Origin of the sequence: Nostoc sp. ChiQUE02 (genome assembly GCF_034531305.2) — a bacterium.
Lineage (GTDB): Bacteria > Cyanobacteriota > Cyanobacteriia > Cyanobacteriales > Nostocaceae > Nostoc.
Genome location: NZ_JAVRBN020000014.1, coordinates 115344 through 159963, shown reverse-complemented (window position 1 = coordinate 159963; position 44620 = coordinate 115344). Strand labels below are relative to the sequence as shown.

Genomic DNA, 44620 nt, shown 5'->3' with positions numbered 1-44620 from the left:
TGTAGAAATGTTGCCAGCAGTTGAAACAAAATAGCTTGGTGTCCATAGAGTTGGAAGTTTAAGCAATTCTGGAAACTCTTTTCTTAAGTGATGAGAAGCCCGTCCTTTAATCCTGTTCATGATTTGGGACGGGTTATCTGTTGGCTTCACATTTAAAAATAAGTGAACATGATCGGGCATGATTTCCATTGCAACAATTTTCCACCTGTTTTCATTGTAAACCTCACAGATAATTTCCTGTAGTCTTTCTGCTATTGCGTCTACTAGCACTTTCTTCCTGCGTTTGGGGATAAAGACAAAGTGATAGTTAAGAAGTGATATTGCATTCCCTTCGTGCCTATATTCGTCTGGAGAAAAACTTCCCATACTTCTGTAATTGCTAATTGTGTTTTGTATATATGTAATGTATATTCAAATAAGCTAATCAACAGCAGGAGGTGATTATATTTGCTAACCAACTATGTCTATAAGCTGCGTCCTAATGTTGCCCAAACAAACAAAATGGATGGATGGCTAGACATGCTTCGATCTACTTACAATTGGAGCTTGGCTGACAGAATAGCTCAATATAATCAGCAATTCATTCAGGGAGACTACTGTGATATCAGAACTAAATCTGAAGCCTGTCCACTGACTTGTTTTGTTAGCAAGAATGGCGCAAGTGGAGAACCTTGGAAAGAGGGCAAAGTTGATAAGGATGGTAAGATCAAAAACCCACGGCGCAGTGCTGGAGATATCCAAATAACAGCATTGCCAGAGTTAAAGAAAGCTAGACCTTGGTTTGGTGAAATTGACTCTACAGTGCTACAGCAAAACGTTAAACGTCTTGACACTGCTTACAAAAACTTTTTTGAGGGTAGAGGATTTCCGAAATTTAAAAATCGGAGTAATTTTACATCATTCACTTACCAGATGGGTGTAAAAATTCAAGGTAGTAAAGTTTACCTCCCTAAGCTGGGATGGATGAGATTCTTTAATTCCAGATCAATACCAGATGGGTTTAGTTTAAAAGCAGCTACCGTTAGGAAACGTCAAAATGGTTGGTATATTTCAATTAGGATAGAAGATAAACGCATTCCAGATTACGTATCAAAGCCATTAGACGAAGTTAAATCCGTCCTTGGTTGCGACTTGGGGATAACCAAACTTGTTCACTTGTCAGATAGGTATCAAATTGACAACCCACGTTTTGCAACCAACAAAAAAGTTAAACGCACTCTGAAAATTAGACAGAGGCGAGTTAGCAAAAAACTTAAAGGTAGTAAAAATCGTAGAAGAGCAGCTAGCGCGTTAGGACGTTTTCACAAAAAGATTACAGATAAACGAGTTGCTTACCAATGGGATATTGCGAACAAAATAGTATCTAGAAAGGTTGATGCTATTGCGCTAGAAGATTTAAACATCTCCGGGATGTTGAAACGTTGTAAGGTTAAAGTCGATGAAAATACTGGCAGGTTTCGGAAAAATGGACAATCGAGAAAGAAAGGTTTAAATCGTGCTATCTCTGATACAAGTTGGGGTGAATTAATTTTAAAGATTGAGTATCTAGCTGTGAAGCAAGGAAAAGTCGTAATTAAAATCAATCCTAAGTACTCTAGCCTTGAATGCAGAAATTGTGGGCACATTGATAAGTCCAGTCGTGATGGTGAAAAGTTCATCTGTACCGAATGCGGATATCATGAACACGCTGACATTGGTGCTGCAAAAACAATCAGAGATAGTTGTTTGGAAATAGTACGTGGGGACTCCACGAAACTAGCTGCTGGTCAGCAAAACGCCCAAAAGGTATCATCACGCTCTATGAGCAAACGTGGTGAGTTTGGGAACCTGTGCAAACAGGATATTAAGATTGTAAAGTCTTAAGAATCTCCTCGCCTTCAGGCAGGAGAGTGTCAACCAAAATGGTATTAGCTTCGCAAGCGATAACCCATCCCTCTAACGGTTTCAATGATGCTGCTGCCTAGTTTCTTGCGGAGATAACCGACATATACATCAACAATATTAGAACCTGGATTATAGTCATAGCCCCAAACGTAATCTAGCAGTTGTTCTCGACTAATAACTTGTCCGGGATGACGGCAAAACATTTCTGCCATTGTAAATTCACGAGCAGGTAATTCTACAAAGCGATCGCCAACTTTCACCTGTCGAGTTCGCAGATCAAGCACCACATTACCCGCTTGGAGGAGAAACTCTTGGGCATCTCTCACAGGTCTAGCAGTTCGCAAACGCAACTTTACCCGCGCCAGAAGTTCTTCAAATCGGAAGGGTTTGGTGACATAATCATCTGCGCCCCCTTCTAACCCAGCGACTTTATCCTGAATGTCACTCCGAGCTGAGAGGATAATTACAGGCAAATCTTCTCCTTGTCCTCGCAGTTCTTCCAGTACTTGAAATCCATCTTTTCCAGGTAATCCCAAATCCAAAATTAGTAAGTCAAAGGTTCCACTCTGTGCTAAATCCAGCACATGCAGCCCATCGGCAACAACTGCGGTTGTAAATCCTTGCGATCGCAATCCTTTCTCAATAAATGAGGCAATGCGGGGTTCATCTTCAGCGATGAGAATGTTGGGCATAAGCACTCATTTCTTGCGGGGGATCGAGGGGTAAAACGATGGTAAACATCGAACCTTTTCCTAGTTGACTGCGAAGCAATACCTGTCCACCATGCGCTTCGGCGATCGCCCGGACAATCGACAACCCTAATCCCGCACCCTCGGAACGACGACGACTCTTAGAAGTTCTAGCAAAACGTTCAAAAATCCGCTTTTGATCGACAAGGGGAATGCCCTCGCCTGTATCGCGTACCCAGAAACGCACCTTTCCTTTAGCGATCGCCGAACCTATGGAGATAGTATCGCTCTTTCCAGTATGCTGAGTCGCATTCTGCGCCAGATTCATCACAGCCTCAGTAATTCTCTGGCGGTCAACTATAATCTGACCCTTTGCCACTGCATTTATTTGCCAATCCCGCTCTGCCAGTGCTTGGGCTTTAATAAATAACTCTTGGGTTAAGTCTGCTACATTCACCGTCGCTAACTGCAAAAAGTCTAAGCGTTCTGCCTTTGCCAACAAAATCATGTCATCCACCAGACGGCTCATCCGGTCTAATTCTCCGATAACCAGCGCCAAGGTTTCCTGTTGCTCTTGAGGGTCATCTCCCATCAGTTCCAGATGTCCGCGAATGATGGTAATGGGAGTCCGCAATTCATGCCCAGCATCGTTGACAAATTCCCGCTGGGTGGCAAAAGCTGCCTCTAGTCTGTCCATCATTTCGTTGAATGTCGTTGCTAGTTCTGCCAGTTCTCCCTTACCTCGCGCAGGTAAACGCTGGGTTAAATCTGACTCACTAATTGCATGGGCAGTGGTGGTAATCGTCCGTAGAGGAGCTAGCACCCGTCCCGCCGCCAACCACGCCACGATGAACGACACCACAAACACTAAACTGGAAACCTCAATAATTACCGAAACTGCTTCTAGAGTTTCTGCCCGCTCACCATCTGTATTATGGGCGATAACGAAGACACCCTGCGTTTGTCCATTAATTTTAATCGGTTCCACCATGTAAAGGATCTTACTAAGATCGGGGTCGCAAAATTCTTTTTCTCCCTGTTCTGGTTTAGTTTGTTTTGCCCACCGTTGCATGAGTGGTGATTCCTTGGCAAGTCGTTTAGGACGCCCTCTGGGGCTAGATTTATAAAATTTACCATCAACAAACGTGATGAAGTAAGAGTCATCCTCTGGTAGTCGATATAACAAATAAGCTCTGAAAAGTTTGCTCAAATCTTCTTTGGAAGCGGGAGGAGCCATTTGTTTTTTGCCGGACAGCAACCATTTCAATTGCTCTGGCTTGATCGCTATGTCTTCTGGGTCATCCTCAGTGAGCGCATCATCTGGAGCAAAGGTTTCACCTTTAATTAACCCATTGAAAGCCACCATATCTTCTAACATATCTTGCCGAACCCGCTCATCAATGCGCTGGTAAAGCTTGTAGCGAAATGCGGGAATGGCAATGAGAAAGGTGATCCCCAAAATCAGCAAGTACCAGAGCAAAATCCGGGTGCGTGCTTCTCCAAATACTTGCTGCCAGCCTGAAAACAGCTTCAGTATTTTAATCCCAGACCTGCGATCGCGGCGATGGCTGGTGATGCTGCTCATTTTTCCCCCTCCTCACTTGAGACAGTTTATCGCAATTGGGGATCAGGGATTGGGGAACTCGGGGCCCCCTCTGGGGATAAGGGGCAATGGGGACTGGTTTGAGATTCAAAGGTGAATGAATGAATATTTGAGGTGGATGAACGAGTATCTAGAGCGACGAATCATTTGACCAAAACGCCAGATTATTTGTCAGCAATCCAAATCCTTGTGCATCGCCTGTTCAAGTAATTTCTACAGATCCATATTAGAAACCTTAAAAATCAGATTCCTCTACAGGAAAGCTTACAAGTATGAAGAATTGAACTTATGATTTGTCACTACGGTAAAATAATGTGTCGTTCTACATGGATGAAGGAGATTCTAACTCTCCCTCATCCCCAATCCCCACTTACTCAGACAACCGCCAAATCTTAATAGTATTGTCCTCACTAGCGCTGACAAGGGTTTTGTTATCAGGACTGAAGGTAAGGGATGTCACGGTATTAGTGTGCCCCGCCAATGTGAGAATTTCTTCTCCTGTAACCGGATTCCAGAGTTTGATGGTGCGATCGCGGCTACCACTAGCAAGAATTTTACCATCAGCACTGAAGGCTACGGTTGTGACAGTGTTGGCATGTCCCACCAATGTGCGAATTTCTTTTCCGGTGGCTAGATTCCAAAGTTTGATGGTGCGTAGGCGTAGCCCGTCGTAGACATCGCGGCTAGCACTAGCTAAAGTTTTACCATCTGGGCTAATAGCCACGGTTGTTACTGTTTGAGAATTTCCTTCTAGTGTGCGGATTGGGTATCCCTTTGTAAGATTCCAGATTTTGATAGTCTTGTCAAAGCTACCGCTGGCAAGGATCACAGCATCCTGGCTCATAGCCACTGACCGCACCCAGAATGTATGCCCTACTAGTGTCCGAATTTGCTCTCCTGTTGCTAAATCCCAGATTTTGATGGTGTTATCATCACTGCCACTAACCAGAGTCTGGCTATCAGCGCTGATGGCTAGGGCATGAACTGAGTCAGAATGCCCTGTAAGAGTGCGAATTTGTTTTCCTGTTGCCAGATTCCAGATTTTGATGGTGTTGTCATCACTACCACTCACCAGAATTTTGCCATCGGGGCTAATCACCACAGCATTAACCTGCCGAGAATAGGCGTTGAGTGAAGAGATTTGTTTTCCGGTTGCTAGATTCCAAAGTGTAATTTTGCGATCGTCGCCACTGCTGGCAATGGTTTTGCCATCGGGGCTGATGGCAACGGATAAAACCGAATTTTCATGTCCTTGGAGGGTATTAGCTAAGGAAACCTTACCCAAAGTAATATTTGCCGATTCACCTAAAAGCGCCCCATCTTTGCCAGAACTATTATGCTGACTCAACCTAGAAACCAAAGTAGTCTGAATCCGGCGAAAATGTTTATACCAAGATTCCTGGAATCCGAACAACAGAATAAAAGCACTTACCAAGATTAAAATTCTCAGTAAGGGATAACTTTTTGGTAAATATGGGGCTTGAGTTGCGGGTATTTTGCCAGATGACTTCCCTGCTGGAGGCAGCGCGAGGAGTTGTTTTGGAATCAAGTCTCTGAGGACTTCATCAGCTGACTGGTAACGTTCTTGGATGTCTTTTTTCAAAAGCTTGTCGATGACAAAATCCAACTCAGGATTTAATGGACTCCGTAAATATTCCCGCCAATTACTCACCCAGGCGTAGCCAGATTCCATCCACAACTGAAAGGGGGAATTTCCCGTTACCAGATGAAAGCAGGTAGCTCCCAAACCGAACAAGTCACTGGCGGGAAAAGCTTTACCATCTCGAATCTGTTCCAGGGGAGAATAACCATGTGAACCAATGGATGTGCCAGATTTCTGCTGAACTTTGGCGGTGAATTGCTTTGAGGATCCAAAATCAATCAGACTTAATCGCCCATCACTTTTATGGCGGATAATATTTTCTGGCTTGATATCGCGATGAATGATTTTGCGATCGTGGATAAATTTCAGGATAGGCAGTAAATCTAGCAAAATAGCTTGAATTTCCCTAGAATTATACGCCTTACGCTGTTGCAATTCCTTTAATAAATTCTCCCCATTGATATACTGCTGCACCAAATATAGACAGCCGTCTTGCTCAAAGTAAGCTAGCAAAGTCGGAATTTGGGGATGTTCCCCAAGGTCTTGTAGTCGCTGTGCTTCTTCAGCAAACAACTCCATCGCCTTTTTTTGCGACCAAGTTCCTTGGAATTTTGGAGCTAATTGCTTGATAACACAGCGTTCATTGAGTTTATCTACATCTTCTGATAGATAGGTTCTGCCAAATCCCCCCTCATCTGAAAGGACTCGGATGACACGGAAGCGATTTCTTAAAAGTGACACCAGTGGGGTGCTACAACTTTGGCAAAACTTCTTTCCATTGGGATTCAGGGGATTTGGGCAATCGGGATTTAAGCAGCAGATCATGATCTGACAAGCGCGACTGCATGACAACTTAGGCTAAGTTTGCCCCGAACATTTCCCTTAATAAAATTGACTCTCGCTTACTTGTGGTAGAAAACCCTGTTCTGGGGATTGGGGAATTACTTATATAGTTAGCGTTTGTAAATAGTAGTCAGTCTTCCTCATATTATGTGGAAAACTACGAGAGCCATAGGATTAATTATTCTATCGATTATATAATAATCTGAATAAAAATTTTTTCTGAACTGTTAAACCTAGTATTTTTGCTTGTATATTCGCAAGCGCTAACTTACTAAGTATTCAAGATAAACCCTGATTAATTAATCATCACTTACTATCAAATATAGTTAAAATCCATACTAAATTTGTTTTAGCTATTTTAAATTGCCTCTGATTAATTATTCATTTGATACTTTAGGTAAAAAAGGCTTCAACTTAACTGTACTAACTTGTTTCCTTGAGCCTTGCTCTCCATTTCCGAATAGCACTAGCAGTTCTGGCTACAGGTGGCACGTATACATCATAATTTTCATGTTGTGTAATATCGTATTGTGTAATACTTTTATTATTTAATTTTTGGGTAGTTAGACAGTTAGCCAAAGTAGGCAAATAGCTTTCATAACTTAAGGCTTTCATCACTTCATCGGCAGTCTTAAACCGATCGTCTAAGGTAATTTTCAGCATTTTCCCTAAAGTATGGGCAAAACTATTGCTGATATTTATCTGTTTTTCCCAGCATATTTCACCAGTATTCGGGTCATACTCAAATTCTAAAGGACTTTTAGCAGTTAACATATAAATACAAGTTATACCCAGTGCATAAATATCACTGGCATAAACTGGACGCAGAGAAAACTGTTCTGGTGGTGCAAATCCCCTAGTCCCGATAAAGTTCGTGTTTGCAGCTTGATTGATTGAGTTTTCACAAACATCAACTAATTGCTCTTTCACCGCACCAAAATCAATCAGCACTACCCGCCCGTCATAATCACACCGCAATAAATTTTGGGGCTTAATATCGCGATGAATCACATGATGTTTATGAAGATACTGTAATACAGGTAATAATTCCTGTAAAAACCGTTTAACTGAGGCTTCACTTTTGGGCCCAGTTTGCCGTACTTCTTGTGCCAAAGTCAAACCCGGCACATATTCTTGAATCAAAAAAAACTCCCCATTTGTTTGAAAGTAGTCTAAGAGCATGGGAATTTGCGAATGACTACCGAGTTTACCCAAAGTTCTTGCTTCTTTTTCAAAGCGTGTACATGCCTTTTGCCAACTTTGGGGATTAGTCACTTTTGGAGAAAGTTGTTTAATGACACACAAGGGATTCCCAGGTAATACGGCATTTTTAGCTAAAAACGTGATGCCAAAACCACCTCGACCCAAAATTTGCAGTATTTCATAGCGATCGCGAAAGAGCCTTTTGGAACCACACATTTGACCCAACTGAGTTTGTTGTGAAATGCTCTCTTGAGAATTCGTTACTTTCTGAGAAAAGCGATTCATTAGTATAAAATATCTGCTCTGAAATGTCTCTAATTCTACGACAGTTATTTGTTGGCAACAGTAAGATTACTGGAACTTTGCCAAATCCTCATTACTTTCCTATTAAAATTTCAAAAAGTAAAAATAAATTTTTGTAGAACTAGCCCTTTCAAGATGTTGTGTGATGGGCTAACTTGTAGTTTAGTTAAGAGAGGTAAAAATCTGTTGGGTAACAGAAATGCAACACCAGCAGGGGTTTAATTTTTTGTCAAGTAACCGTAATGGTTCGGAAGCTTTTAAAGAAAGCGCTGTGCCCCCAAATCTTGGATGAACTATTTTTGTTCGTAGTGCAAAAACTCAATACACTTGCGAGTTATTATTATTCTCCACAGTCGTCAATAAGATTCGCCTAGTCGTCTGTCTGCGTCGTCTATCCATCAGTATATGCAGCCCACCAAGCATACTAGGCGATAAATATAGCGTTTCTTATTCGCTGGGGTGTAGTGTTTTTTGAAGTTCGGGTTTAGAAGACACAACATTTAATTCCTAACTTTTTCTAAGCTGGTGGAATTTCTGGAGAGAAAATGTCTGTGAAATTCTCCTCAAGCAGCGAATCTGGTGTTTGCATAATAAATGGGAGTTCGGCTCCTACGAGACCTCTTTGGATGCGTTCTAAAGTCTCACTAAAAACGACAAACAAAGGATATATGGTATTGGCTCCCTCACTCAAAATATGACTGTGGCGCAGAGGCATCAACCACTCATAATCATTGTCCAGGAAAACTTGGGTTTGTCGCCAACGTCCTAACAAATCAGAAAAGTCTTCGTGAGCACGATGAATAAAGACTAAAATTTCTGCTCCAGTTTTGATTTTCCACTCAGGATCGCACATCAAAATTGCCACATCACAGGGTAAGCAAATCGTTTGTGGGGTTGTTGTAGCAGTGTTGCGAAGACGGACAATTGGCAAGGGTATAGTGATGACACTTTCATCTGGACGGCGTAGACTGGGAATCATTTCCAAGTATGGCCGATATTGTTTTAGTAAGGCGATCGCAGCTAGATGATTGCTGTACTCTGCCAAACTCGCTTCGTAGTGAGATTTTTGCACAGTCATAGTTTATTAAATTAGTTAAGAGTAAAGCTGGAGACTCCGAAAGCTCCGGTTAGGAGTGAGGAGTTAAGAATAAAATTAATTAGTTAGGAATTAAAAGTTATGTAAAAAAGTTTTAACTCCTAACTTATAACTCTTAACTATTAATCCTCTATCCCAGCTTTTCAAATACCTTAAACATAGGCAAATACATTGCTAGCAAAATGGTTCCAACCATCCCCCCTAGAACCACAATCATAACTGGTTCCAAAATACTGGTCATTGCTTTGACTGCTTGCTCAACTTCATCTTCATAGAAATCGGCAACTTTCATCAACATTGCATCTAATTCTCCAGTTTCTTCTCCGATACTAATCATCTGAATTGCCATAGCCGGAAAAACGCTATCTTTTTGTAAAGCAATGCTAATCATACCTCCTTGTTGAATCTCCATCCGGGCTGCATCTATGGCATTGGCAATTACTTGGTTTCCTGATGTATCTCGGACAATTTCTAAGCAAGTTAAAATTGGTACCCCTGAACGAGTTAAAGAACCAAAAGTCCGGCTAAAGCGGGCAACCGAAGATTTTTGAATTAAGTCACCAAACAACGGCATCTTCAGGGAAAGACGATCAATTGTTATGCGACCAACAGGAGTTTTACCGTATTGTGTAAAGGCAATTTTAAGTCCTACAATAACAGCGATAAGCACAAAAACCTTCGGACTTCTCAAGAATTGGCTAGCATCCATCAAGAATTGCGTTAGAGGTGGTAATTCAGTTCCGATTTCTGTAAAAATCTTCGCAAAAACGGGAATGAGAAAAATGGTCATGCCGAGAAAGATAGAAACTGCTATAAAACCTACAACCGTTGGATAAGATAATGCTGATTTAATTTGGTTTTGTAGGCGAGCAACATCTTCTAACAACTTAGCTAAACGATTCAATACTTCGTCTAGAACACCACCAACTTCGCCAGCTTGAATCATACTCACATATAATCCATCGAAACAGTCAGGATGTTTCCGCATTGACTCTGAAAGATTCATTCCGCTTTGAACATCACTGCTAATGTCCACAAGAGCTTGTTTCAATTTAGGATTACTACACTGTTCGGAAAGTACCCCTAAACTTCTAACGATCGCAACTCCCGCATTCATCAAAACGGCAAATTGACGCGAAAAAACGGCTTTGTCTTTCACAGAAACCTTAACTAAGGAAGTCTGGAATTTTTTTAAGTCAAAATTTGTCTGAAATCCTTGAAATTGTTTGAGTTCTTGAACTACAAAACCTTGATCTCTGAGATTAGTACGAGCTTGTACCAAGGATTCGGCAACAATTTTTTCTGTTCGGGATTTTCCTTGAGAATCCCGCACACGAGCAACGTAGGTTGGCATAAATCAATTAAAAATTCAAAATTCAAAATTCAAAATAGTCAAGGGTTTTTCATCCCTCTCATCTTTCTAGTTACTTTAATGCGCTTTGACAGCCGCACCAGGTTTCGCACCTGCGGCAGCTGCTTGCGGTGTAGAATTACCGATGAGACGTTGAATTTCATCAGGTTTAGAAGTCTTAGACATCGCCGCTTCAAAGGAAATCGTTCCTGCTTTGTAAAAATCGGCTAAAACCTTCTCTAGAGTTTGCATTCCCAATTTGCCGCCAGTTTGAATAGCTGAGTAAATTTGAGATGTTTTGCCCTCTCGAATCAAGTTGGAAATAGCAGGAGTGACAATCAGAATTTCTTGAGCCATCACCCGACCATACTCACCAGGTTTAGGGTTTTTCTTGGACACCAAGGTTTGGCTAAATACCCCTACTAACGAGTTAGACAATTGCACCCGCACTTGGGTTTGTCTTTCATGGGGGAAAACGTCGATAATCCGGTCAACAGTTTGGGCGGCGGAACTGGTGTGTAGCGTACCAAATACCAAGTGTCCTGTTTCCGCTGCGGAAATCGCCAAAGAAATCGTTTCCAAATCGCGCATTTCCCCCACCAGAATAATATCTGGGTCTTCCCGCAAAGCTGCTTTCAAGGCATTAGCAAAGCTCTTGGTATCTTCACCTAGTTGCCGTTGGTGAACCAAGCTTTTAATTGGTTCGTAGACAAATTCAATTGGGTCTTCCACCGTTAAAATATGCTCTGCCTTGGTGCGGTTAATCAAGTCAATCATTGCCGCTAGGGTAGTTGTCTTCCCGGAACCTGTAGGGCCTGTTACTAGAATCAATCCCCTGGGCTTATCGCACATTTCCCGCACTATATCTGGCAGACCTAATTTTTCAAAGTTAGGAATTTTAGAACTTAATGCCCGTAAGCAAGCAGCATAAGCACCACGTTCTTTATAGACATTGACCCGGAAGCGAGCCAAACCTTTAACACCATAAGAACAATCCAACTCCCAGGTTTGCTCTAAAGTTTTACGCTGGGTGTTGTTGAGCATACTAAAAATGAGCCTTTGACATTCATCGGCTGTCAATACATGCTCACCTATGGGGGTGAGTTTGCCACTGATGCGGAAGTAGGGAGGCAAACCTGCGGATAAATGCAAATCCGAGCCACCCATTTCAATCAACTGCTCCATCAAGTCTTCAATCATCATTTCCATAGTTCTGCTTCCTTTTAATGTTTGTTATTTGTCCTTTGTCAGTTGTCATTTGTTTAAAGTTACTAACCATTGACAATGACCAATGACTAATGCCTAGTCTTAAAACCGAGATGTCATACAGTAGGGACAATCCAGCCATTCTTGTTTCAATGTGGCCTCGCAAGTCCGGCAGGTAAGACCAGTCTTGCGTTTGGCTTTTAACTCGGCTTCCAAACCAGTATCAGTAAACGTCACTCGTTCTACTTCTTCTAGGGTGGTGGAACCTTGGCGCACTAAGTCCAAACTATAAGCCAGCAAGGTTTTCATGCCCTCTTCTATTGCCACTTCCTTGATGCGTTCCGTGGGTGCATCTTCGTTGATGAGAGTTTGCAGGTTTTCGGTGACTCGCATGACTTCATAAACACCACAACGCCCTTTGTAGCCGACCCCATTACATTTTGAGCAAAGCTGATTTTTGGTTTTGGCTTCTGCGATCGCATCTAATGTCAAGGTGTTAGCCTTATAGAAAGTAACTCCGACATCTGAGGAAGCTGATAGACCATAACGAGCCAGTTCCTCGGTTGTGGGAGTGTAAGGAACACGACATTCAGAACATACACGCCGTACCAAACGTTGAGCTAAAACGCCAATTAGGGAACTAGAAACCATGAAAGGCTCAATTCCCATTTCTCCCAAACGAGCGATCGCACCTGGGGCATCATTGGTATGTAAGGTAGTTAATACCAAGTGACCAGTCAAGGCAGCCTCAATTGCTGTTTTTGCCGTTTCCTTATCTCGCGTTTCACCCACCAGCAGCACATCTGGATCTTGCCGCAAGAAAGCCCGCAGAGCGGTAGCAAAATCTAACCCTTTTTCCCGAATTACCTGTACTTGAGTAATCCCTGGAAGACTGTACTCAATTGGGTCTTCCACAGTACTGATATTAATTCCGGGATCATTCTTTTCTGAAAGTGCAGAATACAGCGAGGTTGTTTTCCCAGAACCAGTTGGCCCAGTCACCAAAATTAGACCAAAGGGACGGCTAACCATATCCTGGACAATATGTAAAGTCTCTGGATCGGTAATTAACTTATCTAATCCCAGTTGGGTGGAGGAGTTATCCAAAATCCGCAGCACCACTTTTTCCCCGTAGCGGCTGGGTAAAGTATTCACCCGAAAGTCCACCTTACGTCCCTCAAACATTCGTCGGATACGTCCATCTTGGGGTAAACGGCGTTCAGCAATGTCTAGATTGGAGATGATTTTAAATCGGGCTGTCACCGCCGGGATGATTTTTTTCGGTAGGGGATCGAAAGCTTCACGCAGTACGCCATCCTTCCGAAAGCGAATGCGTAAGTTTTCTTCTTGCGGTTCGATATGAATATCAGACACGCCCTCATGCAAAGCTTTAGCCAGGATTCTGTTAACTAGGTTGATGACTGGGGCATCCTCTGCACCCTTCATCGCAGCCCCTAGATCAGCCTCCATTTCTTCAGGAGCATCCGAAATATCGAGATTTCCGAGGTTTTCTAAATCCTGATTAATATCTGTAAACTTTTCTTGTTCCAGGTGCTTTTGCTTAACAGCCATTTCATCCAGGTATTGGTTGATTAGCTGCTGGTAATCTTCCTGTGTAATCACCATGCGCTGCAATGCCAAGCCTTGAGGGCGCAAGATGCGATTCAGGTCATCGGAAGCCTCTAAATTATCTGGAGCAACCATCGCCACTAAAACTGAGGGCGGCGTTTGGTCTTCGTGTTTCGATAGTGGTACTAAACGATGGCGACGACAAATATCCACTGGGATGAGGGTTTCAATTAGGTTCCCCATCATCGTGCTGCCAAAGGAATTGACTTCCGGATCAAGGAATTCAACACCGTATAGTATTTTAAGTTCAAATAGCTGTTGTTTTTTGTATTGCCTGAGCAACTCAGGTGATAGTTGTTGCCCAGTGATTGACTCTAGTACTTCCGTTAAGGGTCTGCCAGATTTACGGCTTTCAATTAGTGCCTGCCTCATCTGTTCGGTATTGACATAGCCAGATTGCACTAGCTTGTTGCCGAAGGGCGAAAACTCTGTTCTGGTAGTTAGAGCGGTACTGCGCCGTTGTGGTGACGAGTAAGTCATAAATGAGCAATTGATTTGGGGAAACCTCTGCTTAAAGTATTCCCAGGCTATGAGACAGAATTCTCATTTCCCAAAAAAGTCCTAAGTCACTGGACTTCTGAGCAGTAGTTTACGTTGCTTAGAGTTCTTGCTAAGGGATTCTAAGAAATAAATTATCAAGAAAGGCAGAGGGCAGGAGGCAGGAGGCAGAAGGGAATGCTGCAACAGTCCTCTGGCTGTGACCGTACCCCTACAGGGAAGCAAGCTACGCGCAGCGTCTCCAAGAGTTGGGAACAAGGGTCTAAAACCCCGCCGTCTACACGGCGCTTACAATTGGGCGGGGTCTGAATCCCCGACGAAAAAGTTCCTTCTGCCTTCTGCCCTCTGCCTCCTGCCTTCTTCAACCATCTGGTGGGGTGGGCATCCTGCCTACGCTGAATATAGGACGGGTGGGGAAACCCATCCCACAAGAAAATTTGGGCGTTGCAGAACAGTGGGATGAATTGAGGCAAGCAGGGGAGGCAGGGGGGAATTTTAGAAGTTGCCAAATCATCCTGCAAATATGCAACGCCAAAATTTGGGATGTTTTTTATTTAGAAGTCTCTAAGTGCCGAATGAAAAAGAAGTAGTAGTCGAGAAAATAGAAACTCTTGACTGGCTTAATCAACAAACTTCAGTCATAGGGTACAACCCAGACATCAAAACATCTGACTCAGCATTCAATACCTAACACTTCCGAAGGAATAACAATATTTGATAAATGGTTAAATTTTAAGTAGTAATTCATTAAAAAACCGACTCATGAAGAAGATGAGGGGCGAATCACATTCAGTGCCACTCTTCCAAATTACTTGCTCATAGAGGTACATTATTCATTCGGGTTCCCGCCTTAGTGGCGTCTGGGCTAACGTGTTCACCATTTGTCACAATAAGAGGACGGTTACATCACTTCCAGGAACTTGTCGGCAATAAAATCAGCCTCAGTTGCAAGTTGTGGATGACGACGGTTGCAAGCTGTGGAGATACACTGCCATAAATAGGATCTGGAAAGAGTAGACAATGATCGATGAAAATAAACAGATAAACAACACAAGCCAGCAATTGGGTGAACCAACAGAGGTAAAGCAAGCAATGAAGAGTGACTCCCCAGCCCAAATTAATTTCAATGAATCTGGTAGCGAGGTTACAGAGCAAGTGGCAGATCAAACCAATGTATCGGGGGATACGGCTACTCTCAATCCAGAAAACAGCGTCGCTGCAACTGAGAAAACTGAAGTAGAAAGGGCAGCTTTGGCAGAACTGACTCAACAAATCGAGTCCCTCAAAACGCAACTAGAAGAGCGTAGTACTCAATATATGCGGATTGCCGCTGATTTTGAGAATTACCGGAAACGCACCAGCAAAGAAAAAGAAGAGCTAGAGACACAAATAAAGCGGAACACCATTCTGGAATTGTTGCCAGTGGTCGATAATTTTGAGCGGGCGCGATCGCACCTCAAACCTCAATCTGATGGCGAAATGACCATGCACAAAAGTTACCAAGGCGTTTACAAACAATTAGTAGATAGCCTGAAGCGCTTGGGTGTATCACCAATGCGTCCTGAAGGTCAAGAATTTGATCCTAACCTGCACGAAGCAGTAATGCGGGAACCTACGGATGAACATCCTGAAGGAACAGTGTTAGAAGAGTTAGTGCGCGGATATTACTTGGGCGATCGCGTGCTACGCCATGCAATGGTCAAAGTAGCTGCTCCCAAGGAAGATAGCCCTGCGGCACCAGAAGATCAGTCGAGTTCAGCCAACAGTTAAGCTGTAATCGCTCGCCTCACTGACCTAAAGTGCCTGGGTTCTAGCAAGGACGAGCATCGCGTAAAACAAGGACAAGGCTTTGGATAACTCTCTGTGTTTCAACTTCTGGCGTTGCTACCAGCACACAGGTTCCACAGACGTTATCCGCTAGCCTTGGTTCATAGCAAAAAAGTTATACCGCGATATATTACAGCAGAAAGAGTCAGTAAAAATACTGGTAAGTATGGGAAAAGTTATTGGGATCGACTTAGGCACTACTAACAGTTGCGTCGCAGTTTTGGAGGGCGGTCAACCACTGGTGATCTCCAATTCTGAAGGTGGACGAACTACTCCAAGTATTGTGGGATTTGGGAAGAGTGGCGATCGCTTGGTTGGTCAATTGGCAAAGCGCCAAGCCGTAACCAATGCCGAAAACACAATTTACAGTATTAAACGATTCATCGGACGGCGTTGGGAAGACACTGACATAGAACGCGATCGCGTCCCCTACAACTGTGTTAAAGGTCGAGACGATACTGTTGATGTTCAAATTCGCTCAAAAAACTACACGCCACAAGAACTATCGGCCATGATCCTGCAAAAGCTCAAGCAGGATGCGGAAAACTTCTTGGGTGAGGAGGTCACTCAGGCAGTGATCACCGTACCAGCATATTTCACAGATGCTCAAAGACAAGCAACTAAAGATGCTGGCACGATTGCTGGACTAGAAGTCCTGCGAATCATCAACGAACCAACAGCTGCGGCTTTAGCTTTCGGATTGGAAAAGCAAGACCAAGAGCAGCTAATTTTAGTATTCGACTTAGGAGGCGGTACCTTCGACGTATCGATCCTGCAACTTGGGGATGGCGTTTTTGAAGTTAAAGCGACTTGTGGTAACAACCACTTGGGTGGAGACGACTTTGATAATGCGATCGTGCTTTGGATGATGGAACGTTTCCAGCAACAAGAGAAAATCGACCTTTCCCAAGATAAGATGGCACTGCAACGCCTGCGGGAAGCAGCAGAAAAGGCAAAAATTGAACTCTCCAGCATGGTGAATACCTCCATCAACTTGCCGTTTATCACGGCTGATGATACCGGGCCAAAGCATCTGGAGATGGAACTCAGCCGCTCTAAATTTGAAGAACTCGCAGGGAAATTAATTGAAGCGACCATCGAACCAATGATCCAAGCGCTCAAAGATGCGGATCTCAAACCACAAGCCATAGATCGGATTATTTTGGTAGGTGGTTCTACCCGTATTCCCGCAGTCCAAAACGCGCTGATTAAGTTTTTCAACGGCAAAGCTCCCGATCGCTCTATCAACCCTGACGAAGCCGTAGCATTGGGAGCGGCTATCCAAGCAGGTGTGTTGGGTGGCGAAGTCGATAATCTCTTACTATTGGATGTCACCCCTCTGTCCTTAGGACTTGAAACCTTGGGTGAAGTGTTTACCAAAATCATTGAACGCAACACCACAATTCCTACTAGTAAGTCACAAATTTTTTCCACAGCAGTTGATGGGCAAACCTCGGTGGAAATTCACATCCTCCAAGGTGAACGGGCAATGTCACGAGATAACAAGAGTCTCGGCAAGTTTCTGCTAGCAGGAATTCCCCCATCTCCTCGTGGTGTGCCTCAAATTGAAGTATCCTTTGAAATCGATGTCAACGGCATCCTGAAGGTTTCTGCCCAAGACAAAGGTACAGGTAGAGAACAGAGTATTCGGATTACCAATACAGGTGGCTTGAGTACTAACGAAGTCGAACGGATGCGCCAAGAAGCCGAACTGTTTTCCGAAGAAGATAGAAGACGTAAAGAACTGGTTGAACTCAAAAACCAAGCAGAGAATCTGTTGTTCAGTTACGAATCCACCATCAAGGATAATAGCAACTTTATCGGCGACCAGATGAAAACCTTGGCCAGTGAAAAAGTTTCACAACTCCAAGCTGCAATGATTGACTCCAGCATCTCCACTGTGGAATTTAAGCAGCGCTTAGACGACTTCCAACAAACCCTGTTTGCAATTGGTGCCGATGTCTACAATCGAGCTAACAGCCAAAGTGATGAGATTGAAGAGGCTTCAGCTAGTATTTTTACCCCAGAAGTAGACTCACCAATGAATGGCACACTAATACCACAATTCAACTTTGATTTTGACGAAGAAAGTACTGCACAGGCTGATTATGAGGCGATAGATTAGGGGTTGGGCATTGGGAAGAGGCAGAGGGGAAAGAACTAAAGAGGTAATTTTTTATTCTCCCCCTTGCCCCCTCTCCTCCAATCCCCACTCCGTGGGGCCCCGAGTCCCCTTGCTCCTCTGCTTCTTCCCTGCTCCTCTAAGTTGCAAATTTTTCTTGAGACACTTTAATATATCTAAATATATTGATTATAAATTTAGCGAAGTTTCACAAGACCCCAGCGGTTTGCTAGATTGTAGAAGCAAATTACTTTGGGCTAGGCGGTGTGCCAGTTCAGATGCACTTCCATTGCATAAGGGTGGTTTTCCACACCTAATGGTGCGGCTAGCCCCTCTGGTTGATGGGCGGGGTTTTCCTCTGCTACGTAGCACAATTGTAAAAGAGACAGCCGACTCGGCAGTGAGAAGTCTGAGCAAAGGCTTCCCCTGCTCTTAACTTCTATAGCTTTTGTCGTCTCCCACGAGGAAAGCACCTGTTGCTCAAGATTTGTCGGTGATTTTTGTAAATGGTAAAGGGTAAAATCAGTTATTAACAAAAATTAATTTTATCTTCTGCCTGGACTCCGGCAAGCCGCCCTCTAAACGGATACTGTAGTGCTCTTGCATATCTGTAAGCAAAACACTTTTCCGTAGGGTAGCAAATGACCGTGATCTTCTACTGCCTTCTGCTTTCTTCCTTCTAACTTTTACCTTTGCTATATGGCCCGCGACTATTATGAAATCCTGGGTGTCTCTCGTGACACCGACAAAGAAGAAATCAAACAAGCCTATCGCCGTTTAGCCCGGAAGTATCACCCAGATGTGAACAAAGAACCGGGGGCGGAGGATCGCTTTAAAGAAATTAACCGCGCTTATGAAGTACTCTCGGAACCAGAAACCCGCGCTCGTTACGATCGCTTTGGGCCAGAGGGTGTATCAGGTGCTGGCGCGGGCTTTCAAGATGTCGGCGATATGGGTGGTTTTGCCGATATCTTTGAAAGCATTTTTAGTGGCTTTGCTGGCGGTATGGGTAATCCCACGCAACAAAGACGGCGCAGTGGGCCTGCAAGAGGTGATGACCTGCGGCTAGACCTGAAGTTAGACTTTCGGGAAGCGGTATTTGGCGGTGAAAAAGAAATTCGCATTTCGCATCTAGAAAATTGCGAAGTCTGTAGTGGTTCTGGTGCTAAACCAGGAACCCGCCCTCGGACTTGTTCGACTTGTAGCGGATCGGGTCAAGTCCGCCGTGTAACTAGAACACCCTTTGGCAGTTTCACCCAAGTCTCGACTTGTCCCACCTGTAATGGGACAGGGATGGTAATTGAAGATAAGTGTGATGCCTGTGATGGTAAGGGCGCAAATCAAGTCACAAAGAAACTCAAAATTACCATTCCAGCTGGGGTGGATAATGGCACACGCTTGCGGATTTCTAGTGAAGGAGATGCTGGTCAACGTGGTGGACCTCCAGGGGATTTGTACGTTTACCTGTTCGTGAATGAGGACGAGGAATTCCAACGGGATGGCATTAATATTCTCTCCGAAATCAAAGTTAGCTATCTGCAAGCGATTTTAGGTTGTCGGTTAGAGGTAGATACGGTAGATGGGCCGGTGGAACTGATTCTTCCAGCTGGAACCCAGCCCAATACAGTGATGAAGTTGGAAAATCGTGGCGTACCCCGCTTGGGTAATCCCGTAAGTCGTGGGGATCATATGCTGACAGTATTAATTGATATTCCCAATAAAGTAACCCCAGAGGAGAGGGAACTGTTGGAGAAGCTGGCTAAAATTAAGGGAGATCGCACTGGTAAAGGCGGTCTAGAAGGATTCTTGGGAAATTTATTTAAGTAATGAAGCCCTCTTCTGTTTTAACTCCCGATGCTCAACTTGATTTACGCGGCACCCCTTGCCCTATTAATTTCGTGCGGACAAAATTACGTCTGGAGAAAATGCCATTGGGAGGTTTGCTAGAAGTCTGGCTAGACCCAGGTGAGCCGATTGAGCAGGTTCCTGATAGTCTGACAATGGCAGGTTATCAGGTAGAACAAATCACAGACTGCACTAGTTATTTTTCTCTGTTAGTGCGCCGTCCACAAGCTGGCCAATGACAGGGGAAAATTTTGTCGTAACTGGACAGTTATTGGGTACGGTGCTAGCTGTACAGGCTAATTTTTACCGAGTACAGCTGGATCAACAGGATGGGGAGATGAGGGAGATAAGGGAGATGAAGGGGCAAAATCCTCCTCATCTTCCTTATCCCCCTCTCCTACTTTGTACCCGGAGAACACGTCTGAAAAAAATCGGGCAACAGGTGATGGTAGGCGATCGCGTTGTGGTAGAAGAGCCAGATTGGGCTGGAGGACGGGGTGCGATCGCTGATGTCTTACCCCGTCAAAGCGAATTAGATCGTCCAGCGATCGCCAATGTCAACCAAATTCTATTGGTATTTGCCGTTGCCGATCCACCTTTAGAACCTTACCAACTGAGTCGGTTTCTGATTAAGGCTGAGTCTACTGGCTTGGATGTGCTTTTATGCTTGAATAAAAGTGATTTAATTTCATCGCAAGAACAGCAACAAGTTAGCGATCGCCTACTCGGTTGGGGCTATCAGCCGATATTTATCAGCGTCAAAGATGGTATAAATACTGAACAAGCAGCCAGATATTTGAGTAATAAAATTACCGTAATTGCTGGACCTTCTGGCGTGGGTAAATCCAGCCTGATTAATACGCTAATTGACTCTCTTCACCTGCGAGTGGGGGAAGTTTCTGGCAAACTGGCTCGTGGTCGTCATACCACTCGCCATATAGAATTATTTGAGTTACCAAGTGGTGGTTTGCTGGCAGACACTCCGGGCTTTAATCAGCCTGACATGGATTGTAACCCAGAAGAATTAATCCATTATTTCCCAGAAGCAAGAGAGCGGTTAGCAGTTGCTAGCTGTCGGTTTAGTGATTGTCTGCATCGAGATGAGCCTGAGTGTGCGGTGCGGGGAGATTGGGAACGATATGAACATTATTTAGAATTTTTGTCCGATGCGATCGCTCATCAAACTCAGCTGCACCAACAAGCCGATCCTGAATCTACGATGAAGTTAAAAAGCAAAGGCAAAGGGCAGAGCCAATACGAACCCAAGCTAGAAAGTAAAAAATATCGCCGGATTTCCCGTAAGACTCAGTTACAGGACTTGCAGGAGTTATACCGAGATGAGGAATAAGGAGTGCGATGTCTTGTCGCCTTGGAAATAAAATGACTTGCAAGAGTGTTCGGTAACCGAGGTCTAACTCAAACTAAGAAGGAAGAATGATTCAAGGAATTAGTCATATCACATTTATCGTCAAAGACTTGGAGAAGATGACGAAATTCCTTGTATCCATATTTGATGCTGAGGAGATTTATTCTAGTGGTGAGCAAACTTTCTCGATCTCAAAAGAAAAATTCTTCCTGATAAACGGCTTATGGATTGCCATCATGCAAGGGGATTCTTTACCAGAGAAAACTTATAACCATCTGGCTTTAAAAATAACCGAAGAAGACTACGAACTTTATGCTGCTAGAGTTAGGAGTCTTGAGTTAGATGTGAAGGAAGGTCGAAGTCGTGTAGATGGAGAAGGGCGTTCCTTATATTTTTACGACTACGACAATCATTTATTTGAGTTACATACAGGAACTCTAAATCAACGCTTACAAAGGTATCTGAGAAACAATGGGACTTACAAAAAATAAAATATCCCCTAAAAGACAATGATTATCATTTTTATATGAATGCTGTCTTTTGTTTTTTTGAGTAATTTATTCTCTGGAAGTCCCTTACTTCTGGTTTGACCCAAATAACCTAGAATTACAAGGGTTTCACATCGTTGATGGGTAATACCAAGAACTTGCTCCCACTGAGTCAGGTTGGTTGTGGAGTCTAGCAGTTAATGCTGTATTTGGGAGTTAAAGTGGGAAAATTGCGCTTTTTTGCCCCAGATGGGCATCGACTAATGTTGCCAGAAGAAGAAGCAAACCAACAGTTGCAGCAAGCGAACCAACATCTGAAAAATTGGCAAAACGCTGACGAGCCACAGGAATTGAACCTGAGTAAATATTTAAAGTACAGCATCATACAATAAACAAATAGACAGGTTTTACAGAGATTTAAAACTAGTTAACAACAAGATGCGGTGGGAGCACAACAATGTTGTCCCCTACAAAGACTGTATTTAACTCAATTGAAAACTATTCTTACGATCCCCATAAAGTCTTAAAATATTGTTAATTTCAGCCAAACCTCTCGACCTTCAACTTACAAGTATCACCCCAAAATCACTATGGCTATCGGCTACGTCGCGCTTGTACTCCACGCACATCTGCCCTTCGTTCGTCACCCGGAAAGTGACTACGTGCTGGAGGAAGAATGGCTCTATGAAGCCATCACAGAAACCTACATCCCCTTATTGAAAGTATTTGAAGGCTTAAAGCGAGACGGTATCGACTTTAAAATCACGATGAGTATGACACCACCTCTAGTGTCGATGCTTCGCGATCCTCTGCTTCAAGAACGCTATGACGCACACTTAACCCAACTAGAAGAACTTATACAACTAGAAGCAGAACATAATGTCAATAACGGACATCTTCGTTATTTAGCCGAACATTACGCTACTGAGTTTAGCGAAGCGCGTCAGCTGTGGGAACGCTACAGCGGTGACTTGGTGACAGCTTTTAAGCAGTTCCAAGACAGTAACAACCTGGAAATCATCACCTGCGGCGCTACTCACGGCTATTTACCGTTGATGAAAATGTATCCAGAAGCGGTCTGGGCGCAAATTCAGGTAGCTTGCGAACATTACGAGCAAACCTTTGGAAAAGCACCTAGAGGCATTTGGTTGCCGGAATGCGCCTACTATGAAGGTTTAGATCGGATGCTAGCCGATGCTGGGCTACGCTACTTTCTCACTGATGGGCATGGCATTCTTTACGCCCGTCCGCGTCCGCGCTTTGGCACTTATGCCCCAATTTATACAGAAACTGGTGTTGCTGTCTTTGGTCGAGATCATGAATCTTCCCAACAGGTATGGTCTTCTGAGGTGGGCTATCCTGGGGCGGCGGAATATCGAGAATTTTACAAAGATTTGGGCTGGGAAGCAGAATATGAGTATATTAAACCCTACATAATGCCCAATGGTCAAAGGAAAAATACTGGTATTAAGTATCACAAAATTACTGGACGTGGCTTAGGACTATCAGATAAGGCACTCTACGATCCTTATTGGGCTAAGGAAAAGGCAGCAGAACACGCTGCTAACTTTATGTATAACCGAGAGCAGCAATCTGAGCATCTCTATGGTATAATGCAGCGTCCACCAATTATCGTTTCGCCTTATGACGCAGAGTTATTTGGACATTGGTGGTATGAAGGGCCCTGGTTCATCGATTACCTATTCCGCAAGTCATGGTATGACCAAAAAACATATCAAATGACCCATTTAGCAGACTATTTGCGGGATCAACCAACTCAGCAAGTCTGTCGTCCTTCGCAGTCGAGTTGGGGTTTCAAGGGTTTTCATGAGTATTGGTTAAATGAAACAAATGCGTGGATTTATCCGCATTTGCACAAAGCTGCTGAACGGATGATTGAAATCTCGCACCTAGAACCAGAGGATGAGTTGGGGTGGAAAGCGCTTAACCAAGCGGCGCGGGAACTGCTATTAGCACAATCTTCTGACTGGGCATTTATTATGCGGACGGGAACAATGGTACCCTATGCAGTTAGACGGACGCGATCGCACCTGATGCGTTTCAATAAGCTCTACGAAGACGTTAAAATCGGCAAAGTTGACAGTGGTTGGTTGGAAAAAGTCGAGTTAATGGATAATATCTTCCCCGAAATCAACTATCGCGTCTATCGCCCGCTATAGTCTCACAAAAAATAATCAACAGCAGTAGGGTGGGCATTGCTCACCCTATATTAGTAGTGAGGAGCGTTTATTTTACCAACAACAGAGCAAGCCTTAGCCTGTGTAAGGGTTTGTCAAATGCTGTCAAATCTTTACAAAGACATCCGTTTATTTCGCTTTGACGACAAAATCGGATAAATTTACATTTTATCTGCGGATGAACTGCAAATTATTATTTATCGCAATGGCGAATGGGAGTTTGTCAATGAACCCGAATTATGAGCAGATGAGTTTTACAGAGTTGAGAGCTTATGTTGTAGAAAACCATGAAGATATTGAAGCTCTACGTTTTTTAATGAGCAAACGCGATCCTAATTCTCCAAAGTATCCCATGCCTGTGACAGAAGCTGATATGCAAGCCCAGATGGAAATCATCAGGCGCAAGATTAATGGAGAACTTTGAGATTATTGTATAGCTTCAGTAAGCATAATTAAGGTGGGTAAATCATACTTACCCTATTATTTTATTAACACTGCCGGATTTAACTAAAGGCTATCTGGATCAATATTTAATTCTCGGAGTTTAGCAGCTAATCTTTGCGCTTTCTCTTCTGCGGCTTGTCGTGCAGCTGCTTCCTCTTCATGAGTTAACAGTATTTGACCTGTAGCTGGATTGTAAAAACGTAGTTTTCCTGCTTCCAGGCGTAACTCTAGCCCCAAAACTTCACTGGGTATAGATACTGTACCATCTGGCAGGGTATTGGCTGCCACTGGGAAATAATTCCCATCGACCAAGTGTAAACCCTGGAGTTGGGGATTGAGATAATCGCCTGTAGGATCGTATTGGAAATATTCACGCACTCCCAGAAAGGCGTAAATTCCTTTCTTTGCACCTTGATCTTTGCTACGGGTGGTTTTTGAGGTGATCTCTAGAACAAAATCTGGGGTTTGATTATTTTCTTCCCAGGTTTTGTAAGAGCGTCTGTCACAGTTTTCCACTCCAAACACCACAAATACATCTGGAGCGACAACTGATTCTGGATAACCTTTTTCGTAATAAATAAATAGATTACCAGCGACGTATACATCTGGGTGATTTTGAAAATAAATTTCCAGCACAGTGCTAGCGTATACGAGACACTTGCGCTGTAAATCACCTTCAGCCATTGGCTTACCATCCTCATCTGGGTACTCAATCGGGGTAACGGGGATATACTCTACTGAGGCTGTCATGGTCGGTACCTCAACTCAACTAGGGCTAGATTCAATACTATCGCTCAAAATCCTGTCGCTATGGCTGGGAGGTTGTGAAATCACAGAAATTCTAAATTAGATTCTCCTTCATTGAGTATCTGATAAGGAACATTAGGCGGAACTTCTACACCTTCGTGTTGAGAAAGCACTTGGCAGGAACCATCGATTTCTAAGGTTGCCTTTCCAGATAAGATAAAGAAAAACTGGTGCGACACCGAATAGTCGGTCGTAGAGATCGCTGGTGATAATGTCTTACCTCAAAAGTTCCTAGTGGCATAAGTTCGTGAATTATACTCTGCTTGCTTAACAAGATGCCAGCCATGACAATTATTACCCCACAGATAATGCTCGGCAGTTTCTTTATTAAAATCATTTGCTGTGCGCTTCTAATAACCTTTGCATCTCACCCAATATTTCCCTTTAGTCCGCTCCAACGGATTGTTAGGTGGCTGGTTTAGCAATAAGTTGAAACTAACGAGAGCGACCTTGATCGAGTTTGCCTCCTTCCTTCTCCCATTCATACGCTATCTGGTTACAGGCTTCACTAGTGAAGAGAGGTGCACCAGTCATTATTAAATCGTAATCATCTAATTCATTAAGAAAACGATGGGCATTTATATCAATAGGATCTGTAGTTGGAAACTTTTCTCCATTATTAGCCCCAAAAATTGAAAGATCCATTCGTTCGATAATCTCATCCCTTGCTTTTGGATAAATTAGTCGGGTAACTTCTAGGAAACATACATCTGTCAACTGAACAATTGCTATAGAAACGATATTTGGCTTTAGATAATCTCTGTACTTCTGTTCAATGCTCGCTAGAATATCCACTCGATTTGACGGAGCTACGTTACTAATTTTGTAAGCCCCCGCAGTTTCTTGAAGAACACGAATAGCTTCTCGAACAGGGACTCGAAAAAATTCCCGATCTAGACTGGTGCGGTAAGCTGCAAATCTACTGTGCAAGATATTTTCAACAACTTCACAATCCGATACTAACTCGTCATAAACCACAATAAAAGCTGTTGGAACCCCGGTAGTTTGTAGTTGTTTTGCCCTAAGATTAGAAGTTTTTTCTGTTCGTCCAATTTTGACTTGATCAGGAAATGATGGATTGAGTAGAATGTACACGAAACCTTGGGCCATAGTATGTTAGGATAAAATCCTGGAAATATAATTGCCATCCTATTAGTTTTTTCGATTTATAAGCACTTAGCTTAATAGCTACCTCAATTAAGCCATCCTATCAACGGATTGTTTTAAACACTTAATTATTCCCATAAATTATTATTGAAAAAGGTGTATTTTGTTTGTGCTTTTAAAGCATTTATGCTCAAATAATAGCAGTTAACTCCTAAATTTGCAGGTTTCGTGTAACTAACATTAAAAAAGACAGGCAAGATGCCTGTCCTACAAAGAATGATTTAGCAAAGAATTTAGAAATTCATCTCAGCAGCTTGAACTTTTTCAACCTGCTTCTTCTTCAGCACCAGCATAACTTGGGCTAACATTACAAGAGCGATGAACGCAATCATCCATTTGACTCTAGAGGCGTCTTGCAGTACGATTTCTCCATCTGCTTGACCGAATCCACCGACATTCGGGTTGCTGGTCAAAGCATCACCAGTCTTCACTGCTTGCCCTTCGGAAACAACCAATTCTGGCCCTAAAGGAATCGTATCAACAACAACATCACCAGATTCAGGTTGGATGTTGACTAGATATTTAACGTTACCGTCTCCATCTTCCTCTTTGGCAATCTTGGTAATTGTGCCAGTAGCGGAAGCGTTGTAAACAGTGTTGTTGCTCTTTTCACCTGTGGGATAAACTTGTCCGCGTCCCCGATTACCACCTACGTGAACTGAATATTTACCGAAGTGGATGTTTTTGTCGGTTGCGGGGTTGGGAGAAAGAACTGGAAAGACGATTTCCTGATACTGTTCACCGGGTAAAGGGCCGACGATGACGACGTTATCTTTGTCTTCGCTGTAGGGTTGGTAGAATGTGTCGCCAACTTCTTCTTTAAGTTCTTCGGAAAGACGGTCTTCAGGAGCAATCTTAAAGCCTTCGGGTAGCATTAGTACAGCACCGACGTTCAAGCCAACCTTAGAACCATCAGCACCAACTTGCTGGGCACTGAGATCGTAAGGGATTTTCACCACAGCTTTGAATACAGTGTCAGGTAGCACCGATTGGGGAACTTCCACTTCTGTAACCTTGGCCGCTAGGTGACAGTTGGCACAAACAATTCGCCCTGTTGGTTCGCGGGGGGTTTCGGGATAGGTTTGCTGTGCCCAAAAGGGATAGGCGGCAGCTGATTGGGGAAGGGCTAGATCGCTGGTGAAGTAAAATGTCACGGTGGCGATCGCTATGAGCAATGTTTTTACAATCGCTCTAGCACTGCGAGTTAACCTCGCTGTTAGGAAAACATTTCTCATCTCTATAAGGGCGACAATTGAATTAGTCATTAGTCATTGGTCATTAGTCATTAGTCATTAAGCCCTGAACGAAGGACAAATGACTAAGGACTAATGACAAAATTATTAACTCCACCAAGGTGCATCACCGGTGCGGAAGTCGGTTTCAGTCCAAGGGGTTAAAACGATCTTGTCGTCATTGACGCTGGTATGGGCTAAAGCCAGAGACAGAGGTGCTGGTCCCCGAACAACTTTACCAGTTTCGTCATACTGGGAACCATGACAAGGACACTTGAATTTGTTCTCAGCAACGTTCCAGGGGACGACACAACCTAAGTGGGTGCAGATGGCGTTAATGCCATAATCTTTGATCGCCTCTTTGCTTTCTACCACAATATAGGTAGGATCTCCCTTAAGTCCTTGGACTAGGCTGCGATCGCCTGGATTCCGGTTTTCTAGAAATTTAGTGACACTAACATCGTTACCTAGCTCGTCTTTTGCCGTTGTACCACCACCAGCACCACCAGCAGCAGGTGGAATAAAGTACTTGACAACGGGATACAATGCACCCAGAGCCACTCCAGTGACAGTCCCAAAAGTGAGCAGATTCATGAACTGACGACGCCCCATATCGGGCACGTCTGCTGATTCAGAAAATTGAGCCATAATCTACGCGCTCTTTGTGTATTTTGTTAAGCATTTTGACAAAAGTACTAGTACTTGAAGAACTCTTGTCTAAGTCGAAATGCTAGCGCTCACAACGATGCCATACTTCTTTGTTCCAAGATATATTTAGCATCTTTTCTGTTAGCATTACATTTCTTTATATCCTTATCATACTGGAGTCACGGAACTTAACATCATAACTAAATGTAAAATCTGATTGAGAAAAGCTATGACAGGACAGGAATTACGCCAGATGTTGCTTGAGAAGTGGGGATATTCTTACGATGTCCAGTTCCGGCGGGCACAGGGAAAGATATTTTTGCAAGTAATGTGGAAATATCTGGAGCAAGCTTCTTTTCCCTTGAGCGAGGCGGAGTACCAAGAGCATCTTGATAGCATTGCCAATTATCTTCATGCCTTGGGTGGGTCAACACAGGTACAAACTTTTATTGCCCAAACACGCGATCGCCCCCGGCTCGGTAAGGCTGTTAGCATTCCTCTAGATTTGGGTGAACGCTCTTCAGAATGGATATTATGACACGCTATTGCATTAACATGAATAAAATTCTGAGTAATTACAGTATTTTTGATCCAAAAATACCATAACGTGCTATAGAATTCTTTTGCCGACTGCTACATCTCTATCTGGCTGAATTAATACAACTTCTCCATCGTCTAGAACTACTCCCAAGACTAAAACTTCTGAGATAAAATCGGCAATTTGACGAGGTGGAAAGTTAGTAACAGCTAATATTAATCTGTTGATTAATTCCTCTTGCTCATAAAGTTTAGTAATTTGGGCACTAGATTTTTTAATGCCCAAACTGCCAAAATCTATCCATAATTTATAAGCTGGTTTTTTAGCTTTAGGAAATTCTTCGACTTTGATGACTTTGCCAACATGAATCTCAACTTTTTCAAAGTCATCATAACTAACTTGTCTCATTTACTTGGAAGATGAGATTTTTTTAATTGGAGCAATGCGACGATCATTTACCTGTGAGTTTCACCAGTCCAACACCACCGAAATAAAGCCCTAAAACTGCTCCTGCTAAAAGACTTTGAGTCAAGGGGTCAGTAGAAGGTGTAAGAACAGCTCCTAAAACTACTGCTCCCATAATCACATAACGCCAACCAGAAACCATCCGTTCTGACGAGACAATATTCAAGTTACCAAGCAACAGTTGGATGATGGGAATTTGAAATGCTAAACCAGTGCTGAATAACAGTAGCAGCACAAATTCAAAATATTTATCAATTGACCAAAGTTGTTCAACTACATCTGCTCCGTAGCTGATGAAAAATTTCAAAGCTGCGGGGATAAGGAGTAAATAGGCAAATACTAACCCCGCCGCAAACAGTACACTCGAACCCAAAACCACAGGCCCCAATAAACGGCGTTCGCGGCGAGTTAGTCCTGGAAGCACAAACTGGATAATCTGGTAAAGAATGAAAGGACTAGTAAGTACAAAGCCAGTGTAGGCTGCCACTTTGAGGGAGACAAAGAAATACTCTCCGGGTGCAAGTTGGAGAAATTTTACTCCTTGTGCTGGAACCTCAAGTAGTTGGACAATTGGCTTAACGGCAAAGAAACAGCCAATAATACCCACCGCTACGGCAATCAGCGAATAAAAAATTCGCAGCCGCAACTCTTCTAGGTGGTCGAAAAGGGACATTTCGACTTCACCTGGCAACTCATCAAGAGGATCGGTGTCTGAGTTGCCATATTCTTCTGGGTCGATGTTGGGAACGTTTACAGTATCTACGTCTTGTGAAGGCGTCACGTCGCTTCGCTCCGAATTCAAAATTCAAAATTCAAAATTAACAATCCCATAAATAAATTTAGGGGCTTGTATCATGAGTCTTTGTAGGTCATCGACCATTTCGGTGACTCAGCACTCTTCATTATTTTATCTGGGGAATGTAGCTACCCAAGATATGTTTTTGGGTGTTATGGGTTTTTGTCCTGTTTTTTGGGATTGCATCTGCATAAGTTAGTAGGAAGCCATCTTGTAGGCAATGCCTAACCTAAAAAAGGGTGGAACCGATAATTTAGAAATTACGTCTCTGCGGCTAGTAGCGCTGAGTAAATTCACACAACATCAAGATATAATACTCAGTTTTGAAAATCCGGTTCATCAAGGTGGCATCTATACATAGCGTAATCGGAAATTTTTAGCTGAGGTTGGGTATGAACCGGACAATTTGCATTGCCCTGATGGCATTGCCTGTTTATTTATACAATGTTGACTTAGGCAATACTTCTAGTAGTGACGTGCCAATTGTCAAAAACCAGTTTCCCATAATAGCTACTCTAATTGCTTACAGTACAAATGCTCAGTCACATATCTTGCCGTGGCAAATATCGGCTAGAGATGACCAAACCGAAGATTGCCTTCGTGCTGGCATTTGCAAGGATTGATAAGAGGAGGCAGGAGGCAGGAGGTAAGAGGCAGAAGGCAGAAGGCAGAAGGCAGAAGGCAGTCCCATCATAAAAGAAAATTAATGGTTGCAGAAAATCAACGTACAGTAGTGGTTACGGGAGCCTCAACAGGAATTGGTCAGGCGTGTGCTTTGCTTTTAGACCAGTTGGGCTTCTCTGTTTTTGCTGGCGTGCGTCAAGATATCGATGCTCAAACACTTAAACAGAAAGGTTCACAAAGGCTCATTCCGATTTTTTTAGATGTTACTGATGCTGAGTCGATCGCATCTGCGGTTGATACGGTAACAAATACAGTCGGTGGTGCGGGGATTTTAGGTTTAGTGAATAATGCCGGAATTGCTGTCCCTGGTCCGTTAGAATTATTAGCGATCGCAGAATTTCAACACCAGATGCAGGTTAATGTCACCGGACAATTAGCAGTGACACAAGCATTTCTTGGTCTATTACGCCAGAGTCGGGGTCGAATTGTCAATATGGGTTCCATTGCTGGTAGAAGTCCAGCGCCGTTTCTAGGAGCTTACAATGTGTCAAAATTTGCGCTGGAAGCACTCACTGATGTGATGCGGATGGAATTACGACCTTGGGGAATTTCAGTTTCCATTATCGAACCTGGTTCTATTGCTACTCCAATCTGGGAAAAGTCCCTAAGTCAATCGGAAATAGCACAGCAGGATCTACCACAATCCGCACAAAATCTCTACGGACAAGCGATGAATATTGTCCGTAAGAAAATGCAAATTCTTGCATCTAAGGGAATTTCTGCGGATATTGTCGCTCAGGCTGTTGTCCATGCGCTGACTGCAAAGCAGCCAAAGACACGCTATCTGGTGGGACAAGATGCCAAAATTGGATCTGTGCTGAAGCATATTTTGCCTGATAAGCTGCATGACCGAATAATTTTATACTCAATGGGTTTATAGATTACTTCCCGATCAGATCACCAGTACAGCACGGCGTAAATCCAGCTACCATCTCAAAACAAGGGGCTTAAGCCCCCTTGTTAAAGATATAAAAATCGCTGTCACAGAATTTCATAATTCAAGAACACTACAAAATTGTACTTAACAGTACCTTTTTTTGCGTTGGATATTTTTAATATTCATAAGAGTACCTTATTTAATATTAGAGATTTTTGCTATTTGTACTTATAGTAGTATTTCTGCTTACTTAAAATCAAATATCAGCATTGCTATGTGTTATATCCAACCTAAGATATGAACAATTATCCGGAATGCTGTTAATTTAGTTAGTAGTTTGAGTGATATGTACTTAAATTAAGGGGTAAATTCCCTAAAATCAATATATTTATTCAGCAGATTTTGTCATCCCCATTCCTGAGTGAACTTGATTAGTTATGCTCCTAGATTTAGAAAGATTTTATCAGGCTTGCAATCCGAGCAGACCTCTAATCATAGGAAATGCCAGCGATCGCAGGTACTATATCGATTTTGCTGCGGTGCGGGGTGGTAAAATCATTGAAGCTTTGCAGCGCACGATCGCTCGAATATCGCCGGATGTACCAACTTGTCAGCTATTTACAGGACATCTCGGCTGTGGGAAATCAACGGAGTTGTTGCGGCTGAAAGCTGAGTTAGAAGTGCAGCAATTTCATGTAGTTTACTTTGAGTCTACCCATGTCTTAGAAATGGCAGATGTGGATGTGACTGATATTTTGTTGGCGATTGCTGGTCAGGTGAGCGAAAGCCTAGAAGCCATGAGAATCAGGCTCAAACCTGCCTATTTTACTAAGTTGTTTGGTGAACTTGTCGATTTCTTGCAGACACCAATTGACCTTGGGGTAGAAGCAGAATTGTCTGTGGGAATTGCCAAAATTACAGCTAAAACTAAAGAGAGTCCCCAATTGCGGCGGCGGTTAAGAGATTATCTAGAACCGCGAACAGCAAATATTTTACAGTCAATTAATCAAGAATTGCTAGAACGTGCCATCAAGGAACTGAAAGCCAGGGGCAAAAAAGGATTGGTGGTCATTGTTGATAACTTGGATAGAGTCGCAATTCGACCTTTACCATCGGGGCGATCGCTACCAGAATACTTATTTATTCAGCGAGGTGAACAGTTACGCAAACTGAATTGTCATGTAGTCTACACTATTCCCTTAGCCCTGACCTTCTCCAACGATAGCGCCGAACTTCAGCATCGTTTGGGAGGAGGAGTCGCCCCAAAAATGTTACCGATGATACCTGTACGTCTGCGCTCTGGGGAGATTTTCCCTCAAGGGCTAGCAATGATGCGGCAAATGGTTCTAGCTAGAGCTTTTCCAGACATTTTGGCTAGCGATCGGTTAGGCTTAATTACAGAAGTGTTTGATAGTCTGGAAACCTTAGATCGGTTGTGCCTGATTAGTGGTGGTCATGTGCGCGACTTGCTAGGGTTGCTATTTGACTGTCTACGAGAACAAGATCCACCCTTTGATCGGGAGTGTGTCGAACTGGTGATTTTAAGACAGCGAGATTACCGAGCTAACGCCATTGACCCCCATGAGTGGGAATTAATCTTTCAGGTGGTGCAACAGCAGAGAGTTAGAGGTGATATAGAATACCATACCCTATTGCGAAGTTTATTTGTATTTGAATACCGCGATCATCAGGGAGCTTGGTTTGCCGTCAACCCAGTTTTAGCAGAGACAGAAAAATTTAAATCATGGTTGAACGACACCCACAAGCAGATATAAGAGCAGCCAACGAGCGTGCTTTGAAGAGTTTGGGGAGAGCAATTGCCCTTTCTAGCGGTCAATTCTCCCTGGTTTTGGTGTGCTGCAATTATCGAATTTTGCAAGAGCGAATGCTGCAACGACTCGAAGAACTCTCTTCAGGAGTACACCAAATTCAAAAGGTAATTCTGCCGCATAATGCCAGAAGCCTTTACACAAGTATTCATTTACAACTGGTAACCGCAGCTAATCCGCCATCGGCGTTGATGATTTTGGGTTTAGAGTCAGTAGATGGACTCGACGATTTACTGAGGTCTGTCAATCATATTCGGGATGAATTTCGCAAACGCCACCCATTTCCGATAATTTTGTGGGTGAATGAGGAAGTGTTGCAAAAGGTAGCGCGTTTAGCACCAGATTTTGCTAGTTGGGCGGCTACACCGATTCGGTTTAAAATGACAACTCAATCGCTGCTGCAATTTCTGCAACAGCAAACTGACTCTTTGTTTGCCACAGTGTTACCAACCGATGCTGCACAACATCAACCTCCTCAAGTTGCAAAGCATTATTCCACTGTGGAGCAAGTCTGGGAACATAGCTATGAACTCCACTTTGCCATTAGAGAGTTGCACAATCGTGGTATTACCTTAGAGCCAGAATTACACGCTAGTTTAGAATTTGTTTTTGGTCTAGATAATTATATTAGCGATCGCATTAATACAGCTTTAAACCATTTTCAACATAGCTTACAAGTCTGGCAAAAGTTGGAGGAGATAGGGAATGGGGGAGCAGGGGAAGATGAGGGAGCAGGGGGGGATGAGGGGGTATTTTCTTCCCCTACGCCTCCTAATCGCCCATCTCCACTGCTTCTGAGACAGGGAGTCTTGCTGTTTTATATTGGGCTGTGTTATTGCCGTTTTGCAGAGCAAAATCAAACAGAAAACCGCCGCCATTGGTACACCGCTAAATCTTATTTTCAGCAATGCTTGAATATCTTGCAGGTGGCTGGGCGTTTGGATATAGTTGCTGGATTTATTAATCAACTCGCTGAGGTTTTGCAATATCTGCAAGAGTGGGAAGAATTGCAGACTGTTGCTCAAAAGGCTTTGGAGTTACATCAAACTTATGGTACTCAAATTCAATTAGCTTGTGACTATGGTTTTCTGGCGCAAGTGGCTGTGCAGCAGTCGCGGTGGGTACAGGCGAGTATATTAGCACACGTATCACTGCTAAAATTAGGTGAAGCGCAAAAGCACAACGACCCTCATAACTGCTTATTCCCATTACTGCTGGGGCAAATTTACTATTTAGTGTTGGCGAAAGCGCAGCGAAATTTAGGTGAGCAAGAAGTCGCTCGTGAATACCTGGACAAGGCAACAAATGAACTACCAGCAGCCTTAGAAAGCAGTGCCCATCAATACGATGCCCATCGTTATATTCGCTTATTGCGGACACTGCGATCGCTATATTTTGAAGAAGGGCGATATCTGGAAGCCTATTACATTCGACAGAAACGGCGTTCTGTTGAGCAGCAGTATGGTTTTCGGGCTTTTATTGGTGCAGGGCGCTTGCAACCCCAAAGACAGGCGACAAACCCAGCATTGATGTCACCTTCTGGTAGCAGCAGCGTCGCTTTAGAAATTGCGGCTTCTGGCCGGGAGCGTGATATTAATAACTTAATTGGAAGAATTAGCCGCGCCGATCAAAAGTTGACGGTGATTCACGGTCAATCGGGGGTAGGTAAGAGTTCTACCGTGACTGCGGGTTTAGTTCCAGCATTGCAAAATCGAGCCATTGGCGATCAAATAGCTGTGCCTGTGGTGTTGCAAGTTTATACCGATTGGGCACGGGAATTAGGAAAATCTTTGAGTGAGGCGATATCTAGTGACGCATCCCTTGCCGTCTACGCTGATATCATGCCAGAAGCAGCCATTGAACCGGAAGTCTTGCCCTACTCTGCCACACCGATTACCATCCTCAGAATTTTACGACAACTAAAAGAAAATGCCGATCGCCATCTGATCACAGTTTTAATTTTTGACCAGTTTGAAGAATTTTTCTTTGGTTATAGCGATCGCAATCAAAAGCAAGAATTTGATAAATTTATTAGCGACTGCCTCAAAATACCCTTCGTCAAAGTTATCCTTTCCTTGCGAGAAGATTATTTACATCGGTTATTAGACTTTAAACATCTTTCGGCGCTAGAAGCCATTAATAATAATATTCTCGACAAGCATATTCGCTATCAGTTAAATAATTTTTCGCCAGAATATGCTAAAGCAATTATCCGAAAATTGACCGAGCGATCGCAGTTTAATTTGGAACCTGCTTTAATTGATGCCTTAATCGAAGATTTATCAACAGAATTTGGAGAAGTCCGCCCCATAGAATTACAAGTTGTGGGAGCGCAAATCCAAGATGAGCGCATTACTACACTAGAAGAATATCAGCCATATAGGCCCAACAAACTTATTGAGCGATATCTTAAGGAACTGATTAAAGACTGCGGCCCAGAAAACGAACGAGCCGCGTTACTCGTCTTATACTTATTAACAGATGAAAGCAACAACCGACCTTTTAAAACTCGTGCTGAGTTAGCAGCACAGCTAGCAGAGTTAGAAGATGCTGGTAAATTAGAGTTAGTCTTAGACATTTTAGTGCGCTCTGGGTTAGTGGTACTATTCCCTGATGTACCAGAACGCTATCAACTGATTCACGATTATTTAGTAGACTTAATTCGCTACCTGCAACAACAGGAATCTAGCTTACAGGTACAACTAAATCAGTTGCGCTACAAGGTAGAACAAAGTAAAGCTGAGATTGAGAGACTTAAAAGCGAACTTAGCCAAAATAAGCAGCATTTCAAATTGGTAGATCCTCATCCGCAACAGGGTTTGGATTTATTAACAGAATTGCGGGAGTTACACAAACGAGAAGAATTAAGTCAGTTACAAATTGAGCAATTAAGAGCTGAACTAAAGGAAAAAGAGTTAACAGCTAAACTTGCAGAAAGCCAAAAGAAACAAAGACTCAGTGAAGCTCAATTAAATCGGTCGTTAAAAATCGCTCTAACTGCTTCCGTTCTCGCCATATTAGGATTAAGCGTTTCCATCGTGACAGCAGTAGATAGCGAAATTAAAACCCTCAGTGCATCCAGTGAAGCCCTCTTTGCCTCACAAAAAGGTATTGATGCTCTAAAAGAAGGTTTAAAGGCGGGAAGAAAATTACAACAAACAATCTGGGTAGATTCTTATACAAAGGAGCAAGTACAGACGGCACTTTATCAAGCAGTTTCTGGGTTAAGAGAATATAACCGTTTAGAAGGGCATCTATCTGGGGTAAATAGTACTACATTCAGCCGCGGTCGCTCTTTAATTGCCTCAGCCAGTGCGGACACTACAATTAAACTTTGGCGTCCTGATGGTAGCTTGTTCAAAACGTTATCGGGGCATGAAGATGTAGTTAATAGCGTCAGTTTCAGCCCAGATGGTCAAATCGTTGCTTCTGCCAGTCAAGACAAGACGGTAAAACTTTGGAGTCGAGAGGGTCAATTGCTTGCTACTCTATTAGGACATCAAGCTGTGGTAAATAGTGTCAGTTTCAGCTCTGATGGTCAGATTATTGCCTCGGCGAGTACAGACAAGACGGTAAAACTCTGGAGTCGGGATGGTAAATTACTCAAAACCTTGCAGGGACATGATGGTGCAGTCTTAGGCGTGGCTTGGTCGCCTGATGGTCAAACTATTGCTTCGGTGAGTGCTGACAAGACGCTGAAATTGTGGAGTCAAGATGGTAAATTACTCAAAACCTTGCAGGGACATGAGGATGCAGTAAAAAGTGTAGCTTGGTCGCCTGATGGGAAAGCGATCGCATCTGCTAGTTTAGACCAGACAATCAAACTGTGGAATCTGGAGGGTAAGCTAGTGCGAACCTTATCGGGACATAGTGCTGGAGTTACCAGCGTCAGTTTTAGCCGCGATGGTAACACGATCGCTTCCGCAAGTACCGACGAGACAATCAAACTTTGGAGTTCTGAAGGTGTGTTGCTGGGAACCCTGAAGGGACATAATAATTGGGTGAATAGCGTCAGTTTCAGCCCAGATGGTCGCACCCTTGCTTCCGCCAGTCGGGACAAAACTATTAAACTTTGGCATTGGGACGATGTGCTCTTGCGAAAGCCCAAAGCCGATAATGATGACTGGGTAACTAGCATCAGTTTTAGCCCAGACGATCGCACCTTAGCAGCAGCAAGTCGAGACAAAACCGTAAAAATTTTCAGTCGTGATGGTAAACTAAACCGTACTTTCACGGGGCATCAGGGTCAAGTTTGGGGAGTTAGTTTTAGCCCTGATGGTCAAGTAATTGCTTCGGCTAGTAAAGATAAAACAGTGAAGCTTTGGAGTGGTGACGGTAAACTGCTCAACACCTTACAAGGTCATAATGATGCCGTCTTGGGTGTTGCTTGGTCGCCTGATAGTCAAGTAATTGCCTCGGCTAGTAAAGATAAAACAGTAAAACTTTGGAGCCGCAACGGTAAACTACTCAACACCTTGCAGGATCATCAAGATGCAGTGAATTGGGTAAGTTTTAGCCCAGATGGTAAATTACTAGCCTCAGCCAGTGATGACAAAACCGTGAAAATCTGGAGTTTAGAGGGTAAATTGCTATACACCTTAGCTGGTCATAGCCGCCGGGTAAATGGGGTTGCTTGGTCGCCTGATGGTCAGGCGATCGCTTCAGTTAGTATTGACAGCACGGTTAAACTTTGGAGCCGGGACGGTCACCTGCTAAGTAATTTTGCCGGAGATGGTGATAGTTTCATTAGTGTCAGTTTTAGCCCCGATGGCAAGACTCTGGCAGCTAGCAGTGATGACAAAGTGAGGATTTGGAACCGAGAAGGGACGCTGTTGATTGCTTTGAAAGGTGATAAAGGTGAGTTAACCAGCGTCAGTTTTAGCCATGATGGCAAAACTTTGGCTGCGGGTAGTGGCAATGGCACAGTAATTTTCCAAGATTTGGCAGATATCAAGCTCGAAAAATTACTGGCACAGGGTTGCCATTTGCTCCATGATTATTTGCAGACTAATCAGAAGGTAATGAAAAGCGATCGCGCCTTGTGTTTTGGTAGGTGATGCAGATTTCGTTCCCATTAAGATCGTTAATTTACATTCATATTTTCTTCTAAAATTTTACTTATAAGTTGACCGCGAACATTACGCCCTTTTCTACTAGCAGTACCTTGATGTGTATAATAATAATATTGAGCAAACATATTTTTAGATACATCTTCTTTCTTATTTATATGTAGTTCTTCTTCTAAAGATTTTAAAGCATGAGCTAAAGTTTCCTCTTGAGGTAAATAACCATACTTATTTTTAATTTTTATTAATTCAACAATTAAAGTAAATAAACTAGACTTCTTTATCCACAAACTATCTGGAGGAAGATTACACTCAATAATTAATTTAGATGCTTCATAAAAATTATTAGACATTAACTCTTTATTTGGATATTCATTATTATACTTTTCTACATAGGTTTTTACTTCTTTATCACTAGTAAAATAACCACCTTCTTCTATTGTTGACATAATTAGTAATACATATTCCAGGTCTTTCATACGAGAAAATTCACCTTCACTAAATACCTCTAAATTTGTAAAAAGAGCATTATTTTCTAAAGTATCTTTAGCAGTTGTGATGAACTCTCCTTCGTATAAGGAGTTGCTAATTTCTATTGCATTTAGTGCGTATTGCACAGAGTTTATTCTCTTAAAAACTTCTCTAATTTCAGTTTCAGGAATTCTCCCTAAATCTCTGACGACTACTGTATAATCAAAAAAATCTGTTTTTTCTTGTGTAGACAATTTTTCAAACTTACTGATATTTTTTATAGTGAATTCTGGCGATGCTGTGACATATTGGTAGATTGTACTTAATCTTTGTTGACCATCTACAACAAGTGTTTTTGATGTTTGAATATCAAGATCAATTTCACCATCAGCGAGATATATTTCAGGAAAAGGAAGTTTTAATAAAATTGTTTCTATAAATTTCTCTTTATGTGCATCATTCCATACAAGCTTTCTTTGAAAAGATGGAGCAAGTATTAAAGTACCAGTTTTCATCATATTGAATAAATCTAAAACTTTTTTATTAGTTGCAATACCATTTTTGCTCATTTTAAACATTCTCCTGTCTCAGATTTTTGATATTCTGCATGTGATATTTTTCAAACAGATCAGAATTATAATAAATACCCCCTGCTATTTTTTGTGGTGTATATTTATAAGAGATGGATTTAAAATATTCAAACCACTCATTGGTACGATAATATTTAAATGGAAATAAATCTGGTCTTAGCCACCCTTTAAAAAAGTATTTTAAAAATTTTTTATATCTTTGTTCTTCTCTCTCACTTCTAGATACCAAACTTATATCGAAATCATATAACTCTGACCAGAATTTTTCAAAAATTCCTCTAGATATAATAGCTATATCTATATCTGATTCTTCAGAAAACGAATTCCATAATTTACTTGGAGCTATACTAAATCCTAATTTAGATGAACCGACCATCAGTACACATTCTGGTCTTTCTTCAAAATGAGTAGCAATTTCATGTTGGAGGTCAAAATATTTACCTTCATCATCTTTAAAAATATAAGGTGTACCATGTATTATATATTTTTGAACAATTAATTTCTCTGTTAAAGAGTAATCACCTAATGCTGCTTTGAATATATCAATCTTTTGATTAATATGGCTTTGGTCAATTATTAGAGTCTGCCACATGGAGTATTTTATTTAATCAATATAAATTGACGCCAAGTTTTTATGGCTAAAAATACACACAAAGATAAACGCTAAAAGCTATCAAGTCAATAAGTATATATACTTGAATGAATAGTGATTTAATTTTTTAGCTTTGTTAGGCCGAACAAAGGACACAGAAGTTCCGAACTATTATTAGATAATTGAAATAAGTATTTCACATAAAGGCGATCGCACTAGACTCACCAATTCCGATTGCCTTCTGTTACCCTACCTCAAGCCGTTGTTTCAGAACTACGGCAGGAAAATCAGCCAGGACTCATAGATAAATCTGTACATCTTGGTAGCATTGAGTGAAGTACCCGTCAGCAAGGGAGCGAGGGCGATGTATGCAACCGTCACACAACCACTGACTTTTGAAGAGTTTCTTGCCTGGGACGATGGTTCAGGCAGAGAGTTTGAGCTATTGGATGGGATTCCCGTGCCATTATCAGAACCAAATGCCAATCATGAGGATTTGATCCAGCGACTGTGTGCCTACTTAGAAAATCACTGCCAAGAAAATGACCTGCCTTACGTGTCGCGGCAATCCAAGCAGGTTCGGCTCAAAACAGCACCAGGAGAAAAGGAAAAAAGCCGGAAAGCAGATATTATCATATTTGCTAGACAAGAATGGCAAAGGATGAAAACTAGCTCTAGTTCTGCTGCTGCATATATTCCACCACCCGGAATCATTGAGGTCGTTAGCAACAACTGGAAGGACGATTATCTGACAAAACTTGCTGAATATGAGGACTTGGGCGTTTTCGAGTACATAATTGTGGACTATGCTGCTTTTGGTGGTATTCGGTTCATTGGCTCTCCCAAGCAGCCAACCATTACAATCTACCAACTTGAAGATGGAGAGTATTTACCCCCAAAGGTGTTTCGAGGGCAGGATCGAATTGATTTTAGATTGTTTCCAAACATTCCCTTAACGGCTGAACAGATTTTTGGAATGAGTCGCTGATTAGCAATGAAGAAATTTATTCTAGTCGTCTTCTTGCCACAATCGCCCAACGGTAATCAAATCTGGTATAGCTAGCTGCATTACTTACACAGGTTGTAGATTGAGCGATCGCTTTGGTGCAGTCTCTAGGCGCGATCGCACCCCAAAAAATTCTTACATAATTTAGTGTGTGTACCAATACGGCACAACAACACGGAAAAGCTGAACGGCTCAAGGTAACAAAGACACTGTAAGAGCGATCGCTGTACTACAGTTTTTGAGTGCGATGTCTCTCTACGCCTTTCTGGAGTTGAGTGGCGGAATCAATAATGAGATTAATAAGCATGACAGTAGAAGCATATTCTGTGTAAGAAGATACTTATTGTTGAACTTTTGGTATCATTTTTAGAGTACTTCAACTTTGGTTTCATGCCCTGTATTCAAGTCGATGTTAAAGTTACACCTCATAAAGCTATTCACGCTCCTAAGGCTGAGGCATCTAAATCTGAGGTAATTATGGACGCTCTTAATCATTACCCAGAGTGTACTGAGGATATGCCAAATCCTGACTTGAATCCTTCCATCGAACTTATTAAAGGCAGAACCAGCCATCATCTCTGGCATCAAATGAGCCAAACTATTTATATTTCTACGCCACAACATTCATCACTTGTTTGATGAGATTTTTAATATCATAACTAATTGCAGTTGTCAATATTTTTTTAGTTTACCTAAAAATGTAGGTAAATAAACTAGGCTGTGATTGGTTTATTATTCTCAGCTTAATTTAGTTCTAATCATGATCAAAAACACTACTTTAGATCCTCTAGTAAGCGATGTTCGGTGTGAAGAAATTTGTCAGATTTTGGGAGAGACTTACAACCAGGAACGCTGGAACGATTGGCGCTGGCAAATGCGGCATCGGTTAACTAAGCTGGAACACTTTCAAAAGTTATTAAGGCTTAGTGCTACCGAAGAACAAGGACTTTTAATCGCACCAGAGAAGTTTGCTGTAGCCGTAACCCCATACTTTGCATCACTACTCGATCCAGAAGATCCCTTTTGCCCACTACGGTTACAAGTGATACCACGGCAAGAAGAACTAATAGTTAGTCCAGCAGACATGGTAGATCCATGCGGTGAGGATCACGACACTCCAGTGCCAGGACTTGTACACCGTTACCCCGACCGGGTTTTGCTGCTTGCCCTAGACACTTGTGCTGCTTATTGTCGTTACTGCACCCGCTCTCGTTTGGTGAGCCAAGGTGAGATGTACCCAGTAACGCGGCGATTGGATGCGATCGCTGCTTACCTAGAGGAACACACCGAGATCCGTGATGTACTAATTTCCGGTGGCGATCCTCTGTTGATGTCTGATGAACCTTTAGACAATTTGCTTGGGCGGCTGCGTGCTATTAAGCATATTGAATTTATCCGAATTGGTTCTCGCGTGCCGAGTTTTTTACCGCAGCGAATTACACCGGAACTGGTTGCATTGCTTCGTAAACATCGCGTGTGGCTTTCTTTGCACTTTTGTCATGTGCGGGAACTTACCCCGGAAGTGGCACAAGCTTGCGATCGCCTAGCTGATGGTGGCATTCCTCTAGGCAGTCAAACCGTGCTGTTAAAAGGTGTGAATGATTCTGAAAAAGCACTCAAGAGTCTGGTTCACGGTCTTCTCAAGCTGCGTGTGCGGCCCTATTACCTTTACCAATGCGACCCAGTTGTTGGCACCGCACATCTGCGAACGAGTGTTCAAACTGGGCTTGATTTAATTTCAAAATTGCGTGGTCATACCACTGGTTACGCTGTACCAACTTATGTGATTGATGCCCCTGGCGGTGGTGGCAAAGTCCCAATTCAAGCCGAGACTCTACTTGCTTATGAGAAAGGCACAGCTACAGTGCAAAATTGGGCAGGTAAGACGTACACCTATGTAGATCCAGTAGAGCAGGGCTAACACTATTTGTACACAAGTTGATTCGCCATCATATAAAAGAGCCAGTTGAAATGGTTCTGTTGAGTTCTTGGCGAACCAAAAAACTAAGTAATTGCAGGAGATTAGTTGGAATGTTGATTGTTGGTAATACAAACCTAAAAGGTCGAGGTGTCTTCGCACAGAAGCGCTTTTTAAAAGGAGAAATCGTTGAGAGAGCACCAGTTGTTGTTATACCCGCAGAACAGGTTGAATTGCTTGATCAAACAATTTTGGGCAACTATTACTACGATTGGGAAGATAAAGCTGCGGCGATCGCTTTAGGTTTATCTTCCTTGATCAACCATTCTTACCATCCCAATACTTATTATGTGAAAAAATTCGCCGACCGAGAGTTGGATCTGATTGCCTACCGAGATATAGAAGCGGGAGAAGAAATAACTGCCAATTACAACGGTTCTCCTGATGATAAATCTCCTATATGGTTTGATGTTGTTGATGAGATATTTTCACTTAATTAAGGATTTAGTAATCGGAATTCCTTAATTAAGATATCTGATTTGTACGTTAAAGCTAACAGAGAAAGCTTTCTCACTGGGAATTATAGGGCTATGGGGTTATTAATTGGTCTGTGTTATGACCTGAAGACAGACTACCTTAAGGCTGGTTTCAGTGCCTCTGAAGTTATGGAGTTTGACGATGAAGAAACTATCATCGGGCTGGAAACTGCACTATTTCAGTTAGGTCATCAGGTTGAACGTGTTGGTAATGGTAGAGAACTTGCTGGGCGCTTGGCAAAAGGCGATCGCTGGGATTTAATTTTCAATATTGCTGAGGGTTTGCAGGGTCGCTCTCGCGAAGCTCAAGTTCCAGCAGTCTGCGAATTATTCGCTCAACCTTACACCTTTTCCGATCCGCTCACCTGCGCCTTAACACTAGACAAGGCGCTTGCTAAAAGAGTCGTACGCGATCGCGGTTTGCCGACAGCTCCCTTTGAAGTGGTAAGTAATACCACAGAAGCCGCAGCCGTGTCACTGCCAATGCCACTTTTTCTGAAGCCTGTGGCGGAAGGCAGTTCTAAAGGGGTAACTGGACGTTCTCTTGTCAAAGAACGCGAGGAGTTAGTAAATACTTATCAATTGTTACGCGAACTTTTTCAGCAACCAGTACTCGTGGAAACCTTTCTTCCTGGTAGAGAAGTAACAGTGGGCATTGTTGGCAACGGTAGCAACTCACGGGTAGTAGGTGTGATGGAAGTAATTTTTACAGGACAAGCTGAAGCTTTTGCTTACACTACCCTCAACAAGGATGAGTATCTGGAACGGGTATCTTATCGTTTGCTCATAGATCCCGAACCACTGGCAGCACAGGCAAGGCAACTGGCGCTGAATGCTTACCATACTCTTGGTTGCCGTGACGCTGCCCGCGTGGATCTGCGCTGCGATGCTAGCGGGGTGTTGCAGTTTATGGAGCTTAACCCATTGCCAGGGCTACATCACATCCGCTCAGACTTGCCAATTATGGGACGTTTGGGTGGTGTGACATACACAGAAATCATTGCTGAAATAGTCGAGTCTGCATGGCAAAGGTACAAATCTTGAAGCTAGTTTCGAATAAATTCGTGAATGACAAAGGTACAAATGTTGAGGCGTAAGGGAGTGGCGATCGCCACTCGTGAAACTAGGAGACTCCCTAATCATTTTCAGATTTTTTAGGTTGAAGTCGGATACCACTCAAAGCCACGGGGAAAACTGCTT

The 44620-nt window shown here is 42.8% G+C and carries 43 protein-coding genes (1 of these 43 running past the window's edge); 22 read left to right on the top strand and 21 right to left on the bottom strand.

The genetic code is table 11. The annotated features are described in order from the left end of the window. Positions 1-366 (bottom strand): IS200/IS605 family transposase (gene tnpA, locus RM347_RS16960; protein ID WP_428850568.1); only part of this gene is annotated, 366 nt, incomplete at its 3' end. Positions 367-447: 81 nt separating this feature from the next. Between tnpA and RM347_RS16955 the strand changes: the two genes are divergently transcribed. Next, positions 448-1863: an RNA-guided endonuclease InsQ/TnpB family protein gene (locus tag RM347_RS16955; RefSeq protein ID WP_322716211.1), complete on the top strand. Its 1416-nt coding sequence runs from the start codon at positions 448-450 to the stop codon at positions 1861-1863. Positions 1864-1907: 44 nt separating this feature from the next. Here RM347_RS16955 and RM347_RS16950 read toward each other — a convergent pair whose 3' ends face one another. From RM347_RS16950 to RM347_RS16915, 8 genes are all read right to left on the bottom strand, one after another. After that, the gene (locus RM347_RS16950) at positions 1908-2576 is read right to left on the bottom strand and encodes a response regulator transcription factor (protein WP_322716210.1); all 669 of its coding nucleotides are present in this window, start codon (positions 2574-2576) and stop codon (positions 1908-1910) included. After that, positions 2554-4158 carry a sensor histidine kinase gene (locus tag RM347_RS16945; RefSeq protein ID WP_322716209.1) on the bottom strand — a complete coding sequence of 535 codons (1605 nt, stop codon included), beginning with the start codon at positions 4156-4158 and terminating at the stop codon, positions 2554-2556. Before RM347_RS16945 ends, RM347_RS16950 begins: the two co-directional genes overlap by 23 nt. A gap of 388 nt (positions 4159-4546) precedes the next feature. Further along, the gene (locus RM347_RS16940) at positions 4547-6604 is read right to left on the bottom strand and encodes a serine/threonine-protein kinase (protein WP_322716208.1); all 2058 of its coding nucleotides are present in this window, start codon (positions 6602-6604) and stop codon (positions 4547-4549) included. Between the two features lie 441 nt (positions 6605-7045). Then, positions 7046-8110, bottom strand: coding sequence for a serine/threonine-protein kinase (locus RM347_RS16935; protein WP_322716207.1), 1065 nt, complete (start codon positions 8108-8110; stop codon positions 7046-7048). A gap of 535 nt (positions 8111-8645) precedes the next feature. Beyond that, positions 8646-9206, bottom strand: a complete 561-nt coding sequence (locus RM347_RS16930) for a hypothetical protein (protein ID WP_322716206.1) — start codon at positions 9204-9206, stop codon at positions 8646-8648. A 148-nt stretch (positions 9207-9354) separates the two neighbouring features. Then, on the bottom strand, positions 9355-10578 hold the full coding sequence (locus tag RM347_RS16925; RefSeq protein WP_322716205.1) for a type II secretion system F family protein: 1224 nt from the start codon (positions 10576-10578) through the stop codon (positions 9355-9357). A 75-nt stretch (positions 10579-10653) separates the two neighbouring features. Further along, positions 10654-11784, bottom strand: coding sequence for a type IV pilus twitching motility protein PilT (locus tag RM347_RS16920; RefSeq protein ID WP_322716204.1), 1131 nt, complete (start codon positions 11782-11784; stop codon positions 10654-10656). Between the two features lie 99 nt (positions 11785-11883). Next, entirely contained in the window at positions 11884-13890 is a 2007-nt protein-coding gene (locus RM347_RS16915; RefSeq protein WP_322716203.1) for a GspE/PulE family protein, read from the bottom strand. A 1038-nt stretch (positions 13891-14928) separates the two neighbouring features. Here RM347_RS16915 and grpE point away from each other — a divergent pair. Both grpE and dnaK read left to right on the top strand, forming a co-directional pair. Next, complete coding sequence (gene grpE, locus RM347_RS16910; protein ID WP_322716201.1) at positions 14929-15678, top strand: nucleotide exchange factor GrpE; 750 nt, start codon at positions 14929-14931, stop codon at positions 15676-15678. Between the two features lie 223 nt (positions 15679-15901). Beyond that, the gene (dnaK, locus tag RM347_RS16905; RefSeq protein ID WP_322716200.1) at positions 15902-17860 is read left to right on the top strand and encodes a molecular chaperone DnaK; all 1959 of its coding nucleotides are present in this window, start codon (positions 15902-15904) and stop codon (positions 17858-17860) included. A gap of 254 nt (positions 17861-18114) precedes the next feature. On the opposite strand, the gene RM347_RS16900 is transcribed toward dnaK, so the two are convergent. Then, positions 18115-18393: a hypothetical protein gene (locus tag RM347_RS16900; protein ID WP_322716199.1), complete on the bottom strand. Its 279-nt coding sequence runs from the start codon at positions 18391-18393 to the stop codon at positions 18115-18117. Between the two features lie 163 nt (positions 18394-18556). Here RM347_RS16900 and dnaJ point away from each other — a divergent pair, with 163 nt between their 5' ends. The 8 genes from dnaJ to RM347_RS16860 all read left to right on the top strand — a co-directional run bounded on the left by dnaJ (position 18557) and on the right by RM347_RS16860 (position 24178). Then, on the top strand, positions 18557-19684 hold the full coding sequence (gene dnaJ / locus RM347_RS16895; RefSeq protein WP_322716198.1) for a molecular chaperone DnaJ: 1128 nt from the start codon (positions 18557-18559) through the stop codon (positions 19682-19684). Continuing rightward, complete coding sequence (locus RM347_RS16890) at positions 19684-19941, top strand: sulfurtransferase TusA family protein (protein WP_322716197.1); 258 nt, start codon at positions 19684-19686, stop codon at positions 19939-19941. The genes dnaJ and RM347_RS16890 overlap by 1 nt, the downstream gene beginning before the upstream one ends. Further along, positions 19938-21050: a small ribosomal subunit biogenesis GTPase RsgA gene (gene rsgA / locus RM347_RS16885; RefSeq protein WP_322716196.1), complete on the top strand. Its 1113-nt coding sequence runs from the start codon at positions 19938-19940 to the stop codon at positions 21048-21050. Before RM347_RS16890 ends, rsgA begins: the two co-directional genes overlap by 4 nt. Before the next feature lie 86 nt (positions 21051-21136). Next, a complete protein-coding gene (fosX, locus tag RM347_RS16880; protein WP_322716195.1) occupies positions 21137-21559 on the top strand; it encodes a FosX/FosE/FosI family fosfomycin resistance hydrolase in 423 nt (140 codons plus the stop codon). Positions 21560-21756: 197 nt separating this feature from the next. Then, positions 21757-21948, top strand: coding sequence for a hypothetical protein (locus tag RM347_RS16875; RefSeq protein ID WP_322716194.1), 192 nt, complete (start codon positions 21757-21759; stop codon positions 21946-21948). Between the two features lie 198 nt (positions 21949-22146). Next, complete coding sequence (locus RM347_RS16870) at positions 22147-23736, top strand: glycoside hydrolase family 57 protein (RefSeq protein ID WP_322716193.1); 1590 nt, start codon at positions 22147-22149, stop codon at positions 23734-23736. Positions 23737-23805: 69 nt separating this feature from the next. Continuing rightward, positions 23806-23913, top strand: coding sequence for a DUF6888 family protein (locus RM347_RS16865; RefSeq protein ID WP_416211867.1), 108 nt, complete (start codon positions 23806-23808; stop codon positions 23911-23913). 67 nt (positions 23914-23980) lie between these two features. Then, positions 23981-24178 (top strand): DUF6887 family protein, encoded by a 198-nt coding sequence (locus RM347_RS16860; protein ID WP_322716192.1) that lies wholly within the window; start codon positions 23981-23983, stop codon positions 24176-24178. An 83-nt stretch (positions 24179-24261) separates the two neighbouring features. Here RM347_RS16860 and RM347_RS16855 read toward each other — a convergent pair whose 3' ends face one another. From RM347_RS16855 to petC, 5 genes are all read right to left on the bottom strand, one after another. After that, the gene (locus RM347_RS16855; protein WP_322716191.1) at positions 24262-24948 is read right to left on the bottom strand and encodes a Uma2 family endonuclease; all 687 of its coding nucleotides are present in this window, start codon (positions 24946-24948) and stop codon (positions 24262-24264) included. Positions 24949-25028: 80 nt separating this feature from the next. After that, positions 25029-25184 (bottom strand): cupin domain-containing protein, encoded by a 156-nt coding sequence (locus RM347_RS16850; protein WP_322716190.1) that lies wholly within the window; start codon positions 25182-25184, stop codon positions 25029-25031. Positions 25185-25440: 256 nt separating this feature from the next. After that, positions 25441-26115 (bottom strand): GIY-YIG nuclease family protein, encoded by a 675-nt coding sequence (locus RM347_RS16845; RefSeq protein WP_322716189.1) that lies wholly within the window; start codon positions 26113-26115, stop codon positions 25441-25443. A 290-nt stretch (positions 26116-26405) separates the two neighbouring features. After that, positions 26406-27407 (bottom strand): cytochrome f, encoded by a 1002-nt coding sequence (gene petA / locus RM347_RS16840; protein WP_322716217.1) that lies wholly within the window; start codon positions 27405-27407, stop codon positions 26406-26408. A 105-nt stretch (positions 27408-27512) separates the two neighbouring features. Next, positions 27513-28052 carry a cytochrome b6-f complex iron-sulfur subunit gene (gene petC, locus RM347_RS16835; protein WP_322716188.1) on the bottom strand — a complete coding sequence of 180 codons (540 nt, stop codon included), beginning with the start codon at positions 28050-28052 and terminating at the stop codon, positions 27513-27515. A 229-nt stretch (positions 28053-28281) separates the two neighbouring features. Here petC and RM347_RS16830 point away from each other — a divergent pair, with 229 nt between their 5' ends. Continuing rightward, the gene (locus RM347_RS16830) at positions 28282-28590 is read left to right on the top strand and encodes a DUF3067 family protein (RefSeq protein WP_322716187.1); all 309 of its coding nucleotides are present in this window, start codon (positions 28282-28284) and stop codon (positions 28588-28590) included. A gap of 72 nt (positions 28591-28662) precedes the next feature. Here RM347_RS16830 and RM347_RS16825 read toward each other — a convergent pair whose 3' ends face one another. Next, positions 28663-28998: a tRNA-binding protein gene (locus RM347_RS16825; RefSeq protein WP_322716186.1), complete on the bottom strand. Its 336-nt coding sequence runs from the start codon at positions 28996-28998 to the stop codon at positions 28663-28665. Between the two features lie 43 nt (positions 28999-29041). After that, the gene (gene tatC, locus RM347_RS16820) at positions 29042-29836 is read right to left on the bottom strand and encodes a twin-arginine translocase subunit TatC (RefSeq protein ID WP_322716185.1); all 795 of its coding nucleotides are present in this window, start codon (positions 29834-29836) and stop codon (positions 29042-29044) included. A gap of 235 nt (positions 29837-30071) precedes the next feature. Here tatC and RM347_RS16815 point away from each other — a divergent pair, with 235 nt between their 5' ends. The 5 genes from RM347_RS16815 (at position 30072) to RM347_RS16795 (ending at position 38298) form a co-directional block, all read left to right on the top strand. Beyond that, positions 30072-30212, top strand: coding sequence for a hypothetical protein (locus RM347_RS16815; RefSeq protein WP_322716184.1), 141 nt, complete (start codon positions 30072-30074; stop codon positions 30210-30212). 31 nt (positions 30213-30243) lie between these two features. Beyond that, complete coding sequence (locus RM347_RS16810; protein ID WP_322716183.1) at positions 30244-30474, top strand: hypothetical protein; 231 nt, start codon at positions 30244-30246, stop codon at positions 30472-30474. Between the two features lie 83 nt (positions 30475-30557). Further along, entirely contained in the window at positions 30558-31415 is an 858-nt protein-coding gene (locus RM347_RS16805) for an SDR family NAD(P)-dependent oxidoreductase (protein WP_322716182.1), read from the top strand. Positions 31416-31849: 434 nt separating this feature from the next. Then, positions 31850-33187, top strand: coding sequence for a P-loop NTPase fold protein (locus RM347_RS16800; protein ID WP_322716181.1), 1338 nt, complete (start codon positions 31850-31852; stop codon positions 33185-33187). Beyond that, complete coding sequence (locus tag RM347_RS16795; RefSeq protein WP_322716180.1) at positions 33157-38298, top strand: eIF2A-related protein; 5142 nt, start codon at positions 33157-33159, stop codon at positions 38296-38298. The genes RM347_RS16800 and RM347_RS16795 overlap by 31 nt, the downstream gene beginning before the upstream one ends. Positions 38299-38324: 26 nt before the next feature. Here RM347_RS16795 and RM347_RS16790 read toward each other — a convergent pair whose 3' ends face one another. Then, positions 38325-39347 (bottom strand): DUF262 domain-containing protein, encoded by a 1023-nt coding sequence (locus RM347_RS16790; RefSeq protein ID WP_322716179.1) that lies wholly within the window; start codon positions 39345-39347, stop codon positions 38325-38327. 1 nt (position 39348) lies between these two features. Next, positions 39349-39960 carry a hypothetical protein gene (locus RM347_RS16785; RefSeq protein ID WP_322716178.1) on the bottom strand — a complete coding sequence of 204 codons (612 nt, stop codon included), beginning with the start codon at positions 39958-39960 and terminating at the stop codon, positions 39349-39351. A 364-nt stretch (positions 39961-40324) separates the two neighbouring features. Between RM347_RS16785 and RM347_RS16780 the strand changes: the two genes are divergently transcribed. Then, entirely contained in the window at positions 40325-40948 is a 624-nt protein-coding gene (locus RM347_RS16780; RefSeq protein WP_322716177.1) for a Uma2 family endonuclease, read from the top strand. Between the two features lie 16 nt (positions 40949-40964). On the opposite strand, the gene RM347_RS16775 is transcribed toward RM347_RS16780, so the two are convergent. Continuing rightward, on the bottom strand, positions 40965-41126 hold the full coding sequence (locus RM347_RS16775; protein ID WP_322716176.1) for a hypothetical protein: 162 nt from the start codon (positions 41124-41126) through the stop codon (positions 40965-40967). Positions 41127-41356: 230 nt separating this feature from the next. Between RM347_RS16775 and RM347_RS16770 the strand changes: the two genes are divergently transcribed. From RM347_RS16770 to RM347_RS16755, 4 genes are all read left to right on the top strand, one after another. Beyond that, positions 41357-41605, top strand: a complete 249-nt coding sequence (locus RM347_RS16770) for a hypothetical protein (protein WP_322716175.1) — start codon at positions 41357-41359, stop codon at positions 41603-41605. Between the two features lie 121 nt (positions 41606-41726). Beyond that, a complete protein-coding gene (locus RM347_RS16765) occupies positions 41727-42887 on the top strand; it encodes a KamA family radical SAM protein (protein WP_322716174.1) in 1161 nt (386 codons plus the stop codon). A 110-nt stretch (positions 42888-42997) separates the two neighbouring features. Further along, positions 42998-43384, top strand: a complete 387-nt coding sequence (locus RM347_RS16760; protein ID WP_322716173.1) for an SET domain-containing protein — start codon at positions 42998-43000, stop codon at positions 43382-43384. Positions 43385-43474: 90 nt separating this feature from the next. After that, on the top strand, positions 43475-44464 hold the full coding sequence (locus tag RM347_RS16755) for a D-alanine--D-alanine ligase family protein (protein WP_322716172.1): 990 nt from the start codon (positions 43475-43477) through the stop codon (positions 44462-44464). 132 nt (positions 44465-44596) lie between these two features. Here the strand turns inward: RM347_RS16755 and RM347_RS16750 are convergent, their stop codons facing one another. Further along, positions 44597-44620, bottom strand: the 3' end of a protein-coding gene (locus tag RM347_RS16750) for an SET domain-containing protein-lysine N-methyltransferase (protein ID WP_322716171.1). 390 nt of this gene lie beyond the right edge of the window; 24 of the gene's 414 nt are visible here — the last part of the coding sequence; its start codon lies beyond the right edge, outside the window; its stop codon occupies positions 44597-44599.

Bases quoted from the DNA above. Each gene is read 5' to 3' on its own strand.
- RM347_RS16950 (WP_322716210.1), bottom strand. From the start codon at position 2,576: ATGCCCAACATTCTCATCGCTGAAGATGAACCCCGCATTGCCTCATTT.
- RM347_RS16945 (WP_322716209.1), bottom strand. From the start codon at position 4,158: ATGAGCAGCATCACCAGCCATCGCCGCGATCGCAGGTCTGGGATTAAA.
- RM347_RS16940 (WP_322716208.1), bottom strand. From the start codon at position 6,604: ATGATCTGCTGCTTAAATCCCGATTGCCCAAATCCCCTGAATCCCAAT.
- RM347_RS16935 (WP_322716207.1), bottom strand. From the start codon at position 8,110: ATGAATCGCTTTTCTCAGAAAGTAACGAATTCTCAAGAGAGCATTTCA.
- RM347_RS16930 (WP_322716206.1), bottom strand. From the start codon at position 9,206: ATGACTGTGCAAAAATCTCACTACGAAGCGAGTTTGGCAGAGTACAGC.
- RM347_RS16925 (WP_322716205.1), bottom strand. From the start codon at position 10,578: ATGCCAACCTACGTTGCTCGTGTGCGGGATTCTCAAGGAAAATCCCGA.
- RM347_RS16920 (WP_322716204.1), bottom strand. From the start codon at position 11,784: ATGGAAATGATGATTGAAGACTTGATGGAGCAGTTGATTGAAATGGGT.
- RM347_RS16915 (WP_322716203.1), bottom strand. From the start codon at position 13,890: ATGACTTACTCGTCACCACAACGGCGCAGTACCGCTCTAACTACCAGA.
- grpE (WP_322716201.1), top strand. From the start codon at position 14,929: ATGATCGATGAAAATAAACAGATAAACAACACAAGCCAGCAATTGGGT.
- dnaK (WP_322716200.1), top strand. From the start codon at position 15,902: ATGGGAAAAGTTATTGGGATCGACTTAGGCACTACTAACAGTTGCGTC.
- dnaJ (WP_322716198.1), top strand. From the start codon at position 18,557: ATGGCCCGCGACTATTATGAAATCCTGGGTGTCTCTCGTGACACCGAC.
- RM347_RS16890 (WP_322716197.1), top strand. From the start codon at position 19,684: ATGAAGCCCTCTTCTGTTTTAACTCCCGATGCTCAACTTGATTTACGC.
- rsgA (WP_322716196.1), top strand. From the start codon at position 19,938: ATGACAGGGGAAAATTTTGTCGTAACTGGACAGTTATTGGGTACGGTG.
- fosX (WP_322716195.1), top strand. From the start codon at position 21,137: ATGATTCAAGGAATTAGTCATATCACATTTATCGTCAAAGACTTGGAG.
- RM347_RS16875 (WP_322716194.1), top strand. From the start codon at position 21,757: ATGCTGTATTTGGGAGTTAAAGTGGGAAAATTGCGCTTTTTTGCCCCA.
- RM347_RS16870 (WP_322716193.1), top strand. From the start codon at position 22,147: ATGGCTATCGGCTACGTCGCGCTTGTACTCCACGCACATCTGCCCTTC.
- RM347_RS16860 (WP_322716192.1), top strand. From the start codon at position 23,981: ATGAACCCGAATTATGAGCAGATGAGTTTTACAGAGTTGAGAGCTTAT.
- RM347_RS16855 (WP_322716191.1), bottom strand. From the start codon at position 24,948: ATGACAGCCTCAGTAGAGTATATCCCCGTTACCCCGATTGAGTACCCA.
- RM347_RS16845 (WP_322716189.1), bottom strand. From the start codon at position 26,115: ATGGCCCAAGGTTTCGTGTACATTCTACTCAATCCATCATTTCCTGAT.
- petA (WP_322716217.1), bottom strand. From the start codon at position 27,407: ATGAGAAATGTTTTCCTAACAGCGAGGTTAACTCGCAGTGCTAGAGCG.
- petC (WP_322716188.1), bottom strand. From the start codon at position 28,052: ATGGCTCAATTTTCTGAATCAGCAGACGTGCCCGATATGGGGCGTCGT.
- RM347_RS16830 (WP_322716187.1), top strand. From the start codon at position 28,282: ATGACAGGACAGGAATTACGCCAGATGTTGCTTGAGAAGTGGGGATAT.
- RM347_RS16825 (WP_322716186.1), bottom strand. From the start codon at position 28,998: ATGAGACAAGTTAGTTATGATGACTTTGAAAAAGTTGAGATTCATGTT.
- RM347_RS16815 (WP_322716184.1), top strand. From the start codon at position 30,072: ATGCCTAACCTAAAAAAGGGTGGAACCGATAATTTAGAAATTACGTCT.
- RM347_RS16810 (WP_322716183.1), top strand. From the start codon at position 30,244: ATGAACCGGACAATTTGCATTGCCCTGATGGCATTGCCTGTTTATTTA.
- RM347_RS16805 (WP_322716182.1), top strand. From the start codon at position 30,558: ATGGTTGCAGAAAATCAACGTACAGTAGTGGTTACGGGAGCCTCAACA.
- RM347_RS16800 (WP_322716181.1), top strand. From the start codon at position 31,850: ATGCTCCTAGATTTAGAAAGATTTTATCAGGCTTGCAATCCGAGCAGA.
- RM347_RS16795 (WP_322716180.1), top strand. From the start codon at position 33,157: ATGGTTGAACGACACCCACAAGCAGATATAAGAGCAGCCAACGAGCGT.
- RM347_RS16790 (WP_322716179.1), bottom strand. From the start codon at position 39,347: ATGAGCAAAAATGGTATTGCAACTAATAAAAAAGTTTTAGATTTATTC.
- RM347_RS16785 (WP_322716178.1), bottom strand. From the start codon at position 39,960: ATGTGGCAGACTCTAATAATTGACCAAAGCCATATTAATCAAAAGATT.
- RM347_RS16780 (WP_322716177.1), top strand. From the start codon at position 40,325: ATGTATGCAACCGTCACACAACCACTGACTTTTGAAGAGTTTCTTGCC.
- RM347_RS16770 (WP_322716175.1), top strand. From the start codon at position 41,357: ATGCCCTGTATTCAAGTCGATGTTAAAGTTACACCTCATAAAGCTATT.
- RM347_RS16765 (WP_322716174.1), top strand. From the start codon at position 41,727: ATGATCAAAAACACTACTTTAGATCCTCTAGTAAGCGATGTTCGGTGT.
- RM347_RS16760 (WP_322716173.1), top strand. From the start codon at position 42,998: ATGTTGATTGTTGGTAATACAAACCTAAAAGGTCGAGGTGTCTTCGCA.
- RM347_RS16755 (WP_322716172.1), top strand. From the start codon at position 43,475: ATGGGGTTATTAATTGGTCTGTGTTATGACCTGAAGACAGACTACCTT.